At 61.0% G+C, this 55047-nt stretch carries 62 protein-coding genes, 1 tRNA gene and 1 pseudogene (1 of these 64 only partly in view); 30 read left to right on the top strand and 34 right to left on the bottom strand.

Features of this window, described 5'->3' with window-relative positions; all coding sequences use genetic code 11:
- From rplK to I6F35_RS22670, 4 genes are all read right to left on the bottom strand, one after another.
- Positions 1-35, bottom strand: the beginning of a protein-coding gene (gene rplK / locus I6F35_RS22685) for a 50S ribosomal protein L11 (protein WP_027583240.1). 394 nt of this gene lie to the left of the window's left edge; 35 of the gene's 429 nt are visible here — the first part of the coding sequence; it begins with the start codon at positions 33-35; its stop codon lies off the left edge, out of view.
- Positions 36-139: 104 nt separating this feature from the next.
- Positions 140-691 (bottom strand): transcription termination/antitermination protein NusG, encoded by a 552-nt coding sequence (gene nusG / locus I6F35_RS22680; RefSeq protein WP_225119885.1) that lies wholly within the window; start codon positions 689-691, stop codon positions 140-142.
- Complete coding sequence (gene secE, locus I6F35_RS22675; RefSeq protein WP_016840554.1) at positions 691-882, bottom strand: preprotein translocase subunit SecE; 192 nt, start codon at positions 880-882, stop codon at positions 691-693. Before secE ends, nusG begins: the two co-directional genes overlap by 1 nt.
- A 219-nt stretch (positions 883-1101) precedes the next feature.
- Positions 1102-1177: transfer RNA gene (locus I6F35_RS22670), tRNA-Trp, on the bottom strand.
- Between the two features lie 168 nt (positions 1178-1345).
- On the opposite strand from I6F35_RS22670, the gene I6F35_RS22665 reads away from it, so the two are divergent.
- Entirely contained in the window at positions 1346-2566 is a 1221-nt protein-coding gene (locus tag I6F35_RS22665) for a serine hydrolase domain-containing protein (RefSeq protein ID WP_225119884.1), read from the top strand.
- A gap of 106 nt (positions 2567-2672) precedes the next feature.
- Here I6F35_RS22665 and I6F35_RS22660 read toward each other — a convergent pair whose 3' ends face one another.
- Complete coding sequence (locus I6F35_RS22660) at positions 2673-3440, bottom strand: SDR family oxidoreductase (RefSeq protein WP_225119883.1); 768 nt, start codon at positions 3438-3440, stop codon at positions 2673-2675.
- Between the two features lie 72 nt (positions 3441-3512).
- Positions 3513-4220, bottom strand: a complete 708-nt coding sequence (locus I6F35_RS22655; protein WP_225119882.1) for a histidine phosphatase family protein — start codon at positions 4218-4220, stop codon at positions 3513-3515.
- Between the two features lie 150 nt (positions 4221-4370).
- Between I6F35_RS22655 and I6F35_RS22650 the strand changes: the two genes are divergently transcribed.
- Positions 4371-5156: an SDR family oxidoreductase gene (locus tag I6F35_RS22650; RefSeq protein WP_225119881.1), complete on the top strand. Its 786-nt coding sequence runs from the start codon at positions 4371-4373 to the stop codon at positions 5154-5156.
- Positions 5157-6189: 1033 nt separating this feature from the next.
- Here the strand turns inward: I6F35_RS22650 and I6F35_RS22645 are convergent.
- Complete coding sequence (locus I6F35_RS22645; protein WP_225119880.1) at positions 6190-6924, bottom strand: GDSL-type esterase/lipase family protein; 735 nt, start codon at positions 6922-6924, stop codon at positions 6190-6192.
- Positions 6925-7376: 452 nt separating this feature from the next.
- Positions 7377-8039, bottom strand: coding sequence for a GDSL-type esterase/lipase family protein (locus I6F35_RS22640; protein ID WP_225119879.1), 663 nt, complete (start codon positions 8037-8039; stop codon positions 7377-7379).
- Between the two features lie 488 nt (positions 8040-8527).
- On the opposite strand from I6F35_RS22640, the gene I6F35_RS22635 reads away from it, so the two are divergent.
- Positions 8528-11065, top strand: coding sequence for a hypothetical protein (locus I6F35_RS22635; RefSeq protein ID WP_225119878.1), 2538 nt, complete (start codon positions 8528-8530; stop codon positions 11063-11065).
- A gap of 324 nt (positions 11066-11389) precedes the next feature.
- On the opposite strand, the gene I6F35_RS40550 is transcribed toward I6F35_RS22635, so the two are convergent.
- Positions 11390-12445, bottom strand: a complete 1056-nt coding sequence (locus tag I6F35_RS40550; RefSeq protein ID WP_225119877.1) for a helix-turn-helix transcriptional regulator — start codon at positions 12443-12445, stop codon at positions 11390-11392.
- A gap of 448 nt (positions 12446-12893) precedes the next feature.
- Here I6F35_RS40550 and I6F35_RS22625 point away from each other — a divergent pair, with 448 nt between their 5' ends.
- Together I6F35_RS22625 and I6F35_RS22620 are read left to right on the top strand one after the other, a co-directional pair.
- Positions 12894-13253 (top strand): DUF1127 domain-containing protein, encoded by a 360-nt coding sequence (locus I6F35_RS22625; protein WP_225119876.1) that lies wholly within the window; start codon positions 12894-12896, stop codon positions 13251-13253.
- 178 nt (positions 13254-13431) lie between these two features.
- Positions 13432-14019: a hypothetical protein gene (locus I6F35_RS22620; protein ID WP_225119875.1), complete on the top strand. Its 588-nt coding sequence runs from the start codon at positions 13432-13434 to the stop codon at positions 14017-14019.
- A 578-nt stretch (positions 14020-14597) separates the two neighbouring features.
- Here the strand turns inward: I6F35_RS22620 and I6F35_RS22615 are convergent.
- The 7 genes from I6F35_RS22615 to I6F35_RS40240 form a co-directional block, all read right to left on the bottom strand.
- Positions 14598-14864: a hypothetical protein gene (locus I6F35_RS22615; RefSeq protein WP_225119874.1), complete on the bottom strand. Its 267-nt coding sequence runs from the start codon at positions 14862-14864 to the stop codon at positions 14598-14600.
- Complete coding sequence (locus I6F35_RS22610) at positions 14861-15523, bottom strand: SOS response-associated peptidase (protein ID WP_225119873.1); 663 nt, start codon at positions 15521-15523, stop codon at positions 14861-14863. Before I6F35_RS22610 ends, I6F35_RS22615 begins: the two co-directional genes overlap by 4 nt.
- A gap of 173 nt (positions 15524-15696) precedes the next feature.
- Positions 15697-16296, bottom strand: a complete 600-nt coding sequence (locus I6F35_RS22605) for a hypothetical protein (RefSeq protein ID WP_225119872.1) — start codon at positions 16294-16296, stop codon at positions 15697-15699.
- A gap of 129 nt (positions 16297-16425) precedes the next feature.
- On the bottom strand, positions 16426-17208 hold the full coding sequence (locus I6F35_RS22600) for a hypothetical protein (protein WP_225119871.1): 783 nt from the start codon (positions 17206-17208) through the stop codon (positions 16426-16428).
- 138 nt (positions 17209-17346) lie between these two features.
- Entirely contained in the window at positions 17347-17688 is a 342-nt protein-coding gene (locus tag I6F35_RS22595) for a hypothetical protein (RefSeq protein ID WP_225119870.1), read from the bottom strand.
- Between the two features lie 225 nt (positions 17689-17913).
- Complete coding sequence (locus I6F35_RS22590) at positions 17914-18309, bottom strand: hypothetical protein (RefSeq protein WP_225119869.1); 396 nt, start codon at positions 18307-18309, stop codon at positions 17914-17916.
- A 130-nt stretch (positions 18310-18439) separates the two neighbouring features.
- Complete coding sequence (locus tag I6F35_RS40240) at positions 18440-18565, bottom strand: hypothetical protein (protein ID WP_275945486.1); 126 nt, start codon at positions 18563-18565, stop codon at positions 18440-18442.
- 353 nt (positions 18566-18918) lie between these two features.
- On the opposite strand from I6F35_RS40240, the gene I6F35_RS22585 reads away from it, so the two are divergent.
- The 4 genes from I6F35_RS22585 to I6F35_RS22570 all read left to right on the top strand — a co-directional run bounded on the left by I6F35_RS22585 (position 18919) and on the right by I6F35_RS22570 (position 23497).
- Entirely contained in the window at positions 18919-19209 is a 291-nt protein-coding gene (locus I6F35_RS22585; protein ID WP_225119868.1) for a hypothetical protein, read from the top strand.
- A gap of 350 nt (positions 19210-19559) precedes the next feature.
- Positions 19560-20378 carry an alpha/beta fold hydrolase gene (locus tag I6F35_RS22580; RefSeq protein ID WP_225119867.1) on the top strand — a complete coding sequence of 273 codons (819 nt, stop codon included), beginning with the start codon at positions 19560-19562 and terminating at the stop codon, positions 20376-20378.
- Between the two features lie 377 nt (positions 20379-20755).
- Complete coding sequence (locus I6F35_RS22575; RefSeq protein WP_275945485.1) at positions 20756-22120, top strand: CapA family protein; 1365 nt, start codon at positions 20756-20758, stop codon at positions 22118-22120.
- 18 nt (positions 22121-22138) lie between these two features.
- Entirely contained in the window at positions 22139-23497 is a 1359-nt protein-coding gene (locus I6F35_RS22570; protein ID WP_225119866.1) for an MFS transporter, read from the top strand.
- Between the two features lie 298 nt (positions 23498-23795).
- Here I6F35_RS22570 and I6F35_RS22565 read toward each other — a convergent pair whose 3' ends face one another.
- Together I6F35_RS22565 and I6F35_RS22560 are read right to left on the bottom strand one after the other, a co-directional pair.
- Positions 23796-24767: an MBL fold metallo-hydrolase gene (locus I6F35_RS22565; RefSeq protein ID WP_225119865.1), complete on the bottom strand. Its 972-nt coding sequence runs from the start codon at positions 24765-24767 to the stop codon at positions 23796-23798.
- 223 nt (positions 24768-24990) lie between these two features.
- Complete coding sequence (locus tag I6F35_RS22560) at positions 24991-26760, bottom strand: adenylate/guanylate cyclase domain-containing protein (RefSeq protein WP_225119864.1); 1770 nt, start codon at positions 26758-26760, stop codon at positions 24991-24993.
- Positions 26761-26941: 181 nt separating this feature from the next.
- On the opposite strand from I6F35_RS22560, the gene I6F35_RS22555 reads away from it, so the two are divergent.
- The 14 genes from I6F35_RS22555 to I6F35_RS22485 all read left to right on the top strand — a co-directional run bounded on the left by I6F35_RS22555 (position 26942) and on the right by I6F35_RS22485 (position 37443).
- Entirely contained in the window at positions 26942-27490 is a 549-nt protein-coding gene (locus I6F35_RS22555) for a DNA circularization N-terminal domain-containing protein (RefSeq protein ID WP_225119863.1), read from the top strand.
- Positions 27487-28155, top strand: a complete 669-nt coding sequence (locus tag I6F35_RS22550; RefSeq protein ID WP_225119862.1) for a hypothetical protein — start codon at positions 27487-27489, stop codon at positions 28153-28155. The genes I6F35_RS22555 and I6F35_RS22550 overlap by 4 nt, the downstream gene beginning before the upstream one ends.
- Positions 28156-28157: 2 nt before the next feature.
- Complete coding sequence (locus tag I6F35_RS22545) at positions 28158-29264, top strand: phage baseplate assembly protein (protein ID WP_225119861.1); 1107 nt, start codon at positions 28158-28160, stop codon at positions 29262-29264.
- A gap of 13 nt (positions 29265-29277) precedes the next feature.
- Positions 29278-30060 carry a phage baseplate assembly protein gene (locus tag I6F35_RS22540; protein ID WP_225119860.1) on the top strand — a complete coding sequence of 261 codons (783 nt, stop codon included), beginning with the start codon at positions 29278-29280 and terminating at the stop codon, positions 30058-30060.
- A gap of 3 nt (positions 30061-30063) precedes the next feature.
- A complete protein-coding gene (locus I6F35_RS22535; RefSeq protein ID WP_225119859.1) occupies positions 30064-30582 on the top strand; it encodes a phage GP46 family protein in 519 nt (172 codons plus the stop codon).
- 42 nt (positions 30583-30624) lie between these two features.
- Complete coding sequence (locus tag I6F35_RS22530; protein WP_225119858.1) at positions 30625-31713, top strand: baseplate J/gp47 family protein; 1089 nt, start codon at positions 30625-30627, stop codon at positions 31711-31713.
- A complete protein-coding gene (locus I6F35_RS22525; RefSeq protein WP_225119857.1) occupies positions 31710-32486 on the top strand; it encodes a putative phage tail protein in 777 nt (258 codons plus the stop codon). The genes I6F35_RS22530 and I6F35_RS22525 overlap by 4 nt, the downstream gene beginning before the upstream one ends.
- A gap of 65 nt (positions 32487-32551) precedes the next feature.
- A complete protein-coding gene (locus I6F35_RS22520; RefSeq protein WP_225119856.1) occupies positions 32552-33595 on the top strand; it encodes a hypothetical protein in 1044 nt (347 codons plus the stop codon).
- Positions 33592-34197, top strand: coding sequence for a hypothetical protein (locus I6F35_RS22515; RefSeq protein ID WP_225119855.1), 606 nt, complete (start codon positions 33592-33594; stop codon positions 34195-34197). The genes I6F35_RS22520 and I6F35_RS22515 overlap by 4 nt, the downstream gene beginning before the upstream one ends.
- 3 nt (positions 34198-34200) lie before the next feature.
- The gene (locus I6F35_RS22510) at positions 34201-34554 is read left to right on the top strand and encodes a hypothetical protein (RefSeq protein ID WP_225119854.1); all 354 of its coding nucleotides are present in this window, start codon (positions 34201-34203) and stop codon (positions 34552-34554) included.
- Positions 34551-36140 (top strand): tail fiber domain-containing protein, encoded by a 1590-nt coding sequence (locus I6F35_RS40235; RefSeq protein WP_275945484.1) that lies wholly within the window; start codon positions 34551-34553, stop codon positions 36138-36140. The genes I6F35_RS22510 and I6F35_RS40235 overlap by 4 nt, the downstream gene beginning before the upstream one ends.
- A complete protein-coding gene (locus I6F35_RS22495; protein ID WP_225119853.1) occupies positions 36140-36373 on the top strand; it encodes a hypothetical protein in 234 nt (77 codons plus the stop codon). Before I6F35_RS40235 ends, I6F35_RS22495 begins: the two co-directional genes overlap by 1 nt.
- Before the next feature lie 93 nt (positions 36374-36466).
- Positions 36467-37249 carry a glycoside hydrolase family 25 protein gene (locus I6F35_RS22490; protein WP_225119852.1) on the top strand — a complete coding sequence of 261 codons (783 nt, stop codon included), beginning with the start codon at positions 36467-36469 and terminating at the stop codon, positions 37247-37249.
- Complete coding sequence (locus I6F35_RS22485) at positions 37246-37443, top strand: hypothetical protein (protein WP_225119851.1); 198 nt, start codon at positions 37246-37248, stop codon at positions 37441-37443. Before I6F35_RS22490 ends, I6F35_RS22485 begins: the two co-directional genes overlap by 4 nt.
- Here the strand turns inward: I6F35_RS22485 and I6F35_RS22480 are convergent.
- Positions 37440-37787, bottom strand: coding sequence for a hypothetical protein (locus tag I6F35_RS22480; RefSeq protein ID WP_225119850.1), 348 nt, complete (start codon positions 37785-37787; stop codon positions 37440-37442). The genes I6F35_RS22485 and I6F35_RS22480 overlap by 4 nt on opposite strands.
- Positions 37788-37866: 79 nt before the next feature.
- Here I6F35_RS22480 and I6F35_RS22475 point away from each other — a divergent pair, with 79 nt between their 5' ends.
- Positions 37867-38082, top strand: a complete 216-nt coding sequence (locus I6F35_RS22475) for a hypothetical protein (RefSeq protein WP_225119849.1) — start codon at positions 37867-37869, stop codon at positions 38080-38082.
- A gap of 29 nt (positions 38083-38111) precedes the next feature.
- On the opposite strand, the gene I6F35_RS22470 is transcribed toward I6F35_RS22475, so the two are convergent.
- From I6F35_RS22470 to I6F35_RS22430, 9 genes are read right to left on the bottom strand one after another with little or no spacing between them, the layout of a single operon-like run.
- A complete protein-coding gene (locus tag I6F35_RS22470) occupies positions 38112-38351 on the bottom strand; it encodes a hypothetical protein (protein WP_225119848.1) in 240 nt (79 codons plus the stop codon).
- Between the two features lie 25 nt (positions 38352-38376).
- A complete protein-coding gene (locus I6F35_RS22465; RefSeq protein WP_225119847.1) occupies positions 38377-38589 on the bottom strand; it encodes a hypothetical protein in 213 nt (70 codons plus the stop codon).
- The gene (locus I6F35_RS22460; RefSeq protein WP_225119846.1) at positions 38589-38831 is read right to left on the bottom strand and encodes a hypothetical protein; all 243 of its coding nucleotides are present in this window, start codon (positions 38829-38831) and stop codon (positions 38589-38591) included. The genes I6F35_RS22465 and I6F35_RS22460 overlap by 1 nt, the downstream gene beginning before the upstream one ends.
- A 7-nt stretch (positions 38832-38838) precedes the next feature.
- Entirely contained in the window at positions 38839-39117 is a 279-nt protein-coding gene (locus tag I6F35_RS22455; protein ID WP_225119845.1) for a hypothetical protein, read from the bottom strand.
- A complete protein-coding gene (locus tag I6F35_RS22450) occupies positions 39114-39434 on the bottom strand; it encodes a hypothetical protein (protein ID WP_225119844.1) in 321 nt (106 codons plus the stop codon). The genes I6F35_RS22455 and I6F35_RS22450 overlap by 4 nt, the downstream gene beginning before the upstream one ends.
- Positions 39431-39829, bottom strand: coding sequence for a helix-turn-helix transcriptional regulator (locus I6F35_RS22445; RefSeq protein WP_225119843.1), 399 nt, complete (start codon positions 39827-39829; stop codon positions 39431-39433). The genes I6F35_RS22450 and I6F35_RS22445 overlap by 4 nt, the downstream gene beginning before the upstream one ends.
- 4 nt (positions 39830-39833) lie before the next feature.
- Positions 39834-40229 carry a helix-turn-helix domain-containing protein gene (locus I6F35_RS22440; protein WP_225119842.1) on the bottom strand — a complete coding sequence of 132 codons (396 nt, stop codon included), beginning with the start codon at positions 40227-40229 and terminating at the stop codon, positions 39834-39836.
- Complete coding sequence (locus I6F35_RS22435) at positions 40222-40914, bottom strand: hypothetical protein (protein WP_225119841.1); 693 nt, start codon at positions 40912-40914, stop codon at positions 40222-40224. The genes I6F35_RS22440 and I6F35_RS22435 overlap by 8 nt, the downstream gene beginning before the upstream one ends.
- The gene (locus I6F35_RS22430; RefSeq protein WP_225119840.1) at positions 40862-41425 is read right to left on the bottom strand and encodes a hypothetical protein; all 564 of its coding nucleotides are present in this window, start codon (positions 41423-41425) and stop codon (positions 40862-40864) included. The genes I6F35_RS22435 and I6F35_RS22430 overlap by 53 nt, the downstream gene beginning before the upstream one ends.
- A gap of 504 nt (positions 41426-41929) precedes the next feature.
- On the opposite strand from I6F35_RS22430, the gene I6F35_RS22425 reads away from it, so the two are divergent.
- Both I6F35_RS22425 and I6F35_RS22420 read left to right on the top strand, forming a co-directional pair.
- Entirely contained in the window at positions 41930-42856 is a 927-nt protein-coding gene (locus tag I6F35_RS22425) for a helix-turn-helix domain-containing protein (protein ID WP_225119839.1), read from the top strand.
- A gap of 118 nt (positions 42857-42974) precedes the next feature.
- A complete protein-coding gene (locus I6F35_RS22420) occupies positions 42975-43283 on the top strand; it encodes a hypothetical protein (RefSeq protein ID WP_225119838.1) in 309 nt (102 codons plus the stop codon).
- 54 nt (positions 43284-43337) lie between these two features.
- Here the strand turns inward: I6F35_RS22420 and I6F35_RS22415 are convergent, their stop codons facing one another.
- On the bottom strand, positions 43338-44729 hold the full coding sequence (locus I6F35_RS22415) for a site-specific integrase (RefSeq protein WP_225119837.1): 1392 nt from the start codon (positions 44727-44729) through the stop codon (positions 43338-43340).
- Positions 44730-46154: 1425 nt separating this feature from the next.
- Between I6F35_RS22415 and I6F35_RS22410 the strand changes: the two genes are divergently transcribed.
- Both I6F35_RS22410 and I6F35_RS22405 read left to right on the top strand, forming a co-directional pair.
- Positions 46155-47663 (top strand): amidohydrolase family protein, encoded by a 1509-nt coding sequence (locus I6F35_RS22410; protein ID WP_225119836.1) that lies wholly within the window; start codon positions 46155-46157, stop codon positions 47661-47663.
- 70 nt (positions 47664-47733) lie between these two features.
- On the top strand, positions 47734-48462 hold the full coding sequence (locus I6F35_RS22405; protein WP_225119835.1) for a protein-L-isoaspartate(D-aspartate) O-methyltransferase: 729 nt from the start codon (positions 47734-47736) through the stop codon (positions 48460-48462).
- Between the two features lie 196 nt (positions 48463-48658).
- On the opposite strand, the gene I6F35_RS22400 is transcribed toward I6F35_RS22405, so the two are convergent.
- From I6F35_RS22400 to I6F35_RS22390, 3 genes are all read right to left on the bottom strand, one after another.
- Positions 48659-49570, bottom strand: a complete 912-nt coding sequence (locus tag I6F35_RS22400; protein ID WP_225119834.1) for a DMT family transporter — start codon at positions 49568-49570, stop codon at positions 48659-48661.
- Positions 49571-49655: 85 nt separating this feature from the next.
- Positions 49656-50714 (bottom strand): phosphotransferase family protein, encoded by a 1059-nt coding sequence (locus I6F35_RS22395; RefSeq protein WP_225119833.1) that lies wholly within the window; start codon positions 50712-50714, stop codon positions 49656-49658.
- 48 nt (positions 50715-50762) lie between these two features.
- Positions 50763-51995 (bottom strand): acyl-CoA dehydrogenase family protein, encoded by a 1233-nt coding sequence (locus I6F35_RS22390; protein ID WP_225119832.1) that lies wholly within the window; start codon positions 51993-51995, stop codon positions 50763-50765.
- Between the two features lie 301 nt (positions 51996-52296).
- Here I6F35_RS22390 and I6F35_RS22385 point away from each other — a divergent pair, with 301 nt between their 5' ends.
- Entirely contained in the window at positions 52297-52968 is a 672-nt protein-coding gene (locus I6F35_RS22385; RefSeq protein ID WP_225119831.1) for a TetR/AcrR family transcriptional regulator, read from the top strand.
- 131 nt (positions 52969-53099) lie between these two features.
- On the opposite strand, the gene I6F35_RS22380 is transcribed toward I6F35_RS22385, so the two are convergent.
- Entirely contained in the window at positions 53100-54185 is a 1086-nt protein-coding gene (locus I6F35_RS22380; protein WP_225119830.1) for an epoxide hydrolase, read from the bottom strand.
- A gap of 148 nt (positions 54186-54333) precedes the next feature.
- On the opposite strand from I6F35_RS22380, the pseudogene I6F35_RS22375 reads away from it, so the two are divergent.
- Positions 54334-54477: pseudogene (locus I6F35_RS22375) on the top strand (IS630 family transposase); the annotation flags it as partial.
- Between the two features lie 127 nt (positions 54478-54604).
- Here I6F35_RS22375 and I6F35_RS22370 read toward each other — a convergent pair.
- Positions 54605-54889 (bottom strand): hypothetical protein, encoded by a 285-nt coding sequence (locus I6F35_RS22370; RefSeq protein ID WP_225119829.1) that lies wholly within the window; start codon positions 54887-54889, stop codon positions 54605-54607.
- Positions 54890-55047 lie beyond the last annotated feature (158 nt).

The raw sequence follows: 55047 nt of genomic DNA, 5'->3' as shown, positions 1-55047 counted from the left end.
TGAAGCTTCAGGTATCCGGTCACTTTCTTTGCCATGTATCACTCCTGTTGTGCCGGACACTGTCCGGCGGGTTCAGGTTCCGTGGTTCGGACCGGGAGCGGCTGGCGACCGCCCTCTTCCTCCCACGTCCTCCTTCAAATCAGACCTTCTCGACCTGATTGAATTCCAGTTCGACCGGGGTGGCACGGCCGAAGATCGAGACCGCGACCTTCACGCGCGAACGGGCCTCGTCGATTTCCTCCACCACGCCCGAGAACGAGGCGAACGGACCGTCGGCCACCCGCACATTCTCGCCGATCTCGAACGATACCGTAGCCTTCGGCCGTTCAACGCCCTCCTGCACCTGCTGGAGGATGTGCATGGCCTCGGCTTCCGAGATCGGCATCGGCTTGTTTTCCGCGCCCAGGAAGCCCGTTACCTTCGGGGTATTCTTGATCAGGTGAAAGGCTTCGTCGGTGAGCTTCATCTTCACCAGCACGTAGCCGGGGAAGAACTTGCGCTCGGCATCGATCTTGCGGCCGCGGCGCACCTCGGTGACCTTCTCGGTCGGCACCAGCACCTGCTCGAACAATTCCTCCAGCCCACGCTGCTTGGCCTGTTCGCGGATCGACTCCGCCACCTTCTTCTCGAAGTTCGAGTAGGCGTGGACGATGTACCAGCGCTTGTCCGTCGATTGCGTCAGAGTGCTCATCAGTGGATGCCCAGGATGAGGGTAATAAGATAGCGGATGATCTGGTCCGCGGCGAAGAAGAAGATCGACGCCAGCGCGACCATCACGAAGACCATGATCGTGGTGATTGTCGTCTCACGACGGGTCGGCCAGGTGACCTTGGCGGTCTCCGAGCGCACTTCCTGCAGGAATTTGAACGGGCTGAAAGCCATTCTTGTTAAGTCCGCGTCCGTCGTCAGACGATTCAAGTGTTTCAGGAATCCGAACAATCCTTGAGCGCCCAGCCCTCTCGCGAAGGATGAGCCGGGAAGCAGGCTCGATTGTTCGGGGGATATCAAAGCCGCGCCGGATATCCGCGTTCAAAAGCGGGCCGGCTGCAGGTGGCGGCTATGTACTGCGGGAACAGCCAAAGGTCAAGATATCGGCAACTCTGGCAGGAGTGGAGAGGCTCGAACTCCCAACCCCCGGTTTTGGAGACCGGTGCTCTACCAATTGAGCTACACTCCTAAGGAACCGAAGCGTCGCCGCCGGTTCGCGCCGTTTGAAGCACAGGGCATGCCCCGAATGCAAGGGCGAAGCAGCAAACGCCCTGTTCAAGATCCTGCTTCTGGGCCAGACTTTATGTATAGCCGGCAGCGGCTTCAGCCGCGACAACAAGAACGAACGGGAGAGACCATGAACGCGCAAACCGCCACCAGGCCGACATCCGCCCTGCAGACGCCAGCCCTGCCCACCGCCAAGCCGGAGCAGCTTGGTCTCTCCAGCCTCCGGCTGCAGCGGATGTCCGACAGCTTCAAGCGCGAGGTCGACAAGGGAACCATCCCCGGCGCCACCGTGCTGGTGGCGAGGCGCGGTCAGATCGGCTGGTTCGACGCCATCGGCCGGCAGGCTCCCGAAGGGGCGCCGATGGCGCATGACACCATCTTCCGCATCTTCTCGATGACCAAGCCGATCGTCTCGGTCGGCATCATGATGCTGCTCGAGGACGGCCAGCTCCTGCTCAGCGATCCCGTCGCGAAATTCATCCCGGAATTCGCCGAGACCAAGGTCGGCGTCGAGCACAACGGCAAGCTCGAGCTGGAGCCGGCGAGCCGCCAGATGACGATCCAGGACCTGCTTCGCCATACGTCCGGCCTCACCTACGACCACACCGGCAACGGCCTGGTGCAGCAGCTCTACCAGCAATCGCGCCTGCGCAGCCGCAAGATCACCAATGCCGAGCACGCCACCCTGCTCGCCAGCATGCCGCTGATCTGCCAGCCCGGCGCCGAGTTCAACTACAGCCGCTCCACCGACATCCTCGGCCGCATCATCGAGGTCATCAGCGGGAAGACGCTCGGCGCCTTCCTGACCGAACGCATCCTGGCGCCGCTGCAGATGACCGAGACCGCCTTCTACACCGGCGAAGAGAATGCGAGCCGGCTCGCCGAGGCGTTCGCGACCGATCCATGGAACGGCGAGAAGGTGCAGCTCTTCAACATGCTCGAGAAGCCCGCGATGGAGTCCGGCGGCGGCGGTCTGGTTTCGACCACGATGGACTATGCCCGCTTCGCGCAGATGCTGCTGAGTGGCGGCGCACTCGACGGCACCAGGATCATCGGTCGCAAGACACTGCAACTGATGGCCTCCGATCATCTCGGCCCAGACGTCAAGATCCAGGGCGCGCTGGTTCCGCCCGGCCACGGCTTCGGTCTCGGCTTCGCGGTGCGCACTCATCAGGGCATCGCGCCATTTCCGGGCTCGGTCGGCCAGTTCTTCTGGAGCGGCGTCGCCGGCACCTTCTTCTGGATCGATCCGGTCGAGGACCTGTTCGCGGTGTTCATGTCGCAGGGCCCAGGCCAGCGCGACTACACCCGCACGCTGGTCAGGAACGGCGTCTACGCCGCGCTGGACTGACGCCGTCATTCCGGGGCAGCCCGCAGGGCTGAACCCGGAATCTCGAGCCCCAACTTCTGGATTCCGGGTTCGCGCTAACGCGCGCCCCGGAATGACGAACAGGGCCTCAACTGATCGTCGCGCCGCCGTCGATCACCACGGTCTGGCCGGTCATGAAGTCGCCGGCCTTCGATCCCATCAGCACCGCGCAGCCGGCGATCTCGTCGGGGATGCCGATGCGCTGCAGCGGTGAGCGTGCGGTCGAGGCCTTCAGGTTCTCCGGATTGTCCCACAGCGCCTTGGCAAAGTCGGTCTTGATCAGGCCGGGCGCGATGCAGTTCACACGGATATTGTGCTTGCCGTATTCGCAGGCAAGGTTGCGCGCGAGCTGCATGTCGGCGGCCTTCGAGATCGCGTAGGCGCCGAGGATGGTCGAGCCCTTCAGGCCGCCGATCGAGGACACGATGATGATCGAGCCGTCCTTGCGCTCGATCATCTGCGGCACCACCATCGAGATCAGCCAGTTGTTGGCGACGATGTTGTTCTCGAGGATCTTGCGGAACTGATCGTCGGAGATGCCGGCCAGCGGACCATAATAGGGATTCGACGCTGCGTTGCAGACCAGAACGTCGATCTTGCCGAAGGCGCGATTGCTTTCGTCGACGAGGTTCTGAAGGTTCTCCTTGCTCGAGATGTTCGCGGCAATCGCAACAGCGGTGCCCTTGCCGTACTTGTCATTGATCTCTTTCGCGACCTGGTCACAGACATCGGCCTTGCGCGAGGAGATCACCACCTTGGCGCCATGCTCCGCCATGCGCTCGGCAATGGCGCGGCCGATGCCGCGTGTCGAGCCGGTGATGACGGCGACTTTCCCCTTCATGTCGAACAAGTTCATGTTTCTCTCCCACATATGACGTCTTGATATTGGTCCCAAGCTAAGCAGCGTTCATCGTCGCCGACAACTGGTTCAGGCGAGCTTGTTCTCCGACACGACTTCCGGTCCGGCCGGCTGATGCATCGCGGCATGTTTTGCGTCCGCGATCCATGGCTGCTGGTTCACCATCGGCAACCGCCAGAGGCTGGTGTCCGGGCTTGCGATATGATCGAGCCGCGTCACCGAACAATTGTCGATGTCGAAGGCAAGCCCTTTCTCCGGCTGGCCGCCGAGCGCCAGGCCGACGGCGGCCTTGATCGTGCCGCCATGACCGACCGCGATCACGTCCTTGCCGGCTTCTGCGGCATTGATCCGAACGATCGCGCGGCAGACACGGGTGTAGAGGTCCATGAAGCTCTCGCCATCGGGCGCGGGTTCGTTGATGTCGGCGAACCAGTGGCTGCCGACCGGACGGCTGGCGAGGAAGGCGGCGCGGTTCATGCCCTGCCACCGGCCGAGATGCTGTTCGGCGAAGGCGGCTTCCTTGGTCATGCCGACGGGCTGCGGAAAGCCCGCAGCCCAGATCGCCTCCGCGGTCTGATGCGTGCGCATCAGATTGCTTGCGTACCAGACTGCGGTGCGCGGCAGGATCTTCGCGACCGCCTCGAACACCTCGCGATCGCCGATGTCGCATTCAATGTCCTTCTGGCCGTAGATATTGCCGCCATCGCTGCGTACCGGCGCATGCCTTATCCACCACCACCGCGTCGTGACCACCTTTGGCTTGTCGGCATTGGACATCACAAGACCCCTTCAATAGTGTGCGCGTGTCCTACGTCAGAGCACATAACGTCTCAAGTGACTTGTCTGAAGTGACTCGGGCGTTTGAAATCTTGTTTGAATTCCGTGAAGCGGCAAGCGCCGGCACACATGACCACCAGGGAGAAACATATGGGCCGCCTCGAAGGCAAATCCGTCATCATCACCGGCGCGGGAAGCGGCATCGGGCGCGCTGCCTCTCTGTTGTTCACGAAGGAAGGCGCCAAGCTGATCGCGGTCGACCGCACCGAAGGCGTCAACGAGACCGCAAAGCTCGTCCGCGATGCCGGCGGTACCGTCGAGGCCGTGACGGCGGATGCGGGCCTTGAGGCCGACGTGAAGGGCTTCATCGACAAGGCGCTGTCGAAACATGGCAAGCTCGATGCGATCTGGGCCAATGCCGGCATCAGCGGCGGCCTGGTGCCGCTCGCCGACCAGACGGTCGAGCACTGGCAGGAGGTGCTGCGCATCAACCTGCTCGGGCCGTTCCTCGCGATCAAGCACTCGATCCCGCATATGACCAGGCAGGGATATGGCTCGATCATCTGCACCGCATCGGTGGCGGGATTGAAGGCCGGCGCCAGCGGACATCCGTACGGCGCCAGCAAGGCCGGCGTCATCAGCCTGGTGCAGACCACGGCCTATTCGCTGTCCGGCACCGGCGTGCGCATCAATGCAGTCTGCCCGGGCCTGATCGAGACCGGCATGACAAAACCGGTGTTCGACCGCGCCAAGGAGCGCGGCACCTCCGACAAGATCGGCCAGCTCAATCCGCTCAAGCGCGCAGGCCAGCCGCACGAGCTTGCCGCAATGGGACTGTTCCTTGCGAGCGACGAAGCCTCTTACGTCAACGGCCAGGCGATCCCCGTCGATGGCGGCCTCACCGCGTCGATGCCGTACACGGGCAAGCCGATCTAGGAACATGTGTAGGCGACGCGTGCGTTCTTCCCTTCTCCCCTTGTGGGAGAAGGCGCGGCCTGAATAAACCGTATCATTTCCGTTTCTTAGCCGGTTAGACCGACTCTAGAGTCTGCGAAATGAGTCTGGATTTTAAGCGGTTTATTCATGCGAAAAATATCTGTCCGGACGGTCCGGAAAGAGAGAGGCCTTTCCGGCCCGGGATGGGATGTAGCGCCCGGCCGGATTGAACGCGTGGAAGCGGCTGGAAACGGCTTTGGGAAGCCGAGAATAGCGCCTCCAAAGTTGGTCCGTTCGGGCGACTTGGCGTTCTCCCGTCGCTGCATCCCGTAGATGTGCGGTGCGCGATCCGTTTGCATTGCGCTCATTCGCCCTGTTAAGCATCGATGGTGCGCGGCGGGGAGGAAATCATGGGGGCCATTATCCGGTTATTGGTGCTCGCGGGAGGCTAGTGGCTCTATACCGACTATTATCAAGCTTCGGGCGGTCTAACAGGAAAGGCTTATTACGAGGCGTGTTGAGCGGGCAAACAAGACGAAGGGCTTTACTGACCCCACTCCGAGCACACCCTACCAAACGGGACGATGGAAACGATGCGACCGCGTTGCTGAGCGTGCCTTGCGGAGGGTTTGATCTTCGTAGGACTAGCAAAGGACGAAAAGGACGAGGATGGCCTCCGACTAGGGCGTGTGTGTCCCAGCGGCATCGATGGAATGCTGCCCGCTTCATGGACCCTAAATCACTGGGGTAGAAAGCGATGGCCTCGATGCAGCGCGGAGCGCGAACGCCAAGGCTATCCTAAGATCGTCGAAAGGAACGATGGGACATTTGGTTGGGAAAAGCCGTGTGCGAAATGCAATCAAGCGTCTCGGTGAAAATGACGACGAAAAGCTGCAGTTGAGGCGTGTACTCATAAATCCGGCGCCACAGATCACCTTGCGTATGAGGTCCGCTGCGCCCTGATTGCGGTGCAATAGCAGATTTCACCAGAGGTCCGAGTTGGGCCATTAGGGGACTTGGTGTTCTAGGATTTTCATCGCGGCGTTGGAGACATCGAGGGCCGGTTGTCCACCGAGTTTCTGCGACGTGCGCGGTCGATCAGGGCCTCGACTGTTGGTAATATGCGCGTGACGACTGCTTCGATTCCGGCCGCGTTTGGGCGCAGGCCGTCCCGCGCCTTGAGCTGAGCATCATCCACAAACGCGTCGTCGAAAGCCGGGTAGAACAGCACGTTGTATTCGCTGGCAAGACCAGAGAACATCGCGGCAAAAGCTTTCTCGTACTCGTCTCCAAAGTTGGTGTGAGGCCGCGCTCCGCAAAGAAGCGCGACAATTAGCCGGGTTTCTAGGTTGCGTAGAATCGCCGCGAGCGCCGTGCGAGTGACATTTGGCTCGATTCCCCTTAGCATGTCATTGCCACCCAGCTCCAAAATCACCGCATCGGTATCGTCTGTGACCGATTGGTTCAATCTAGCAAGGCCCCTTGCCGCCGAGTCGTGATTCACGCTGGCATTGACAACCTTGACCGATCGACCTTTGGCTCTCAATGCAAATTCGAGTTTGTCATGAAAGGCATAGCCAGCGGGGAGATAGTACTCTGAAGTGAGGATATCTCCGAGCACGACGATCCTGACCGTCCTGTCATCGGCGCGAACGTTATGGCTCGTTGGCCACGCCAGCACTATGCAAACCGCGGCGACAATGACTGTGGGAAGACTGCGCGTGGCCATGAAGAGCGCTGTGATGCACGTTCCCAATTTCGGTTTCATCGCGCTCCCTCGCGGCGGTCAAAGTAAGCATTTCGCGTGCTCGTGCGCACGGCGAGTGCTCAGCAAGCGACCGGCACAAAAGGACTGTCGGTTTTATTGAGAGTGCGATGCTCGCCGACGGCAGTTCCCGCTGCTCATTCACCTCGAACGGAGACGTCGGCACGTCCCGCCTCAAAGAGCAGCTCTAAAGAAGACTATACGATTTCACGACCATCCGAAAGATCGCACACTGGCCGGGCGTCGCGGCTAAACGATACGATCAATACCCGCGATCCCAATGTCCGAATTGGGTCAGAAGCGCCGCTTGGCCTCACGGCAGCGACTTCCGGTTGCCCAGGATCTTCGGAAGTATCCTGCGCGGCGCCAACAGCACCGCCGGGCCAATACCGGAAGTGAGCTCGCGCTTTTCATCGGATCGGTAGTAGCGAATGACCTACACCAAGGTAGAGAGATCAGCGATTTCTGAGACGGGCCCTGTCTACCAACGCCTCAACAGTTGGCAGTATCTGCTTCACAACAGCTTTGTTTCCAGCCGCGTTGGGGTGTAGGCCGTCAACCGCCTTGAGGCTGGCATCGTCCGCAAACGCCTCGTTGATAGCTGGGAAGAATAGCACGTTGTATTCACGGGCGAGGTTAGCGAACATCGCCGCAAACGCCTTCTCGTGTGCGTCTCCAAAGTTTGTGTGCGCTCGCACTCCGCAAAGGAGCACGGCAATTCTCCGAGCTTCAAGATTGCTTAGAATAGCTGCGAGTGCCGCGCGAGTGACATTTGGATCGAGTCCCCTGTCCATGTCCCACCAACCGAGCGCCAAGATCACTGCGTCGGTATCGTCTGTGACAACTCGGTTCAATCTAGCAAGACCCTTCGCGGCCGAGTCACCGCCAACGCCCGCGTTAATAACTGCCACCGACTGGCCTTTTGCTTTCAATGCAAATTCAAGTTGGATCGGGATGCGATCAATTTCGGGCACCTTACCTTCAGTGAGAGAATCGCCGATCATAACGATCTTGATCGTCCTTTCGTCCGCATGGACGTTATTGCTTGCCGCCCATGCCAGTACGAAGCAAAGCGCGACGGCAACCACTGCGACGCGATTTCCAAACTTCGATTTCATCGCGTTCTCCCATGTGGCTAGAGTACGCGTTCGCCGATCCTCGTGATGGTGCGTGCTCGTGGAAGGCCGGCGTAAAAGAATTGTCAGTGCTGGAGTATGCGATGCTCGCCGACGGCATGCCCGCTGCCCATTCACCCTTCACGGAGATGTCGGCATCCCGTCTCGAGTAGCAAGCTCCAAACGAAGAAACTAAGCCGTCTCAAGCCCATCGAAAAGAGACCGTGTGTGCAACGCACAATGTCACCAGTAAGCTCGGGGATGCAGCTACGGGTCAAGAGCGCCGATTTGAGCCCTCAGCCGGCGACTTCCGATCTAATGCCATCTTCGGGCATGTCCCTGCGCCCGCACAAACGGCCGCCAAGGGCCATGAGCGGAGATCAATGCGGTGTTGTCATGCGGTGGCCTGGGGCGGCCCGAAGCTATGGTGAAAGCACAACCATCAGTGTATTGTTCCAGGCAGCACACCTGAACACGGGGGCGACGACGTCATGGATGCATACAACTATCCATATATCCGGGACAAAGTCGTCATCAATGCCTATGTCCAGAACTTCTACAATACATTTGTAGGATCGGGGCCGGTCTTTTTACTTGGGCGAGTTGTGATCCATGAGGTTGATCTCATAGTAGGTCGGAAGCCCCTGATCATCATCGCCGACGAGTATCACGGCAATGGAAAGACAATTAGCGCCAGGGGCGCATACCCCGGCGGGAGTGGCGGCACCGTCACTGTGCGGTGCAAGCGATCAACCGGCGCCTATATCAGCGTGTCTGGCGGTCAGGGAGCCGCCGGCTTTACGGGAGCGGATGGGACCGAAGGCGTACCCGACACCATTATCGAGGGATACTGGATCACGGTCCCTGATCCCTGGCCCATGGAAACCACACATGAGGAATGGGTGCCCGGCGAGATAATTCCCGGCACACCAGGAAGTCCTCCCGGCGCGGGCGGGAGCGGCGGAACAGGAGGAAATGCTGGCAGGCTGATCTTCACGACCATGACCGAGGATGGCTATCCCGCACTTGAAGCGGAGGGCGGTGGCGGTGGTGCGGGCGGCGCCGGAGGGTTCCTGGGTGACGAACAAGCCCCGTCTGGCGCGGACGGAGCTTCGGGCATCTCGTCGGCCATCGCTTACACCGTTGTTTCCGAAGAGGAGTTCCTGGCGCTCGTGCGCAGCGATCTTGGCGTTTACGCCAATTACTGGGCCCCGTTCCGCATTGCTGTCGGGGACTATTATTATCACAGGTACAACTCTCGCGTGACCGATCGAGCAGGCGATCTGACGCTTGCTGCAGGTGAGCTCGCGGCCGCGCTGCAGTTTCAGCCGGACAATGTGGAGGCCCTTCGTCTGCAAAGACAAATGGTGGGCTTTCCTGAGCCCGTTGCAGGGACGGACGAGGTGGTGTGGAAGGGTGGCGGCAACAACGCGCTGGGCCTGCCGCGCGAGATGGACCTGTTGCCGCGGTTTGACTACTACATCGCCGCCTATACCGGCTTTGGTCACCTGGTGCTGACCTTCCTGACCAACGGCACGCAATGGCTTTTGGGCGCGCAGGGAATCGCGGCCATGAGTGAGTTTGCGGCGCAGCAACTCACGGAAGTGCTCGCGGCGCGCGAAAACAGCAGTGACGAGCTCGACATAGCGAAGACCGAACTGAAGAATTCGGCCGACGAAGTCACCTATGCGAAGCAACGGCTCGACAAGGTGACCGCCGAAATTCAGACGGCGCTGCCGGTGATGGCGACCAAGAGTTTTTCTTTCGGCGGATTCCTCGGCACTGTGGCGTCGATCGGCGCGGCGGTGGTGAGCATTGTAGCCGCTATTCCGACAGCGGGCGCGAGCGTCGTTGCGCTTGCGCCGTCATTGGTCGCGCTTTCTAACTCCCTCAGCGACAATGCGGAACCGATCGTAAAGGCTCTGATCGACGACGCAAAGGTCAAGAACGCAGAACTCGAGCAGGTCAAAAAAGCCTACGATAAGGTGGGCAAGAACGTCGACGCCGTCGTCAAGGGCGGCAAGTCCATCGTGAGCTTCGTGAAGCTGGTGCAAAGTCTCAACGCCACCGCGGCGCCCGACAGCTCCAAATATGTCGCGCTGGTCAAACAGGGTGCCGAGTTGGCTTACGAACTGATGCTTGCCGGGAACCGGGCGACCTTGGCCCAGCAGCGTCTTGACGCCGCAACCGCCAAACTTGCGCGGGCCGAAGCGGTGGTCGCATCGGTGAATAAGCTGATATCCGACCTGCAGAACAGGCAGCACACGATTCGGCAAGTTGGACTGGCTGCCATAGACATAGCAGCCTCAAAGGCCCAATCGCTGCAGACACTGGCCTTCCGGGCGCAAAGATCGGTCGAAATATATACGCTCGACGACCAGGAACAGAACGTCTTCCTGGATGCTGGAATGATTAGTCCGGACATCAGCCGGGCCTTCTACGAAGGCGAAAAGGACGAAGCCGCTCTCGCAAACGCCTTGCTGGCGTCCTGGGGCAACATCCTGAACCCCGTCAATATGCAACTGTCCTATATCTCCTACTTTGACGCGAGGCCCGACTGGGATACCCATAGGCTCTCGTTCACGGACGGTCCGGAATTAACATCACTCCGCAATACACATAGCTTCAGCTTTCGGCTTGAAGCGACGGACCTGCCTGAAAGCCACTTTGAGACCAAGGTCAAGAACGTGCTCGTCTCCTTTGTTGGAGCGCACAATCAAAGCGGAGAGATCTCGTGCGTGGTGCGGCACGGCGCGCAGTATGAGCAGCGTCGCCTGGATGGAACGGTTGAGGTGCAGCATCTGGCGCCCCAGAGCATCAATCGCCGGGCGGAAACGACGCGGCTGGACCGCCCCGTCGTGAACGCCGACCCACCGCTCGATGCTCCTACGTCATTGGCCATCTGGGGCCGCGGCGTGGGCGGAGATTGGGACGTGGCGATTGAGCCGCACGAAATCGAAGCGGGCTCGTTGGACTTGAGCGGACTATCGGAAGTTCAGGTTTGGATCGATTATCAGTTCACCCGCTAGCAACATCGTTTCGCGGTTAGGCTCTCTGATGCAGTGAAAGGCCCGCTTCGGGTCAACAGCGCCATTTGGCTGATCAGTTGATCACTTCCGCTCTACCCCGATAAAGCGGACCATTCGAAGCCAAGCCGAACTTCGCTCTTGGGCCAGTAGGCGGCATTGCAGCAATCTGTAGGTCCGCCTTTACGACTTCGTAGCCGCTCTGGGCTCGGGCGGGCTACGCGTGCTATCGCTCGCAGATTCCTCGCCCTGTCGCCTTCCGTCAGAAGAAGCGGGAATGCTCTCAGAAGAAGATGGGTGCCACCGTCGAGCACATAGCGATCATGCTCAACGCAGTAATGCGGTCGAATAACCGGCGACCAACCTGACCAGCTCCGTCTGCCGAGTCGTATTCGTCTTACCGTACAAGTGGTGGAGATGGGTCCTCACGGTTCCCTCCGAGATGCCCAGCACGTCCGCCACCTCTGAGGCATTGCCGACCTCGATAATGGCGAACAGCACGCGTAGCTCAGCGGGGGTCAATCGAAACTCTCGTGCCAGCGCCTCCGGCGGGGATGGCATATCGAGCGTTGCTCTGTGCACAAATACGACTGCGGTCGCAGAATAGACAGCGCCAGCGTTGCGCCGTGCCCCGGACGTGAGAGGCAGCACGTTGGCGACATAGCGCGCGCCGTCGCGCGCCTTCAGGGACATGGCTATACCCCTCCGGCCCACGGCCGCGTCGCCCTGGGCGGATCTGGCAAAGGTTTCCTGCAAGGCCTGGTTGGCGACGGGGTCGATGGCGCCGAGTCGGCCGCCGGTTGCGCGCAGGACGCTCGCTTCACGCAGCAGCATCTGGCCGCTGGCATTGGCGTACGCGATGTGTGACATCGCGTCGACGAGGAACATGCCGGCAGCAAGTGTATCCAAGCTATCGGCGAGCTGGGCCGCCTGCACCTTGTGTAGATCGATCACTTTGCCGATCAACAGTGCGCGACGAACATGCGGTGTGATTAGCTCGAAGCGTCGTCGCATCTCGTCGTCGACGAAGCCATCGTTCATGCGGCGAAACACCGAAAAGACAGCGCAACTTGTTGCGGACTTGTCCACGATGGTGAAGAGGCCATCGATGTGCCCCTGAGGCATCAACCATTCCTTGGCAAAGCGTGTCCGGCAGAATTCCTCGCGCGGGACGCAATCAGGAAAACAATGGGTTTCCCCGACGCCAAAAAGCAAGATTGTTGGGAACACCGGGTTCAGTTTGCAATATTTCTCGAGATAGAGCTGCGCATAGGGGGGCTCGGTACCCCAGTCGAAGTAGACGTGTGCGGTTTTGCTGACCGTGTCCTGCGAAATAACGGTTGCCGTGCTGGCCTGAACGTATGCTCCGGCCTTCTCGAACACCGCCGGCCATAGCCCCGGGTCAAGCGAGGCGTCGTAGATGTCTCCAATAAGCCGCGCGAGACTCGCTCAACCTCTTCCATCAGCGCTCCTGGGTTGATGCTTCTTGCTGACCGCTGCCGCGCGCAGCATCCAGTCGCCAACAGAACCCTAGCATACCCACGCGCTGTGTGGAACGTGGCCATGTAGTTGACACGCTGTAACTTTCGGGCACGGCGCGCCGAGTTCTGACCGACGCCGACCCGCCGGCTTTGCTCCGGATCAACGGTCTCTACGGTTCAGTAGATGCGCCCGACCAACGAAAGCCAGCTATTTACCCAGCAAGTCAGCGACACACGCTCTTTCCAGCGCTTCGCCCAACGGATGATGCGCAAGTTATGCGAGATGGAGCGATTGTCGATCGTTGACGCAGACATGCTGCGGTGAACACAAACAGACAGAGGAGCAGGCAATGACGAAAGTCGACACCAAGGTGCCCGAGGCAAAATACAAAGTCGAAGCAATAGAAGCTGGCGTTACTCGTGCACTTTCCGAACTTTGCCTGGTGAAGCAGCCCAGGCAGGAGACCGCCATGAGCACAATCCACAGGACCACCGAGTTACGACCGGCAACCGCACAGCTGCAGGTCTACAGTCCTCTCGAAAAATATTGGAATGCATTTCAGGAGTGGCGCAAACGCGAAAAGCTGCGTACCCGGTTGCATCGCCTGACGGACAGCGAGCTTGCGGACATCGGTATCACGCGCGGTGAGATCGACTACGTTGCATCGCACCGAGGTATAGACCCGCGAAGCACCCGATCCGCCAAGTGAACGCCGTTGCCGGCCGGCCCGCAAAAGGCGGTTTTTCACGTAGGGCGATTACGCCTCCAAATCTCCGGTTTGGGTCTTTCGCGTCGTTCTAGCCATCCACCGATCAATTCCGGTCGACTCCGACAGATATCACTTCACATAACCTCAACTTTACGCCCTAGCTCAATGGAGAGAACCCATGCCAGCAGTCTATGGTGCGATGGATAAATGGCATCAACTTGGCGGACCAAATTCTTTCTTGGGCGTGCCGGTAGAAGACGAAACGGTTTTCTCCGAGAATGGTCGCATCAGTGTTTTTCACGGAGGCAGTATCGTTTGGTGGCCCGACGTGGGGGCTTTCGCGATTGGTGAAATGTTTATCCACTACACCGGACTAAATTGCTTCCACGACACCAGCGGCGTCGGCCCCGATGAGCCCCATGCAGTTCTGGGTATTTCGGTCCCCAGTATGCCCGATCGATCGTTCAGAACCGTCATACATGGCGATGTCGACGGCGGCGACACGCGACCAGAAGTGATTGAACTCTGCCGCGGACAGCCAAAGGGCATGGCAATTTCGTACTCACTCATGGAGCATGACAGCGGCAATCCTGAACAATATCGCGACGCCATGCGTGGAGTGGCGTCGGCAGCGACAGGGGCAGTTGCCGAGGCTGTACAACTTGTCCCAGAGATTGGGCCGATCCTCGCACCAGCTGCTGGACCCTTGCTCGCGTTGCTTAATCCAACAATCTCCGACGCTCTCGTTTGCTTGGGCTGGCGATGACTTGACTGGTAAAGGCTCAATCGTGCTTTCGGCCAAAGAGATGGTTCTAATGGCGTCGAGGCCAAATCAGGTCGAGAAGAATGTCGGGTTTAAGATTCCTTCGCCGCTTTTGCTCGGTGACGGCGGTAGCTACAAAATTTACTTTGGGATGTAATGCGCCCTAGCGAGCGCTGATCGCGACGTGCTGCAGTTCCGGGCGTCCGCAGAATGACATCTCTCTGCTGGCGCCTGTTGACCCAGTCTGCTGCCGCGGTAGCAGCTTCATCCGCATCGCTCGAAGCGACTGGGATGTCCGCTCCCTATTCGATCTTAGCCATCGGGCGAGCCTTGGAGATGCCCGCAACGGGTCACGAACGGTAGTGCGCTGGTTGCGCAGAAGATTGCCGCTTGGCCGTCAGAAGCGGACATCTACGACCTTATGAGTACACGCCCTAGTCCGGGTTACCGGTCCCGGTCTTGTCGCCGGTTCGAGACCAATGGCACGGTGCAGCGGGCGGCCCCGATCATCAAGGCGCTGGTCGGCATGAGCGATGCCGAGGCCCGCGAGCACATCAAGGCGAAGGGCTGGAAGGCCAGCGTCATGCGAACAGCGCCGCGCCTTTGTCGGTGAATCGCACGAAGGTGCCGCTCTCGTGATAGTCCAAACAGCCGCGCTCGATCGCGAGCTGGAGACCGGCCCAATATTCCGCCGGGCTGCCCTCGGCTTCAAACAGGAACGGGCCGTTGATCCTCTCAATGTGAATCCGGCCGTCCTGTTTCGGCTCGCACGGGTTGGCGTATTCGAGGATTTTCTGTATCGCCGCTTCCGGCTTGGCATAGGGGCGTTCTTCAACGAACTTCGTCATGCGGCGATCCGGTCATCCTTGTCAGGTCCGCGAGCGACAATCTTGAGCGCATCATCAGGCAGCGGGCGTTGCAACGCCTTCGCCTCATCCCACGGCGCGCGCATCCAGACGTCGCGCTCCTCGGCGGTCGTCAGGATTACCGGCATGGCCTTGGGATGGATCGGCTCGACCACGGCATTCGGCGCGGTCGTCAGAAAGCCGTAGACCTGATGTGGTCCGGGCACCGGCTTAGACTTCGTGCCGCGATCACCGTTGAACGTCGTCCAGATGCCCGCGAAGGCGAACAGCGGTCGATCATTGCTGAGCGCGAACCAGACCACATCCTTCTTTTTGGACTCGGGGTTCGGCTCCGGCGCGTACTCGGCGAAGCTGTTTGCCGGGACGAGGCACCGGTTCTCTGGCTTCAGCCAGCCTCGCCAGTGCGGCGATGTCGTGTTGCGGATGTTTGTGACCGGCGGGCCGCCTGTGCGCGGTGGCGGCGGCATGCCCCAGCGCATCAGCGTCATCTCGGTGCCGGTGTCGGTGTTGCGGATCACCGGCGCTGGATAGTCCGGAAACACGCCCGGCATCGGCGCGAGGTTGCCGACATAGCGGTTGATCACCCGAAACAGGTTGATGATCGCGGCTTGGTTGGTCGTGATGCTGTAGAGATTGCACATTTGCCGATCAATCTTGGTTCTAGGGCGGGCTTTTGGCTGCGGCTTCAAATGCCTTTCGCAGTAGGTGCTTCATCAAGACCTTCGCTTCCTCCTCAGTCGTTGGGCGCAAGGGCGGCTGCTTTTTCCGGCGGGCGTGTCTCCACCAGTCCGCGGTCTCCTTCAGCAACTCGACATCAGAAGCCGGAGCCCAGCCACGCTTGATGAAAGCGTGCTTGCCGCCAAACCTTACCATCAGGCATTCGAGCGCCTTGTAGATGTCGAACCAGAAGGTTTGGTGGATGCTGGTTCGGAACAGCCGGATAGGCGCGGCCGAAGTACATCAGCGCATCTTCCAGAAATTCATCGTTATCTGCGATCGCGGACCAGTTTTGCGCTTCGCTTGGTCTGGGAGGCGGCGGTGGGGTTGGCTTACCGTCAGGCCCCCTCGTCGTCAGGACCGGTGCGCCAGTTCTCAGCCCCCGCAACTGTACGAGCGCGTCCATGAAAACTGTTCGGTGAACCTTGCCATCCGGTGCAAGTTCGGCGACACCAGAAAACTGGAGCGGCTGACAGTCTCGGATCACAGACATCGTGCCGTTTAGTCGCTCAATGTGAGCGACGACGCGGTCGCGCACCTCAATTGCCGATGTCAGGCCCTCAAGAGAGGCTGATCGCAGCACATGGTCGGGGTCATGTACCTCGATCCAAGGGTCGAACGGTGGCTTGAGCATTTCGCGCCAGTCTTGCAGGTCATCATCATGGCCACGCAGGATAGCCCCCCACCGCTTCGACATTGCCCGTTCACCTTCTACCTTTCGCCCGGCCATCAGTTCGATGGCGGATCGCTCGCCGTGATCTTGTTCGGCGGCAGCGCGACCAGATGGATGCCACGCGCGGTCGCGATGTCCTGATCAGTTGCACTTTCATCTTTCGTTTGGGTAGCAGCTCCACAGCGTATGGTACCTGTTCTCTTGGCTTGCGAAGCGGCGCTCTTTTTCGTCCTCATCCTCTAATAGAAGATCGGGTACTGACTTGCGTTCGAACTTGTCGATCAACGATGCGAACGCAGCTGCTTGCCGGTATGACAGCTGGTCGATGCTTCTGCGATACGTCTCAGACGGCGCGGTGAGGAGGCGGAAGCCATAGTCGGCAAGCCACGCGAGCGTATCCAGCTCCTCTTTCGGAAGCGATAGCGTTACCTCGTCGGTTGCTTGGTTCTCGCCCTTCGACACGGCTGGGGGCCGCTTGGCATACCGTTGGAGCCCGTCCTCCATCGCCATGCGCAGCTGGATTGCAAGCTGATGCTGGCCTGCGACCGAGATACCCGCGAGAGTTCCTAATTCGCGCGCCGCCTTTATGCGCATCTCGCATGCTTCCCTCTTGTTCTCGACAATCTCAGAGTAGTAGTCATCCGGCCCGGAAATGAAGTCAGGCGGCTTTGGGAAATTGTCACGAGCCAGCACATCCTCGATGTGACCGCTCATGGATGCGCGGTTGGTCAGCCAGAACAACAGCCAGCTCCACGCGCTCCGCTTGATCCAAAGCGCCAGATACACGGCTTGCAACGCAATCAGCGTTCCGAAGAATACCTCCGCGCCGCCATCCATGAGTCGCATCGCAGCCCATGCGATGAGCAGGTCAGGAATGACCGAGAGAGCTACATTCTTCCAATAGCTCCGCTCGACCTTGCTCTTGATTACAGTCACCGGCCCGTCCCCTTTATGCCCACCCTAAGATTGCACACAACGACCGGCTGTTACAGCAGCTATCCACATCCACCAGCGACCCGCCGCACGGCCCCGGTCCCCTGGGGCTGCGCCAAACGAGGGTACAGATTGCACATGTTATCGGATGATCCCGCCCTTGGCCTGGATGGCATAGATGTGTGCGCGATGGGGCAAGCTTTCCTCCGGGTCGTGGCTGTCGAACACGACGCCGCAAGGACAGCGCATCATCGAGCTGGGGATTTCGGAGGGCAGCTTCTCGCCGCGCTCATGGAGCCTTCGGATTTCGGCGCGGCTCGCCACGGCATCGCGCCACTCGTCGAACGCGGCCTCGGTCAGCGTCGGCAGCATCTGCCGCCACGCCGCCTCGAAAGCGGCCCGCGCCTGTTCGAAGCTTGCCTCTATCCCGCGCCGTTGCTGTCCCGGCTCCAGCCGGGATAGAAGCCACAATTCCAGCCCCACTGCGGCGCGCGGCTGGGCACACCGGCCCGCACGCCGATCGTGCCGACGCGGACGTCGCCGTAGTAGATGTGCCAAGTTTCGTGGGTGGACGTCCTTCTGACGCCGGCGAGTCAGTTCCATTGCCGCATGATCCCGCAGCGCGGCGGCAGGGTCAACGAAGGGGAAAGCAAATGGGTCAACCGGACGATGGCAGAGCCCTGACCCGGGACACCATCGCGGCTTCGGCTACCTTGGCTCGATGTTGCCGATAAAGAAAGCCAGCAGGTATCCGTAAGCAATGGCAATACAAATGGTCTTTAAGCAGAAAGATATCCAGATCGGAAGTTCCCAACTGTCGCTGTGGTCAATTTCGACATCCTCTCCGACTTTTTCCTTCTCCTTCCTTCGATAAAAGCTCCGCCAAAGAATTGAGCCGAAGGCATATTGGAGAAGATCGAATACCAAGCCCCCGACTACCAACGCGCCCGGCGCAAACAGCTCGCGAGGAATGGAGAGCCCCCCGGGATTGTCTTTCTTAAAGAGCCAGATCAGACCAATGCCCGCAAACGCCAATTGCCTGCAGATATCGCTGAGCTTTCCGGAAAAAGTGTAGAAGGTCTCTCGATACCCCTGGAGCTTCACGGTGCTACTTCTTTTTGTTCGCGACCTTCCGCGACTTCTACCAGGACGATCATCGCTTCACGTGCGTGCGTGCGTGCCGGCCGACTACTTATGCCTTGGTCCTGTCCCGCCTCTGGTTTTTTTTGCTTTCTTAGCTGTCTTCTTGACCGCAGATTTCGCCTTCTTCGCCTTCTTTGCCTTCTTCGCCACGAAATACCCCCGAATCTTTGATGCCCGCTGTAGTTGCTTTCATAGCATTCAACACGAAATTCAGCAAATCCCACTGCCGGGGCCCTAGCGCGGGTGGCTTGCGAGACCCACAGGTACAGTGCTGGCCATGGCATCATTCGATCAGAAACGTGTTGAGGATGCCGCCTAGGTTGCGGCGGTTGCTGGAGCATGTGGCGCGCGGCCGGTCGAAGCCGGCAGCAACAGGCGGGATTAAGTTGGATTGCACATGGCTGAAGGACCGAGCCAGCATAGTACCGACCTGATCGACCGCGCGGCTTTCCTGCGTGGCCGGTACCTCACGAGCTACGCACAATGCGAGTTTCTGCTGGCTGACTTGTCCTTCAGGGTCGACAATCGGTTTCGCTATGCGCTGGAAAGCGGGTCAATGCGGCCAAAGCCATGGCGGAAGGGGCCGGCCCGCTGAACGCCTATGCAGACGAGTTCTTACCGCTGATCGAGAACATCGGGTTCTGGAGCGAGCGACGACATTGGCTGGCGCACGGCTTTCTGATCGTCCGCAAGGATGAGGCTGGCCAACATTTATTTCAGTTCCGGCGCTACGAGCAGCGCGAGGTAGGCGCGGTTCTCCTTCAATGGTGGGCTACGATCGACGATCTGCAGGGTTCCGTCGACGCGATCAACCGCTACTGCCAACCGTTCGTTGCTGCCCATCGAAATAATCCTCCATAGTCGCCGCGTTCTCCTAGACTACTATAGGTAGACCACGAAAAATAGATTCCTGCCGAGTGCTCGCAAGCAATCAGGTCAGGTTGTTCCTCTGCGGGTCGGGCCAGGCAGGCCCGCACGCCGAACCGTCGATCAGTCTGACGCTCGGCTAGCGTGCCCGATTTGGGTCAAAGGCTGCCTTGGCGAGCTTGCATGGCCCTGTCCGGGTTACCTCCAGGAAGCAGACCTCGCGACGCTCTGAGCTGGGGTCAGCCACGGGCCAATTACAGACCTTGGCCGCGAGCCGATGCGCGGATATCCTCCAAGTTGCAATCCGCTAATAGTCCGATTTCCTTGAACAATAGGAATTTGTCATGAGGAATAGTGGAATCACTCGCCGTCGCATGCTTCGTAGTGCTGCAGCTGGCGGTCTTGCGGCAGCAGCGGCGCCCGGCGTAATCGGTGCCGCCCGCGCCCAATCAACGCGAAAGACCTTCGTTTTGATCAGTGGGACTTTTTGCGGCGGCTGGATCTGGCGCCGGGTCGCTGACCGGCTCGAACAGGCCGGCCACAAAGTATTCGCTCCGTCATTGACAGGTCTAGCAGAGCGCTCGCATTTGCTGAGCAAGGACATCAACCTCGACACTCACATTGCCGACGTCGTCAATCTGATCCAATGGGAGAGCCTCGATAGTGTCTGCCTCGTGGCGTGGTCGTATGCAGGCTTCATAGGCGCAGGCGCACTCGAAAGTATTGGCAATCGCGTCTCATCGATCGTGTGGCTCGATGCCTTCCTGCCGACCGACGGACAGAAGCTGCCGGACCTCTCAGCCGAGCCAATGCGCAACGCCGTACAGACGGCAGTTGAAAGGGGCACGGCGGGCTTTGGTCCGCCGCCGAAGTGGGGGGTGGTTGCTGTTGCTGAACGTGATCAGCCTTTCGTACTGTCCAGGGCCACAGCGCATCCGGTCGGTACCTATCTTCAGCCCGTCAAACTTTCCGGGGCGCTCGAGAAGGTGGCGAAGAAAACCTACATCCGCCTGCCGAAATTTCCGCAGCCGGTTTTCGACAAGGCCCTTGCGGACTGCAAAGGCAACAAGTCTTGGGTCACATTTGAACTGTCGGACGTGGGGCACATGGCCATGCTCGATGCACCGGAGCGCGTGAGCGAGTTGATCCTGCAAGCCGCTTGAGATCGACCTATAGCGTGAGGTGCAGACATTACATCGAAGTGCACGCCTGTCATGGGGGCGGACGCTGGTCCGCTTTGGGTCAAGAGCGCCGATTGGAAGGTCGACCAATCACTTCCGATCTACCCCGATAGGCAGACGATTTCCGATTCCGCGCGGACTTCGCGTTCGGCCAAAAACCGAACTCGAGCGCTACGATATCGGCGCCGCTCGGAAAGACGTTGTGTTCGCGACAGGCGGACTGCCAATGGGCAAGGGTCCAAATGACGACGGCACCTCGCGCGCCCACATTACGAACGCACCACAATCGTGCAACCGCGGTTACCGCCGTAACGCGAATTCCTGAGTCGGACAATGTTGCGTAACACGCGCCCTCAAGCATGGCCTTGCTGGCGCGCCTGAGCGCCTTCTCCTGGTCAATTGAGGCCATCATGACGAATGGATCCAAACTTCGCGTCGCTTTGACTGGGGACAGCATCGTCGAGCGGCGGCTGCTGACGCGTGACGATGCGACAATGCGGCCGCTTTTCGAGCTGATCCGAGACGCCGATATCGCTTTTACAAATCTCGAGGTCCTTCCGAATGATTTCGTCGGAGATCCTGTCCTCGAAAGCGGAGGATCGCATTTTGGCGCACCCGCCTGGGTGTTGGATGAGCTGACCGATGCCGGCTTCGATCTCTTCGCCATGGCAACCAACCACTGCCTCGATTACGGCGTCTCCGGCCTGCTTTCGGCGATCGAGGCCATGGAAAATCGCCGTCTCAGCTACGCCGGCGTGGGGCGCAATCTCGAAGAAGCGCGACGTCCCGTTTATCACACGCATCCGAACGGAACAGTGGCCCTGATCTCTTGCTCGGCAACCTTCGCGAACGGACAGGAGGCGAGCGCACAGCGCCCCGACATGCCAGGCCGACCGGGTCTCAATCCCCTGCGTCACACCACGGTATACGAGGTCACGCCGAACCAACTTGCTTCGATCGTCGAAATTTCCGAGCAGCTCGGCCTGGAACGCATGCGCCAGAAGATCATCCAGCTCGGATTCGGTTTTCCGCCGGAAGACCCCAACGTGGTCGAATTCGAGAAGATGCGCTTTCGCGCAGCGGAACGGCCGGCAACCCGCACGAACGTCAGTTCCGCCGATGTCGAAGCGATTGCGCGTTGGGTCCGCGAGGCCCGCGACCTCAGCGATCTGGTGATGGTGAGTTTCCATTCCCATGAGTATGGCAAGGACGAGGAACATCCCGCCGAATTCCTCCTTGCTTTCGCGCATCGTATGATTGACGAGGGCGCGCATCTCGTGGTCGGGCACGGTCCGCACCTGCTGCGCGGCATGGAGATCTATGAAGGGTGTCCGATCTTCTACAGCCTTGGCAACTTCGTGGGCCAGAATGAACTGGTGCAACGCTTGCCCGCTGATGCCTACGAGCGGTTCCGCGTCGATCCGACGCTGACGCCTGGCATGGTCTTCAAGCAACGCACCGATTCCGATCGCAAGAGCTTTCCGGCTGACCGCCGCTTCTGGGAAACGGTCGTGCCGGTCTGCAGCTTCAGCGACGGACGATTGTCCAGCATCGATATTTATCCCGTTTCGCTCGGTCTTGGTGAAAAGAGACATCTCCGAGGTCGTCCTCGGCTTGCAGCGGGAGAAGAGACCGAGCGCATCCTCAGCCGGTTCGCCAGCCTGTCCGAACCATTCGCTACCCGTCTCAATATTAGTGCGAACGTCGCCACCGTCGCTGTCTGATCAATCGGACAAATAGCCATGAAAGACCTGGACCACGCGCATGGCGCAGATCTTCGCCTCGATGCTTCGCCCAATGCTCGCCGCCTAACGAATCTCCCGCTGCGGACAATTGCTGCTGTCGTCCTGGGAAATGCTCTCGAATTCTACGACTTCACCATCTACACCGCCTTTGCGCCCATCCTCGGCCGCACATTCTTCCCGGCGCAAGATCCCATGACTAGCCTTATCCTGTCAGTCTCGACCTTTGGGATTGGCTTCTTCGTCCGTCCTCTCGGCGCCGTGTTGCTCGGAGCGTATAGTGATCGCTACGGCAGGAAGTCAGCCATGACGGTGACGATCGGGCTGATGGCGTTTGCCAGCGGGATGATCGGCCTGCTTCCAAGCTATGCGCAGATAGGAATAGCGGCGCCGATCCTTTTGGCCGTTGGGCGTCTCATTCAAGGCTTCTCGGTTGGTGGTGAGCTCGCTCCCTCGACCGTCTTCCTGATGGAAACAGCGCCGGTCGGACGGGAGTGCTTCTTCGGTAGCTTCCAATTTGCCGGTCAAGGTTTGGCAGGCATCATGTCCGGCGTAGTCGGCCTCTTGCTCGCTATGCTCCTGCCCAAAACCGCGGTCGAGCAAGGGGGATGGAGAGTAGCCTTCCTGATCGGTATCCTGATTGCGCCGTTCGGCATTTACATCCGCCGGCGATTGCGTGAGACGTTGTCGCCCGATCGGCCCCACGTCAGCATGTCCAGCATTTTGTCGACCGTCCTGCGTCGCGAATGGCAGCTCACCACGCTGGGCGTCCTGGTGATATCAGGCGTTACCGTCACTCAGTACTTCTTTCTCTATGCGGCTGCTTACGCGACCGCCATGCTGCACTACTCACAACAAGTTGCAGTGACGATAAATTTTGCCGTGGGTGTGGTCGGAATGGTGTTCATATTGATGGGTGGTGTGCTGACCGACAAGCTTGGAGTGACGCGTCTTGCGTTCGCGCTTCGCCTCGCTTTGGCGCTGTTGGTGTATCCGGCGCTGAGCATCGCCTCGCCCGGCGGTTCGCCAACGGTTCTCTTGGCGGTTATCGTCGGCTTGACGGCGTTGCACGCAGTCGGAGGCGCCGCACCGGTTTTTCTCGTCCTCAATGCGTTCCCAGCAGCGGTTCGCAGCACCGGGTTTTCCATCTCGATGGCTCTTGCGACAACTTTGTTCGGAGGCACAGCCCAGATCGTGTTCACTTGGATCATCGCCTCAACAGGCGACAGGCTCTCTTTCGTCTACTACATCGTCGGCATGAACCTTGTGACGGTCGCCGCCAGCCTATTGACGCTCAGGCACTTAAATAGCCGTCGCTCCCCTGCTTCGGTGCTCCCGGCGGAGGCCGAAAGCGGTTGATGCTGCGTAGTGAGTGCGATCCCCAGAGGTCGAATACACATTACCGAAAGCGTCAGCCTCGCAGTTCCGCTGTGGCTCAATCTCGACGATATGGCCCCGGTTTAAGTTAGGCCCGGTCTACACATGACAGCCGACATATCCTCGGTCGTGGGATGCGACAGCGGTGGCCACAAGCTGACGTATTGCGCCCGTCTGATCGACCATCTGGCGGGCTTCGCTCCGTCGCGTGTGCTCTATCGATGGAAACATTATGTCGATTTCACGGGACGACTTTGATCCGCGCGGGGCGACGCCGTGATCAGACGCCCTCGTAAACTAGTCTCGTGAAGAAACCGGGATCGATAGGAAAATTGCCCCGCTTTGCATCAAACGCTGCGGTTGGCTTGGCCGCCACGATCTCGTCTCGCGATCTTCCCTGCTGCTTGAGTTTTGCGACGCTTTCTCTGATGGCGACGAGCATGTCGCGGAACTCCTTCAACTCGGCCTTATTGCTGACGGGGTGACCATGTCCTGGAATGATGATTGTCGTGTTTGTCGTCGCCGCCAGGTTGGCGTCTGAGGCTGCGATCATACCGTCGATGCTGCCCCCGGTCGAATAGTCGATGAAAGGATAGATGCCGTTCCAATAGGTATCGCCGGTATGTAGGATGTCGGCCTCGCCAAAGATGACGGAGATGTCGCTATCGGTGTGCGCCGGCGTGTAACGTTTCAGCCCGATGGTGGCGCCGTTGAGCTTTAGGCTATGTTCAGCCGCAAACACCTCGCTGGGCACGCCGCCCGGGGACAAGGGAAGGAAATTGTAGTCCCAGTCCTCAACACGCTGGACTTCGGACAGATACTTGCGCGTATTCTCTTGAGCGATAATCTTTGCCCCCGCGGCATGCAGCCATTCGTTGCTCGAGGTATGATCGAAGTGCCAGTGCGTATTGACCAAGTGCGTGATGGGATCGGCGCCGAGATCCGCCAGAGCTTTGGTGATTTGGGGACGCGACGCACCGATGCCGCCATCGATGAGCACTTTGCCATCGGTCCCGGTCAGAACGGCGATGTTGCCGCCGGAGCCCTCAAGAACGCTGATATTATCTCGTAGCTTGTGGGTTGTGATCTGCGTTACCGCAGCGCTATCCTTGAACAAGCTGACGAGGCCTCGCGCCTCTGCAAATGCTTCGCGGGGCGTAAGCCATCCGGCCGTTGCCGTGTAAGCGCCAGCGCCGACGCAACAGAGGCAAAAGTTTCGTCGCGATACTGATCTTTCCCCTGAAATTGACATGCGGCTGCTCCCTCCTGCTGTTGGGATGCCCGCCAGCGTACTCTCGGAAGGGCTCCCGGTCTTTCCTTTTTGCACTTCCGCTACGGGTCAACAGCGCCATTTGGCTGGTCGGTCGGTCACTTCCGCTCTTCCCCGATAGAGCGGACCATTTCGAAGCCGAGCCGAACTTCGCTCTTGGGCCAGAAGCGGTCATTCGATCGCCTCGTCCCTACTGCGCACCGGGCTATTCGGGCAACCCCGCTTTCCGAAGACCCTCAATAAACAGCTTTGAGTTTTTGGGGACCCGGGCGATAAGCGCCGAAATTGTAAAGGCGGGATCGATCTCAAGCACACGCGCCGCCGCGTCGTGCGCCTCAGCGTCACGTCCGAGATGGGCGAAGGCGGACGCGAGGCAGCGGTAAGTTCCCGAATTGGAGGGGTTCTGACGAAGGGCTTTCTTCAATACGACGATGGCCTCGTCAAAGCGGCGAAGCTCAATAAGGGCCTGCCCAATGCCAGTAAGCGTCCCGTATAGCCGCGGGTCTACCGGGCTCATGCGAATGGCGCGTTCAAAGCTCCGGATCGCTTCCTCCGGCAGCCCCGCATAGGTATATACCCAGCCTCTGCCGTTCCATGTGCTCCATGAATTTGGGTTGAGCGCGACCGCCCGGTCAGCCATTTCGATCTCGGCTTCACTGTCGCCGACGATGAACGCCGAGATTACGGAAGCCCTTGCTAACGTTTCCGGATCACTATCATCGATGCTCAATGCCAAACGAACAAGCCGAACTGCTTCATTGCGGTCGAACTGAGGATCGTTGGCATAGCCCAAAACGACGTTCTGCATATGACAGAGACCTCCCAGAGCCGCGACAGCGCCGAACCGAGGGTCTAGCTCCAAGGCGCGATGAGCCAGCCTTATCGCCTCGGCAAGCCCTTCCCGGGTCATTAGGTAATAGTGCGGCATAGCACGGAAATAAAGATCATACGCGGTGAGGTTCTCTGGCCGCCGCCGCGTCGCCATTGCAATTTCTGTTTGAAACAATTTTGGCTCAATGGCCGAGACAACGGCGATGGTTACTTCGTCCTGAAGAGCAAAAACGTCGGTCAGGTCACGCTCAAACCTGTCCGCCCAGATGTGCGCGCCTGTAACCGCATCGATCAACTGCCCCGTGATGCGGATTTTCCCCGACGCCTTCCGCACAGACCCCTCGAGGACATAGCGCACGCCGAGCCTTCGCCCGACTTCCTTTATATCGACCGCTCGGCCCTTGAAGGTGAAGCTCGAATTGCGCGCGATCACGAACAGCGACTTGAAGCGCGACAGCGCGGTGGTGATGTCTTCGACGATACCGTCGGCAAAGTATTCCTGCTCGGGATCGCCTGACATGTTCCGGAACGGCAGAACTGCGATGGAAGGCTTGTCGGGCAGCGCGAAGGGCTGCGCAGTCTCGGTCGGCGTTTTTGTCGCCGGCGAAGAGCTTGGGCCGATGCGCACGCGCCAAGCCCGCATCGGTTCGGCGATATTCTTGAGAGTTTGAGCGCCCATATCCTCTAAGGTGCTCTCAACCTTGCCACGAACCTGCCGGTGAGCATCGTCGGAAATGCAAATCCCGCCCGGCTCAGCGATCCCTTCTAGACGCACCGCAATATTGACCCCGTCACCAAAGATATCGCTCTCTTCGATAATAATATCACCGACGTGAATGCCGATGCGGAGTTCGATCCGCTTGTCCTGCGGCACGTCGATATTTTGTTCGGCCATGCCGCGTTGAATTTCGTCGGCACATCGCACGGCGTCGACCACGCTAGCGAACTCGGCAATAGCGCCGTCCCCGGTATTCTTGACGACACGTCCGTGATGCTCAGCGATTTTGGGATCGAAAAGCGTCCTTCTAAGCGCTTTCAGTCGCGCCAGCGTGCCTTCTTCGTCGATCCCTATCAGGCGGCAAGAGCCCGCGACATCCGCCGCCAGAATAGCTGCCAGTCGCCGCTCTACGTGCTCGCTGCTCAAGATGGCCCCCGTACGCGGGGAAATCGAAGGGTTATATAGCACGATCGTGGGCCGATGTCCGGCTATGCCCAAGTCCGAAATGGGTCACGAGCGGTAATGCTCTGACTGATTATAAGATTTCCGCTTGGGCCATCGGAAGCGGACATCTACGGTTTTTAACACGTCTTAGTAGGGATGAAGCGTGGCGAACATCTTCGACGTGCCGACGGCATGGCGCGATCAGCTCATGCCGGCGTCGTTCAACGACGCGCGCTTTCATTGCGAGGTCAATTCGCGCGAGAGCGGTCGGCGCATCGTCGAGCATGAATTTCCCAAGAAAGAGCTGCCCTATGCCGAGGACATGGGCCGCAGTGCGCGCGAATTCACCGTGCGCGGCTATTGCATCGTCTATCCCTACGACAGCGAGATCGTTCTGTTTCGGCGCGACTACCGGCTGGCGCGCAACCTGCTGATCGCCGCGCTCGAAAAAGAAGGCCCCGGCGTGCTGCAGCTGCCAACGCAGCCGCCGCAGATGGTGGTGTGCTCGCGCTACCGGCTGACCGAGGAAGAGCGCATGGGCGGCTTCTGCATGTTCGACATGACGTTCCTCGAATATGGCATCGATCCGCAGCGCTGGGCTCCCTCGATCGACACCGCTGGCGCGCTGGCCGAAGCGAGCAAGGCCATGCGTGGCCAGGCCATGCGGGTGTTGACCGCCGAGTCGCTCGCTGCAGCGGGAGTCGAGGCATGAACCGGTCTGCCGCCCATGAGGCCGCCGCGCTGGTCGACCGCCTGCTCGAAAACCTGATCGCCACCGTGCCGCCGAAGGGCCGCGCCGGATCGCAGGCTCGCACCGCCATCGGCGACACCCGCGCCAACGCGATGAAGCTTCTGGTCGCCGACGAGATCGGGCCGTCGCTGGATCTCTGCTTCGATCTGGCCCGGTTGGCGGGCGCGACGCTGCAGCAGATCGAGAGCGTGCGCGCGCGGCTCGATCAGGAAAAGACGGTCTCGCTCGGCGCCACGCTGGTCAAGAACGCCTGCGTCCGGTTCTGCCTCGCGACCGAGGGCGCGATCATCGCAGGCATGTCGTTCGTCAGCCGACAGGACGTCGTCGCCATCAAGGACGCGATGCAGCAGCCGTTCGCCGAGGCCGGGGAAATCGCGGCCGACGACATGGACTCGATGACCTATCAGGCGCTGGTCCGGCTGCACGCGGCGATCACCAATCACCTGATCGAGACCGCGCGGCCGCTGCCCAGGATGCTCCAATACTGGTTCGCCGACGCGCTGCCCACGCTGGTCATCGCATACAAGCTTTATGACGACGCTGGCCGCGCCGACGAACTGCGCGAGGAAAACAAGATCGTCCATCCCGCCTTCTGCCCGGTCAGTGGACAGGCGCTGTCGGCGTAGCAATGGCCCGCAAGCCCCAAGAGATAGCGGTCCTCACGGTCAATAATCGCACGTTCGAGGACTGGGAATCGGTCTGGGTGCAGAAACGCTGGGGCGATGCCTTCCACTGGTTTCGATTCACTGCAGCAGAGCGCGACACCGAGGTGACGACGGCTCGCGGCAGGGTGCCGCTGTGGACGCGGCTGCAGTTCAAGCCCGACGATCACTGCACGGTCGAGCTGGCGGGACAGCTGGCCATTACCGGATTTATCGAAACGCGGCAGGTCGCCTACGACGCCACCAGCCATGGCGTGATGCTGATCGGCAAGAGCGAAACCGCCCAGGCGTCCAAGTCCAGCGTGGACCACAAGACCGGCAATTTCGACAAGAAGAACATCGTCCAGGTCGCGCAGGAAGTGATCGCGCCCTACGGCGTCGGCATGCAGGTGATCGGCAGCATCGACACCACGCCGTTCGACAAGCTGCAGAGCGAAAAGGGCGAGCTGGTCTGGGATTTTCTCGAGCGGATCGCACGGCCGCGCGGCGTGGTGATGAGTTCAGACGCGTTCGGCAACTTCGTGCTGATCGGCGAACACAACTTCCCCGTCGTCACCGAGCTGATCGAAGGCATCAACATCAAATCATGCCAGTGCGAGATCACGCACAAGACGGTCTGGCAGGAACTGCGTGTCGATGCCCAGCATGCTGCAAGCGACGACAATTCCTGCACCGCAGCGAGCGAGCTGAAGGGGGTCGCGAGCGGCACGCCAACGCCGCTGCGAACGATGCGGCTGACGCCCGCCGAACAGCCGGTCAAGACACAGGCCGAGGTCCAGAACCGGGCGCGCTACGAGGCGATCTGGAGCAACGGCACGATCCTGACGACAACGATCGTTGTCCAAGGCTGGCTGCGGGATGGTGTCAGCCTCTGGGAGCCCGGGGACAAGGTTCACGTCTATTCGCCAATGGCAATGCTGAATACGGCGTTGGTGATCGAATGCGCGACGTTCTCTCAGGACAGCCGCAGCGGCACGCTGACGACGCTGGATCTGGTGGCACCCTGGAAATTCCGCGACAGCGGCGGCTGGGACTTAAGCAATCCGGTTCAACCCGGGGGCGAAGCAATCTGACAGGAGGAGCGATATGCACCGCGCAACCCCGCTCAATTCGTCGTTCCGCGCCTACAGCTCGGGCGGCGCGCGCAGCGTGGTCGACAAGGTGGACGACACCAAGCTGATGCAGGAGATGGGCGGAAACTTCATGGCCAACGAGACGCGCCAGGAGATCGAGGCGGCGCAGAACTACGGCTTCACCAGCGTGGTATTCGATGCCGAGAAGGACGAGAACGGTAAGGTGCTCGCCAGCGCCGAATGCTTCATGTCCTTCATCGGCGGCAATCGGTCATTCCCGGCTGCGGGGCCGATGGACGACCGGCGGCACCGCATGTTCAAGCTGGCGAAGGGCGACACCGCGATGTTTCGCGGGCGCGGCGACAAGCAGCAATTCCACATGACCGAGGACGGCGGCTACTGGTCCGCGCCGCAGAACAAGACCGTGCGGATGCAGCTCGTGCCCGAGGACTCGGAGAGCAATGACAGCGTGCAGAAAGGCGGCGGCTCTGGCGGTCGTGCGCAGACGCGGGCGGGCTCCGGCGGCTCCGGCGGAAGCGGCCAGCAGCAGCAGAAGCGCGGACAGGAGGCGCTCTACAAGAAGGGCAAGGACAGCCATCGCTTCATCGACGTCACCAAGGACAAGACCCGCATGTCCGGCGACCAGGTTCATTCGATGCTCGATGACGGCAAGACCTATGTGCACGTCAATTCCGACAAGAAGGTCTACGTCGGCGGCGAGGCAGGCAAGAACAGTTTCAGCATGCTGGTGACGCTGGACGGCCCCTGCTCGAACAGTCTCGGCCGGATCGGGTGATCGATGCCGGGCCGCGTCAACGTCCCCGACATCCGGCTCGTACAGAACAACCAGTTTCCGAAATACTCCGTCACGGTTGACTGGGCGCTGTTGCCGGATGGCACGCTCGATGACACCCAGGCGCTGGCGACCGCCGTCATTGTTGCGCTCGGCACCAACGCGCTCGCCTCGACCGACGATATTTTGCCGGACCCGGATTCCACCGACCGCTGCGGATGGTGGGGCGACCTCGATGCCGAACTGCTCTGGAACGGCTGGCCGATCGGCTCGAAGCTTTGGCTGCTACGGCGAAGCAAGATCGACTCCGCTGGGTCGCGGCGCGGCTCAACCATGGTGATGGTCGAGAACTACATCCGCCAGGCCATTCAGCCGTTCGTCGACCGCAAAATCTGCACGGGGTTTGACGTCTGGGCCACCCGCGTCTCCGAGCAGCGCATCGACGCGCTGGTGCGGATCTATCGCGGCCCCGCTCGCGAGATCGAGCTGCGCTACGCCGTGCTCTGGGACGCAATGGTGGAATAGATGCCGTGGTCAACGCCAACCCTGCGTGAGGTTAGAGGCCTCGTGCGGGACAGCATTCGCGCGTCCCTGCCGGGGGCCGACGCCAACGTGCCGAACAGTGTGTTGCGCGTGCTGTCCGACAACCAGGGGGCGCTCTGTCACCTGACGCTGCAATACATCGACTGGCTGGCGCTGCAGCTGTTGCCCGACACCGCTGAGACCGAATGGCTCGATCGCCATGGCCAGATCTGGCTTGTCAATGCCGACGGCTCGACCGGACGCAAGATGGCGACGCTGGCCCACGGCAAGGCGAGCTTTACCGCCACCATCAACGGCAGCGTGATTCCGGCTGGCACCCAGCTGCAGAGCGGCGTCAACATGCCGCCGGAGTCCGAGTCGCGGAACAACGTGGTCGCGTTCGAGGCGCTCGCCGACATCACGACCTCCAGCTCGGGGTCGGTCGAAGGCGACATCCGCGCGCTCGACCCCGGGTCATTCGGCAACCTTCCGCCCGGCAGCTCGCTGTCGATGGTGACGCCGATCCCGGGCGTCAATCAGATCGCCACCGTGGTGGCGTTGACCGGCGGCACCGACACCGAGACCGACGAGCAGCTGCGCGCCCGAATCCTGCGCCGCATCCAGCAGCCGCCGATGGGCGGTGCCGCCTACGACTACGAGGCATGGGCGCTCGCCGTCCCCGGGGTCACGCGGGCATGGGCCTCGCCAAACGAGATGGGCCTCGGCACCGTGACCGTGCGCTTCCTGATGGATGACCTGCGCGCCGACGACGATGGCTGGCCGCAGGAGGAAGACATCATCGCGGTCGCCGACTACCTCGACCAGAAACGGCCGGTCGCGGTCAAGGATTGCTACGTCGTCGCGCCCATCAAGCAGTTCTTGGACATCATGATTGCCGATCTGGTGCCCGACACTGAGGAAGTGCGCGCCGAGATCGAACAGAGCCTGCGCGACATGCTGCTGGTCGAGGCCGCACCGGGACAAAGGATCTTCGCCGCCTGGGTCAACTACGCGATCATGAGCGCGCCGAGCGTGGTGTCGTTCAAGCTGGTCACCGACGATGACTACGTGATGCCGTCGCCGGGTCACATGGCCGTGCTCAGCACCATCGACTATCAGGAGAGCGACGCGTGAGCGACCGGCACGTTCGCCGCTCCGGCGACGAGTATCGCGACGCGTTCCTGACCATGTTGCCGCAGGGCCAGGCGTGGCCGAAGCACGCGCCCGACAGCGTGCTGTGGCAGGCCTGCGACGGGCTCTGCAACTACTGGGGTTATGTGGACGGCCGCGCCGCCGATCTGCTGGAGCGCGAGAGCGATCCGCGCCAGACGCTGGAATTGCTGCCGGACTGGGAACGCAACTGGGGCCTGCCGGACCCTTGCTACACCTCGCCCCAGACCATTGCCGCGCGCCAGATCGCGCTGGTGGCGCGCATGACGATGCTGGGCTCCCAGTCGCGGCAGTTCTACATCGATTTCGCGACCAAGCTCGGCTACTCGATCACCATCAGCGAATTCCGGACCTTCATGGTCGGGCTCGATCGCTGCGGCGACAATCGGGTGTACGGTGACGGCACGAACCCGATGTTCTCGGACACGTTCGTGCGCGGCCATCTGCCGGTCTACAACCCGAACGGCGAACGCATTGCGCAAGGCGAATTGTCGGAATGGCCGAACTACGGCCTCGGCCCGCCTGAGAACCGTTTCTATTGGACGGTGCACGTTCACACCATCAGCCTGCAGTGGTTTCGCTGCACGTCGGGCCAGTGCGGCGTCGATCCGCATCTGCGCATCGGCCGCGCCGAGGACCTCGAATGCATCCTCGCGCGCTGGAAGCCCGGGCACACCGAAATCATCTTCGACTATTCCGGCCTGACGCCCAGCGATCCGATGGCGGGCACGCCGTAGGACAGCCGAATGACGTCTCACCCTAAGCCGGCCTAACGCCGGGTTTTTTGTTGCGAGCACGCGCGATGAAATACAATCAGCCCTACGGCATGCCGGAAGAGGACGTTCTTTATAGCGTTCCCTTCGTCAACGGCGACCCATCGATTGCCCGCGCAGGATCGATCCCGCCCGCCGAGTCCATCGAGTACGACCAGCGCGAAATCATCGCCGTGATCCAGTGGGCTTACGATCACGGTTACCGCGACTATGCCGCTCAGCTGTGCCAGGCGCCCACGAATGCCGACCTGACGCAGCTGCTCAAGGCCATCTTCGGCATCATGAACTCGCGCATGCTGCAAGCGCCGCGCGAGTATTGGGTTAATGGGGTAACCGGCGATGACGCCAACGATGGCTCGTCGTCGACCAAAGCATTTAAGACTTTGCAGAAGGCGCAGAACACCCTTGTTCGGTTCAATCTGAATGGCTTTAACGTCACGGTCAATGTTGCGCCAGCGACCTATGCTCCGCTCGTGTGCGGCTCGATCGGTGGTTCTGGCAGCGTCATATGGGAGGGCGACCCCGCGACCCCCTCCAATTGCACTGTCGCATCTCCGCAGGGTCCAGCCATCGCGGTCGTTGGTGTGGGTGACTATCACTTCAATGGATTCAAATTGCAGTCCGCCAGTAATGGACCGGGGATTGTTGGTGACGGCATTGAAACATGGGGACCATCTACGGTCACGCTATGGTCGGTTGATTTTGGCTTCTGTTTCGATAACCACATGTACGCGTATAACGGCAGCCTGCTCGGTGTCATGGGACCGATCAGGATTAGCGGCAATGCTCCGCGCTGCCATGCGGAAGGCGCGAGCGGCGGACGCGTCATCCATCACAGCCTGAATAAGCCGAACCTCACCATCGCCGTGCCGTGCTCGATGATTGCTTGGGCTCTATTCGGTACGACTTCGCAGGGATGGTTCTTTTATAATTCGATCACGGGTTTCGCCAACGTCACCGGCAAGAAATACGATGCCTCGATGAATTCCATCATCGTGACCGGTGGCGCTGGCGGCAACTATCTGCCCGGCACTGTTGCCGGCACCACTTCAAGCGGAGGACAATACGTATGATCGCAGTCACCGCTGAATATGATCCATACGATTGGTATTGGCTGGCTGACGACGGAAGGTTGTTCTCCAGCAAGACCTCGACGATGATCCAGCCGGATGATCCCGACTATCTGGCCTGGCTTGAGAGCCACGTTGCGACGCCGTGGCCGCGCGACGACGATGGCGAACAGACGCTCGCCGAACTGCAGCGCGTGCTCGTGCCGTTCCTGATCTGGGTCGATCTGAAGGCGTATGCGTTCGAAGTGCGCGCGCAGAAGGAAGTCGGCAGCATGCAGGTCAACGGCATCGCGGGCTTGACGGAAATCCGCACTGATCCCGCGACCCAAACGTTGCTCGACCGCTATCATTCGGTGGCCGCCACGAACAAGGAGTTCACCGTCAAGTGGGTCAACCCCGACCGCAGCACGGTTACGCTGGACGCGACCGCGATCGACAGTCTGTATAACCAGCTGGCGACCTTCATTGCCTCGACTTATGACATGTACGACCAGGCAGTCAGCGGCGTCGACGATGGCAGCATCACCGACACAGGCCAGATCGATGCCATCTTTGGCGTGACGCTCGAGCGAAGTCGGAAAGTGGATATCGGCTGGAAGACGTGAGCCATGGCCATCGTCAACATCAAAACGGTCAATGATGCCGATTTCTATCGGAGGTTCGTCTACAAGACGATCGATCTTGTCCCGATCGATCTGACCGGCGCGCGCCTGCGCATGATGCTGCGCAAGAACGCCGCCGACGTCACCGTGTGGCTGCATCTGTCGAATGGCGACGAGGGAGGAATCGCGATCGTAGATCCCGCTGCTGGCAACTTCACAGTGCTAATCACCCAAGAGCAATTGGAGCGGCTGCCGGTCGATGAGTACGATCATTCGCTAATCATGACGGATGCGGCTGGCACGCAGCAGACCTCGGTGTGGCGCGGCACATTGACCAATCAAGCGGGGCCATCGCGATGACCGACATGGATATCATTTCCGAGCCGTCGCTTTCCGTGGTGGTTGTGAACGACGACGCCACCGTCACGGTGCTGACCGAGCCGCTGCCCGACATCGAGATCATGAATGACAGCGATGTGGATGTGATCCAGGTCGCCGAGCAAGGCCCGCCCGGTCAGCCGGGGCCGCCAGGACCGCAGGGACCGAAGGGTGAGACCGGGGATCAGGGGCCGCAAGGCGCGCCGGGTGTTGCGGGGCCTCAAGGCAATGTGGGGTCGCAAGGCCCGAAGGGCGATACCGGCGCACAGGGACCGCAGGGCATTCAGGGACCGCAAGGCGAAGTCGGCCCGCAAGGTCCTCCGGGTCCTGTCCCCGAGGCACCGACCGACGGCGCGATGTATGGTCGGAAATCGTCAGCGTGGTCGAGGGCCGTCGCTGCCGCTGGCGATACCATGACAGGCACGCTAGCCATCAACGGCGGCCAACTTGTTCTTGAGCACAGCTCCAATCAGATTGTCGGCAAGAAGGCTGGGAAGACACGGTGGACTGTCAACCCGGGTGGCAGTCAAACTGAAACCGGCGGCAATGCTGGCAGCGAGTTCAGCATCGAACGCTTCGATGATGCTGGCACGCTGCTTGGTGCGCCGTTCACCGTTTATCGGTCCAGCGGCAATGCTCGTTTTTCGAATCAAATTTGGGTGGGGAATGTCGCAGTGCCGACTGTGCCGAATAATACGAGCGTTTGGGCAGCGGCTCGCGTCAATGGCACATCGTTCGATATCAATGGCTACGTCGACTTAACCGGTGCTCCGCAGTGGCGGACCATGAACGCCGGTTATATGTTCACGATGTCATTTGATCCCGCTGGCGGCACTATCTCGCTCAATCGCAGCACTGCTTCAGCCGCTGCCGGTGCGGCGGTAACTACTACTATCGCAGCGAGCTTCGAGCTATCGAACAACCGATTTAGTGGAAACGTATGGGCAAGCACCTCCGCTGCCATTGGCGGTGCTTTGATCAGTCAGAACCCGTCGCGAGCTTGCGGTTTCGTGATGGGGTCTGACAACAGCCTATATGGTAGCGTCTTTAGCGCTGCTGGTGGCGCAGTACAATCGATATGCTATTGGCGGCCAAGCGACAACGGTTACATCAATCTCGGTCCAGCCTACAAACCGGGTGGTGGACCTTGGACCGATAGCTCCGACTCGCGCATCAAGAACGTGTTCGGGACCTACGATCGCGGGCTCGATGCGGTCATCCAATTGAATCCGGTGTATTTCACCTTCAAGGGCAACGACACCGAGCGCGACCCGAGCGTGGCGGTGTTCGAGGAATTTCCCGAAGAGCCGTCGCTGCCCCCCTACCGCAACAGCCCGCATTACCAACCGGCTGTTGCCGGGACAAAGTTCGCTGGATTGATCGCGCAGGAAGTCGAGACCGTGCTGCCTGAGATGGTGAAGCAGCGCGCCGCCTACATCGATGGGCAACCGGTGACCGATTTGCGCGAACTTGACACCGCGCCGCTGATCTTCGCACTGATCAACGCCATCAAAGAATTGAAAGCTGAAGTGGACGCGCTCAAAGGCGGCGGAAGGTTGGCAGCCTAATGGGGGCGCTTGAGGAAGGCGGCAAGGTCGCCAGCGGCACGGTCGAAGCCCTGAAGTCCCAGCCACTGGCGCTCGCGCTGGTTATCGTCAACGTGCTGTTTCTGCTCGGCGGCGGTTACGTCGCGCACAACTTCATGCACGCGCTGGGCGAAGCGACGCTGCGCAAAGATGCATTGCTCGCCGATCTCGCCAAGCGCTGCATCGTACCGTCGCCAACATCAAAGGAGAACTGAGAGGCAAAAACCGCGCCGCCCGCCACCGCCGACAACCGGCGGCACCTCCGGAAGGATTCAATAGCCATTTCCAGCGCCAACGCAGGTGATGACATGAGCGACATCCCGGTCTGCATCGACATCTCACACCATCAGGGTTATCTGGACTTCGACGAGGCCAAGCGGGCCGGTGTGCTCGGCGTGATCCACAAGGCCACCGAGGGCACCACCTTCATCGATTCGGCGCGCGCAGAGAACTGCGCGAACGCGCTAGCCGCCGGGCTCTCGATCGCAACCTACTTCTGGCTCAAACCCGGCGAAGGCCGCGCGCAGGCCGAATTCTATCTGTCGGTCGTCGACCCGGTGCCGGGCGAGCGCGTGGTCATCGACTATGAGGAGGCTGGCTGCTCGCTCGACACCTTGCGCGACGCCGTCCAGGCGCTGCTCGATTACGACCGTGATCTCAAGGTCACGATCTATTCGGGCCATCTGCTGAAGGAGCAGCTCGGCAATGGATGCGACGACTTCCTGGCCGAGTACACCGATCTGTGGCTGGCGCACTACACCAGCAGCGAGGACGACATCAGCTGGCCGAGCGGCACCTATGAGGAATGGGCGCTCTGGCAGTATTCGGAGACCGGGGAAATTCCCGGCATCGCTGACAGCTATGTCGACCTCGACCGCTTCAACGGCAGCGAGGCCGAATTCCTCGCGTGGATCAATCCGGCGGGGCAGCCGAAACCGCCGCCCAGGCCGGAGCCTGACGAGGCCGAGGTCAATGTGGCGATCACCGCGCCTGAGAACGTGGCCGTCAAGGTGACGGTGAACGGCGAGCTGCCAAGGCGCCGCTTCCGCCTGCGCCGGCAAGTGCGGCGCGGACCGGACATCCTGCGATGACCGACATCAGGCAAGAAGTTGTCGATGGCATCCTGATGGGTGCGCGCGAGGCTGCGGCCAACCTGTTCAAGGTCGCAAACGGCGGCGAGCACGGCTGCGTTGACCGCGCCCGCCTTGGCCTCGTCCACGTCAAGGATACCGCAGCGATGATGCTGGCGCTGGTCGAAGAAGTGTTCGGGGACAAAACGTCCTAGCCTTGCGGCTTGCGCTTGATCCCTTCCTCGGTCGCTGTTTTCGAGACATAGGCCGTGGAGACCATGCATCGCTTGGCGATGACGGCGACCGGGAGCTTGGCCCTGTAGAGGCGGATCACGCGACGGCGGGTTTTGACGTCGAAATGCCTCGGGCGCTTCGGCAGGCCCGCAATGCGCGCGTATCTCAGGATCGTCGAGCGGGTGCAGCCGTGGCGCTGCTCGATGGTGTTGACCGGGTGACCGGCCTCATAGGCCACGGCGATCTCGATGAAGCGTTTGAGCCGGTTGGCGCGCTCGGCCGGAAAGTCAAGCGTGGCGGTGATCTTGGTGATCAGGTCTCGCAAATGCCTGGGTCCGCGATTGCGTAGGAGCCGGGCAGCGTTCGCTAGCGTCAGCGTCGTATCTGTTTGAGGAGAATTAGTCATGCTCGCTAGCCTGATCTATCTCGTGATCTACCTTGTCGTCGTCGGCGTCATTATGTGGCTGCTGCATTACCTCGTGAATGCCGTCCCGATGGATGAACCGTTCCGCCGCGTGGCCAATGTTGTCATTGTGGTGATCGGCGTCCTCATCGTGATCGTCCTGCTGCTTAACTTCGCCGGTATCATTGATGCCGGAGCGCCGCGTCTGGCGAGATGAAGGGATAACCGCGAGCCCGAGCCAGACCGTCATGACAAGCCTGTTGCCCCGCCTTCGGGCGGGGCTTTTTTTGTTGTCCGGATGATGCTGCGGACATTGTCCTCGGCAAGGTCTAGGCCGACGAGGACCTTCTCAAGCCGTGTCCGGTCCATCGGCCGGTCGGCGATCTGCGCCCGCGAGAGGATGCCCCGCGTCTTCGCCGCCGAAATCTGGAGCAGTTGGCAAAGGATGATAAGCTCGCCAAGCTCTCGGGTGGTACGCTCCGCCATTCCCCGTTCCCTCCTGTCTAAGTTGTTATTGAAGCACGCGCGGGAACATGTCCTCGCGCCATTTTCCGCCGCCCTCGCGTTCGCGCGGCAGGCGCTCGACCCGCACGATGTGGTCGAAGTAGCGCACGACGTTGAAGCGGCTGCCGCAGCCGACGCATTCGATGTTCTGTGATATCCCGCCGCGCGGCCCATCGCGGAAGATGAAGCCACGGCAGTCCGGGCAGCTTCCACCCTGCATCATCGGCCCGCCTCACGCTCGCGCATGAAGCCCTCGATCGCCTTGAGGCAGGCCTCGATTTGGTGGCGCGCCTTGTCGTCGGTGACCAGCGGCAAAGCGGCCTCGCCGGCTTCTTTCGCCAGCAGCAGCATCGTGTCGTCGTCTCCGTAGATCATGCTACGGTACACCTGCAGCGCGATGGCGTTCCAGCGCTCGATCGCCGCTGCCTGCTCAGGTGTCGGGGTGATCTTCTTCTTGCCCATGGCGTCCTCACTGCGCAGCCGGTCCATCCGGGGTGATTGTCATCAGCTCGGCGCGGCTGGTGAATGTCAGCAGCTTGATCGGCTTACCGCTCATCTCGGCGATGTGGCCTGCCCACGGGAGCAGCGCCCGGAGCCTGGCCTGATCGGCCGCGATCAGCGGCACGACGGTGCCGGGACCAAGAACCGGTGCGGCGCAGACTCCTTCGCCATGCTCGTCGACCGAGACGAACAGATAGACCTTGTAGATGCGCAGCAGCTCGTTGGGTGGCGAATGCAGGACCGTCATGGCAGCAACCTGCCATAGCGCGCGAGCAGCTCGATGCGGCGCTTGACGCCGCACCACAGTTCGGGGGAAGTGACTTCCAGTTTTCCCGTGAGCAGCATGTCCATTTGCCGGTGCGCGCTGACAAGTTCGTTGAGCAGCTCCTCGCGTTCGGCCGTGGCATCGGCAAGGATGATGCTTGCCTTGTTGCGGGCGATCCGCTGCCGGTCCATCAACGGCTGCTTTTCGCGAAACGCGAACTGGTCGATGATGCGCGCGGCGCGGTCGATCTGCGCTTGATCCTCCGCGCGCGTAGGCGTGTTTTCGGCTGACTCGTTCACTGCAGAGCCTCCCTCGCGAAAGCGTCGATTGCGCGGACCACGGCACGCAGCAGCTTCGGGTTCTGCCTGATCAGCATCACGGCAGCGAACAGGTCATGACCCTCCTTGGTCGCGAGGAATTCATCGACGGCCGAGGGCAACGCCCTGCCGGTCTCGGCAAGGAGCGTGGCTACCTCGATGTCTAGCTCGTTCGCGATCTGCTGGAGCCGGATCGCACCGACGCGGTTGATACCTTTCTCGTATTTCTGGATTTGCTGGAAACTGATGCCAAGCGCGGCTCCGAGCTGGGACTGGCTGAGGTTCTTCTCCAGTCGCCGCCGCCGTATCCGCCGACCGACCATCACGTCACTTTCGGTTGGCCCGCGCGGCTTCCCGAGCGGGGTACGCTGCGCCATGGATTTACTTGCTCCTGCCGTGTCCGTTCGTTCTGGCTTTGGCTTTCGCCTTGGCCTTGCGTTTGCCGAGCGTGGCGCGGTATGCCCGGTACTCCGCTCTCGCCTTGGGAATTTCCGCCGCATAGTCCGGCTTCTCGTCACGCACGAGGTCGTATTTGTACCCGAGCGCAGAAGCCATCTTGGCGAACGTCGCGTGTTGCGGCCGCCGGGTCTTGCCGCCGAACATGTTCTTGACGGTGGAGCCAGCGAGTCCGGCGAGCACCGCGAGGTCAGCGTCCTTGATGCGCTCCTTCTGCCGGAGGTCTTTGAAGCGGTCGCATTCAGGGTCTCTGTCGATTTCGCGCCAGGTGCGCCGCAACCATAGCGTACCCGAATTGTGTCCCGGTCCTACCTTAGCCATTGATCGTTTCCCCCGCATGTGACCCACCATTCAGGTGCGGTGGCGGTGATGCCGCCGATTTCCTCCGCTTGATGGTCTTCTTTCGCTTCACGGCGGTGTACTCGCCGGGGCCGACGCGCTTGAGCGCCTTCTCATTGAGCAGCTTGTCGATGATCGGGCTGACCGAACCATCGTTGCGACCCTGTTCGCGAAACAGCTCGCGCAGCTGCATCACCGTGACCGTCTTGCGGGTGCGGCTGAAACGCTCGATCTCCTCGCGCCCGGTGCGCTCGTGCTCGACCGGCTTCGCTGTCGACTTGGCCGGTGTCTTCGGCGACGCAAGCGCCTTGACGTCGGCCCGCGTGTAGTTGCCGGACGACAGCTTTTTGAGTGTGCCCTTGGCGACCAGCACGCGCAGCGCGGTGTAACAGGCGCCATCGGTCCGGTCGTGCTCGCGGAAGTGTGTCACCGCGTCGATCGCCTTGAAGGTCGGATGGTCCGCGATCCAGGCGACGAGAAAATCCTCGGCCTTTACGGCATGCGAGCGATTGCCCGCGAAGGTCGGGACGTCGGTCTTCAGCTCATAGCCGATGTTCTTGACCCCCATCCGGGTCAATGCCGCGATGATCGGGCCGACCTCGTTGCTTTCCGCCTCACAATGAATGAGGAAGTGATCCACCTCCGGCGGTTTCTCTCTCTTGGTCATGACGCTTGCCTTTCATATTTGGCGCTTCTCCGAGCGCTTTCAGGACGTCGCCGAACGTATGGGTTCGGCTGTCCGAAATGCCGCCCATCTCGTGCCAATCGCCATCGGCACTGAAAGGCGGCGCGAACACCGCGACGGCCTCGCGGATGTTGAATCGGATCAAGGCAGCGATCCCTCGATCGGCACGGCGATGCAGCCACCGCCGCAAAGCGGGATCGCGGTGGGCATCGCGGTGATGGGGATTGACCCAGATCTGAACCACCTGGATGTTAGTCAGCTCGCCGGTCGCGTTGTCCTGCACCGAGATGTAATCCGGCATCAGGTCGATGACGTAATGCGAGCGATCGGGACGCGACAGGTCGCCAGCGTCATCGTTGACCAGCCAGCGGCAGGACCACAGCGAGCATTCGGGCGGCATGCGCGCGGTCTGACGGACCGTGCAGCCCTTCAGGAATTTTTGGTAGCCGCAGCTCTTGCCCGCCGGCTTCCCCAGTGGCGGGACGGGCAGCAATTTGCAACAAAGCGAGCAGCTGCCGCACTGACGTTTCATCATGGCCCTTGGACGCGTCGTTTCTTGTGTACGGCCACATCTGTGGCGTCACGGTTTGGTGAATTTCTAAATGCGAAAGTGTGGCGAAACCACGCTCACAACTTTGGTCGAACCCGCTAACCTCGGCGTGCATTCCGCCTCGCGGTTGTCGTCACAACTCGCCGTGATCGCACGCATTTCGCCCTGTAGAACTAGGAGAAAGTGGTAAGCAATACGACTAGTCGACGCATGGTTGATACAACCTGCAGGCAGCTCATTTTGCGGTCATCAACCGCATGTCATGCGAGCGAATTCTAGCCGGTTTCTTCTTTTCACATAACAATACGTAGTTTGCGCAGCATGATGTGCAATTTGCGCCAGCGATGAAACGTGCGCAGTCGATTCGAGAATCAGCTGCACGCGCGCTACCAACGTCGGATGGTGAAAATAGTCGTAAGGCCCCGCACGCTGTTTTCGGATTTCGAGATGCTGCAGGATGCAGTGCAGGATGCGCCAACCGAAATCCTGCAGCTTGAGCGCGGGCAGATGACGGGCGAATTGACGCACCTGTCTGTGGGCCGCGTCGGTGCCTCAACCGGGACCTTTTCACGTGGCCTGCGCTCACGCGGGATCTTGAGCGAGCGGCGCTGGGTACTCGGCATGACGCTCGATGGTTCGCCAGCGTTGTTTCAGAACATCGAGACGATGCCCGGCGATCTCGTGATCGTCCAGCCCGGGACTGAACTGTATGCGCGGTATGTCGGCAGCAACGCTTATGCGTCGATCTTCGTCGAGCCCGAGGAGCTGTTCGCGTTTCTTGGCACAGACCCTGGCGCGCAAGATGCTTGGATATGGCGTCAGCCCGTCACGGTGCTGTCAACTGATCCAACCACCGGTCGCGCCCGCGCCGCCGGTTTGCGGATGCTGCTCAACGTGGTCGCTGCGCATGGGGAGACGATGACAGCCGGGAGCGCTGAATATTACAGGCTTCGAATTTTGGAGCTGATGACTGGACCGGTCATCCACAGTGCCGGCTGGCACCATCGCAAGCCGCGACTGTCATTGGCGGTATCGCTGGTGCGCGACGTCGACCGTTTTCTGGTCGACGCCGGTCCGACCAGGGTGAACCTCACCGACCTCGCGCACCAATTCGGCGTGTCGCCGCGCGCGCTGCAGCACGCCTTTGCCGAGGTCCTCGGAGTGCCGCCACGGGAATTCTTTCGCCGCAAGCGGCTCGGCGCTGCGCATACCGCGCTGCTGACGGCGGGACCTGGCGACACGGTCACGAGGATCGCGATCGAGCACGGCTTCGCCGACGTCGGCCGGTTCGCGAGGGACTACAGCGAGATGTTCGGCGAGCAACCCAACCAGACCTTGCGGCGGCGCAACATCATCGTGCGGCGCGAAACGTGACAAGACGGCGCTCCTCAGTTGTGAGCTGCATCACTGACCCGGCGGGCGTTCGAAGTCAGTATGTCGGGGTCAATGCGGTTTGAATTCGGCTGAAGCGGTTTGAACCAAGGAGAAGGCTATGCGCAACAACATGTGTCTTCGCATTGCTGCGGTGTTCGTGTTTTCACTCGCTGCGGCGATGCCGGCGTTCGCGACCAAGACCGGCACGGCTCTCGGAATCTGTATCTCTCGCGGGACAGATTGCACCGTCTCGAACAAGGGCGACAACTATGAGATTTGCGTCAAAAACACGAACGGCACCGAATGCGTGAGCTGCGGGAATCTCGCTCAACCGAGCGATAAGCAGACATGCTCGGTGCAACGAACTGCAAAACCGGGGAAACGCCCTTATGATCTTGGCCCTGCCGGAACTCTGGCAGACGAGTGATGACGCCGAGATGATCTAGGCGACCCCCGTCTTCGTGTAGTTGCGTCTTCGGATTTATGCGGCGAACGGCAGCACGACCGCGCCCTTGCGCATGGTGTCGACCTTGTCGGCCCAGAACTGCATCATGTCGGTTCGCTCGGTGATCCGGCCGCCGCGATCATAGATCGCCTGCGTCGAAGCGTCGTCGTGATCAAGCTGCACTTCGATCAACGCCTTCTGGTCGGTCCAACGCGCCACCAGATGGCCGCTGATCATCACGCGTTCGGCGTTGAGCATCGTCGAGGCACTCGACCGGAAGCCGTGCGCGCAATGGATGCCCTGATAGCCAAGCTCGACCAGCGCATCATTGAGCCGACCAAAGGGCATTCCGATTTCCTTGTCGGGCTCCGCTTTGCTGGCGCCCGGGAAAAGGTAGCGGCTGTTGCCGGTCCGCTTGCGCAATTCCATCAACAGTTCGACCGCCTGCCGCGACAGCGGCACGACCAGATTGCGAGTGTCCTTTTTCGCCTTCCGCCGCTGGCTGAACATTTTCAGCTTCGCAGCCGGGATGACCCATTGCTTTCCGTCGAAATCGAATTCGGACCATTCGGCGCTTTCGACGTTGCCGGGGCGGACGAAGGTCAGCGCGAGCAGTTTGAGGCCGATCTGCTCGTGAACATGCCGCTCCGTCCGCGCCTTATCCGAGCGGTAGTCGTCGATTTTGCGCAGCAGCTCGCCGAACGGCTTGGGATCAATGATCGCGGGGCGGCTCTCGGTGACATGGCCCGCGAACCCCTTCGATGCGCTCAGGCGATCAAACGGCGCGTAGTCCTCCGGCCACATGCCGCGCGCGGCGGCATAGGCGATGATGTCGCGCGCCGCCGGAAGCAGGCGGCGGCGGGTCTCGTACTCGTTTTCGAACGCCACCAGAATCGGCGACAGGTGGCTGCCCTTGACCTGATCGGTGTTGACGTGGCCGAACCCCGGCACCCTCGTGCCGTCCGCCAGCTCGACACCGTCGCAGAGATATTTGACCATGTTCTTGGCGCGATTCTGGGTCTTGTAGGACATGCCCTCAAGCGTGGTCAGCCAGCCATGGGCAGCTTTGCGGAAAGGGGGAAAGCCGGTCCCATCGAGCGCGTCGTCGCCGAGCGCCTTGACCGCCAGCGGGTCGCGGCCTGCCTTGAGCTGGTCGCGCGCATCGGAAAGCTTGTTCATCGCTTCGCCGACCTTCATGTCGGGGAAGATTCCGAACGAGATGGTTTTACGGATTGGCTCGCCGACGTGCTTGCCTTCGGTGTAGCTGCCGAACGAATAATCGAAACGGAAAATCTTGGTGCCGTTGGGCTTGACCAGGAGATAGAGCCCCGAGCCGATGCCGTGGCGATATTGCGTCTTTCGCGGTGGGAGCTTGGCCAGCGCATCGTCGTCGATGCCCTTGCGCTTGCGCGGCGTCAGGTTTGGCATTTTCGGCTATTCCCCTCTTGAACGAGTCTGCATTTGAGTCTGGAATCCGCCCTGACAATCGCGAATTCGGGCGGACGGCTACTGAGGGAAAAGTATGGAAAAGTTGTGCTTTTACAAGAGATTGGCGGTTTAGCCGGACATGGGCGGACGGGGCCAAACAACAAAAAACGGACATGGTTCTCCCCTTGTGGGAGAAGGTGGCGCGAAGGCCGGATGAGGGATTGTCTCCGCGAGCGAGAGTACGCGTGGAGAGAGACCCCTCACCCAACTGAGTTCGTTGCCGGCGCCGGAGTAGCCCTCTCCCACAAGGGGAGAGGGCGCATCAATCAGCACCGGAAAAGCGTTTTGTCGCACGCTTTCTCTACATCGTCATTGCGAGCGCAGCGAAGCAATCCATTCCTCCGCGGGTGGCGAGATGGATTGCTTCGCTCCGCTCGCAATGACGATATGGGGTTCGGATTCAAACAGCCTCTCCGCTGTCATCGTCCGGCTTGACCGGACGATCCAGTATTCCGGAGACGGTGGTGCTCGAGCCGAGAGGCCGCCGGGTACTGGATGCCCCGCCGGAGCCTGTCATCGGGCGGCGCGTACGCGCCGACCCGTTGGCGGGGCATGACGGTGGAGCGGATGTGAGGTCGCGTTCTCGCGGCATGGATTGCCCGAGTCTTGCGCCTCGTTTTACGCTCTCATTGAAGTGAGGGCGCAGGGAAAGCCGGGTGCCGGTCGCACCCGTGGGCCCCGTGCAACAAAAAGCACGGGGGTAGGACCACAGGTCAACCGAAGCAACTCCGGCTTTCCCTGCGCGATGGTTTACAGGCTTACTTCGTGCTCTTCTCGGTGACCGGGCTTTCTTGCCACCGTCGCCTCTCGCGCAAACTTGTTTGCGCAAAAAACTTAGCGCCAACGTCGGGGCGCCAGAACCACACGACTTCGCCGTCCGTGATACGCATGCTCGTCAGTCACACCCATCACGTCCACCGCATCTCACCGCAACGTTCGTGACGATCGCGACCCGCCCCTCATTCGCGCTGAGACGCGCGGAGTCATAATGCTGATTTGCCCGACGCCTTAAGCGAAATATTTTTCGCGCGGTGCCTGGACGCCGCAAATCAGCTTGAGATCATTCAACAAATTAATTTCCACGCGCATCAGATTTCCGGCCCGCTTCGTGCTCCCAGCGCTTCACCCCGCAACAAGCAAGATCGCGTTGGGACAGTGCGTCTGCCGGATTACGTCGCTTGCGGTAAGGCATGTTTGAGCATTGAATAGCTCGCCTCCATGCGTGCCGCCGCCGCACTGCATTTCTTGGAGCAGGATCGAGGGCTACGCCGAGCCGGTCCTGTTCACCGCCCGCAAGCAGGGGCAGGCGTGCAGCCTCGATGGGGCAACGACCGGCGCATTCAATCACCGACCACGGAGGATAGGATGAGCACTTGGCTTAGTGAGCGAGAACAACGCCTCGTCGCCGGGGCCGAGTCAGCATCGGCGGCCACCCCAATTCCGACCCAGATCGTATCCAACGGCGAGTATCTGCCGCCGCCGCAGAGCGATACCCAGAAGAAGGTCGAGGCCAGGATCAATGAGCTGGCCGAGGCGAACGGCAGGCACCTGGGTCTGAACCGCCGGCAATTCATGCGCACGAGCTGCGGCATGGCTGCAGCCTTTCTCGCGATGAACGACGTCTATGGCAATGTCTTCCAGGTCGCGCCAGCCGAAGCCCGCGAGCCGGAGGTCATGCTGGCCCGGGCGCAAAGCCTCGCCGGGCAGTTCATCTTCGACGTCCAGACCCATTTCGTGCGCGACGACTTCGACCACAAGGAGCTGTTGGGGCTTGGCCAGTTTGCGAGCGAGCACTGGAACCCGAAGATGAAGGAGGAAGGCGTCTCCTCGCTAGGCCGATACAAATTCGAGAACTATGTGAAAGAGATTTACTACGACAGCGATACCAGCCTGGCGCTGTTGAGCGGCGCGCCGTTCGACGACCCGAGCTGGTGGCTGCTCTCCAACGAGCAGATCGTCAAGGCCCGGGAGTTGATCAACGATTTCGCCGGCTCTCGGCGGCTGCTGGCGCACAGCGTGATCACCCCGAAGCAACCTGGCTGGATGGAGGAGGTCGACAAGGCGATCGCCGTCTACAAGCCGGATTCCTGGAAGTCCTACACGATTGGCGACCCGCTTGCGCCCTCGAAATTCCCATGGCGGCTCGACGACGAGCAGGTGATGTACCCGTTCTACGAGAAAGCGGTGAAGGCCGGCATCAACACGCTCTGCATCCACAAGGGTCTGCTGCCGCCCGACTACGAGAAGTCCTTTGCCGGCGTGTGGGAATACGCAACCGCGTGGGATATCGGAAAAGCTGCCAAGGACTGGCCGGAGATGAACTTCGTGATCTACCACTCGGCGTTGCGGCCATTCCTTGAGCTGCCCGACCAGGCCTGGGCCGAGTTCGAGCAGACCGGCCGCATCCGCTGGGCCACGGACCTCGCGGAGATCCCGCAGAAGTTCGGCGTCACCAACGTCTATGCCGAGCTCGGCACGTCGTTCGCCAACTCTGCGGTGGCGCATCCCAAATTCTGCGCCGCCCTGGTCGGCACGCTGATCAAGGGCATGGGGGTCGAGCATGTCATGTGGGGCACCGACTCGGTCTGGTACGGGTCGCCGCAGTGGCAGATTGAGGCGCTGCGCCGGCTGGAAATCCCTGAGGACATGCAAAAGAAGTACGGCTTTGCGCCGCTGGGCGACGCGGACAGCCCGACCAAGCAGCAGATCTTCGCCAGCAACGCGATCCGGCTCTACAAGATCAAGATGAAAGCGGCTGACAACACCAGGATGCCGGTGTTTTCCGAGGATCGGCTCGCGGCGCTCAAGAACGAATACGCGTCCGCGTCCATCGAGCCCTCGCTCCTGCGTTACGGCTACGTTCGGGCCGCCTGAATGACCAATGGTGCCTTGCGTTCGAAAGATTGATGCGGATCGCGAACCGGCTGGGAAGGCCGCGCTGCTCATGAATGCCTTGCTGCTGGTGGTGATTTCCGTGGTTGCAGGTCTGCGAGAAGCGAATGCGCAGGACGCAGAATGCATCCGCGAACGCGCCGCCATGGTCGAAACCATCCGCGGCTACGCTCGGTCCCGCGGTGTTTTTGGACAGCAGGAGCCGTCGGAGAGGGTCCTTGAAGCCATGGCGCAAACACAGCGCCACCGGTTCATCCCTGAGCGCTCCTGCTCCATCGCATACGCGGACATGCCAGTTCCGATCGGCTTCGGCCAGACCATATCGCAGCCGTTGATCGTCGCGTTGATGACGCAACTGGCCAACGTCGCGCCCGACGATGTCGTGCTCGAAATCGGTACGGGCTCGGGCTATCAAGCCGCCGTCCTGGCGCGTCTGGCACGAAACGTCTGCACCATCGAGATCATCCCGCAATTGGCCGAGGCCGCCGCCAAAACACTCAGGGACCTCGCCTATGACAACGTCAACGTTCGGCTCGGCGACGGATACGCCGGCTGGCCCGAATGCGGTCCTTTTGACGCAATCGTCGTAACCGCCGCGCTGGGACAGGTGCCGCCGCCCCTGATTGAGCAGCTTAAAGTGGGGGGCCGGCTGGTGATGCCGGTCGGACCCGCCTACACCACTCAGCAGCTCACGGTGGTCGAAAAGATCGGTCCTGGCCAGACGACAACGCGCACCGTCGGCCTCGTGCGCTTTGTGCCCTTTACGCGTTCACAGGACTAGAGCGTTTTCGAGCGAAGTGGACACCGGTTCGCGTGAAGAAAACGCGCCAAAACAAGAATCTAGAGCTTCGGTTCTGATTCAATCAGAACCGAAAATGCTCCTAGCAGCCGAACAACGCTCCGCACCATGCTGGCTGAAGGGATTCCGCTCAAGCGCCTGGAAAGGCGCGGCCTGACAATCCGCCCTACCGCGGTGATCACAGCCCATCCGGCGGCAGGCCGGGTGCGCCTGCGGCCACCGGGCGCTTGCGCTTGTGTTCGCGGTAGAATGCGTAGAGCCCTGAGAGCACGATGATCGACGCGCCTGCAGTCATTATGGCGTCGGGCACGTCGCCGAAGACGAGATAGCCGAGCAGGATCGACCATAGCAGTGCGGTGTAGCGGAACGGCGCCACGGCCGAGATGTCGCCAGTGCGCAGCGCCATGATGACGCACTGGTAGCCGATCAGGACAAGAACCGCCGCCATTGCCAGCAGGCCGAGCGCGCCGGTGGATGGCGGGGTCCAGCCGCCCAGCGGGACGAGGATGACCGCACCGGTGATCATCACCGTCACCGTCGTCACCAGGGTGACGAACAGCGACGGGATCTGCGCCGGTATCCGCCTGGTCGCGAGATCGCGCAACGCGCAGAAGATCACCGAGATCAGCGCGAGCAGCGTGAACTGGTTGAAACCTTCGGCGCCCGGCCGAACGATGATGAGAACGCCGACGAAACCGGCTATGATCGCGAGCCAGCGCCGCCAGCCGACGGGCTCACCGAATGCGAGCGCCGCACCGAGCGTGACGAGCAGCGGCAGCGCCTGAAGGATCGCGGAGATATTCGCCAACGGCAAATGCGCGATGGCCGCGAGGTACGCGACCGTTCCGCCGACTTCGCCGATCACGCGTAGCGCGACCGGCTTGACCAGGAGCGTCCGCAGCGGCCGCATCGCGCCCTGATGGAATGCCAGCGCCGCGATCAGCGCGACGGCAAACACGCCCCGCACCAGCATCACCTGGCCGAAATTCATCTCCGACGTCACGACCTTGGTGATCGCATCGTTCATCGTGAAGCCTGCCATGGCCACCGCCATGAAAAGGCTTCCGCGTACGTTTGAGGAAAGGGCCAAGGCAGCTAGCAGGCCGGATTGGACGGATAGGGTCGGCAACCATAAAGTGACGCGATCCGAACGGATCGCGTCACAACATCTTCTGTCACGTCGCGCCCGCCTTTTGCGCGTATTCCCATGATGCCTTGGACAGCGGCACGGTACGCTTGGCGGATTCGATTGCCTTCGCGTTCGCGGCGGTGCCGTCGCGGATCCGCCCCGCGATACCCTGCGTGATGCCCGCGAGGCGGAACAGGTTGTAGGCGAAGTACCAGTTCAGATCAGGCACCGCCATGTTGGTGACGCTGCAATATATCTGCGCGGCCTCTTCCAGACTTGGAATGTTCAACGCCTTGAGATCGGCGTCGACGAGCCCCGACATCGTCCACTGCATCAACAGATAGGTGAAGTCGGCCATGGGATCGCCGAGTGTCGACAATTCCCAATCCAGCACCGCGAGTACCCGTGGCTCGGTCGGATGGAAGATCATGTTGTCGAGGCGATAGTCGCCGTGGACGATCGAAACGCGCTCCTGCTGCGGCACGGTCTTCGGCAGCCACTCGGCAACCTTTTCGAATTCTTCGATGTGCTGGGTTTCGGAGGCGCGGTACTGCTTGGTCCAGCGATCGATCTGGCGCGCGAAATAATTGCCGGGCTTGCCGAAATCGCCGAGCCCGATCGCTTCGGGATTGAAGACGTGGAGTTTCGCCAGTGTCTCGATCTTGCTGGTGAAGATCTTGCGCCGATCCTCCGGCGTCTGGCTCGGCAGCGTCGGGTCCCAGAACACCCGGCCCTCTTCAAAGGACATGATGTAGAAGGTGGCGCCGATCACGGAATCGTCGGTGCAGAGCGCGTAGGCCTTCGCGACCGGAAAGCCCTGCTTGCCGAGCGCGGCGATCACGCGGAACTCGCGATCGACCGCGTGCGCCGACGGCAACAATTTACCGAACGGCTTGCGCCGCATCACATAGGAGCGGCCAGGCGTCTCGAGCTTGTAGGTCGGATTGGACTGGCCGCCCTTGAACTGCAGGACCGTCAGCGGCCCCTGAAAGCCTTCGACATGCTCCTGCATCCAGCGGGCAAGGCGTGCCTCGTCGATGCGATGCCGTTCCTCGACTTCCCGGGTCCCGGAAAATTCCTCGTCCTTCCTGACGCCGTCCGCCACGATGACGCTCCCTCACCATTCTTGGGGAGCGCCATCGCGACACTCCCGTTAATGCGCTGTGTTTGCATACTTCCGAAGTTCAAGTCTGGCAATGGCGCGGTTATGCACCTCGTCCGGACCGTCGGCCAGCCGCAGCGTGCGGATGCCGGCATAATCCTTCGCAAGGCCCGCGTCGTCGGAGACGCCGCCGCCGCCAAACGCCTGGATCGCGTCGTCGATGATCTTCAGCGCCATGTTCGGCGCCGCGACCTTGATCATGGCGATTTCGAGCTGCGCGGTCTTGTTGCCAACCTTGTCCATCATGTCGGCGGCCTTGAGGCAGAGCAGGCGCGTCATCTCGATATTGGTGCGGGCCTCGCCGATGCGCTGCTCCCACACCGAATGCTCGATGATCTTCTTGCCGAAGGCGGTGCGCGACATCAGCCGCTTCACCATCTTCTCCAGCGCCTCCTCGGCCTTGCCGATGGTGCGCATGCAGTGATGGATGCGGCCCGGCCCAAGGCGGCCCTGCGCGATCTCGAAGCCGCGGCCCTCGCCGAGCAACAGGTTCGAGGCCGGCACGCGCACGTTCTCGAGCAGCACCTGCGCATGGCCGTGCGGCGCGTCGTCGAAGCCGAACACCGGCAGCATCTTCTCGACCTTGATGCCGGGAGTGTCGAGCGGCACCAGGATCTGCGACTGCTGCTGATGCCTGGCCGCCGTCGGATCGGTCTTGCCCATCAAGATCGCGATCTTGCAGCGGGGATCACCGACACCCGACGACCACCATTTGCGGCCGTTGATCACGTAGTGATCGCCGTCGCGCTCGATGCGGGTCTCAATGTTGGTGGCATCCGACGAAGCCACCGCGGGCTCCGTCATCAGGAAGGCGGAGCGGATCTCGCCGTCCATCAACGGACGCAGCCATTGCCGCTTCTGCTCCTTGTTGCCGTAGCGGAACAGGACTTCCATGTTGCCGGTGTCGGGCGCCGAGCAATTGAAGACTTCCGACGCCCAGGTGATGTGCCCCATCTCTTCCGAGAGCAGCGCGTATTCGAGATTGGTCAAGCCCGCGCCGTGAAATTCGTCGTCATCATGCGAGGACGGCGGCAGGAACATGTTCCAAAGGCCCTCGGCCCTGGCCTTCTTCTTCAGTTCCTCGAGGATCGGGATCACCTTCCAGCGCGGCCCCTCCTCGTCCTGCTTCTTGTAGACCGGCACGGCCGGGCGAACATGCGTGTTCATGAACGACTGCACGCGGTTCAGCCATTCCTTCTGCTTGTCCGACATCGTGAAATCCATGGGACGCTCCTCGTTTCCTAGACTTGGGCCGCACTGTCTTCCTGCCGCCGGCATGCCGCAAGGCCTGACCGCAGGCGACAAATTGTGGGGTGCCGGAACGCCGATCGCGCCGATCAGCGGATTGACATTTTCCAGCCTTCAAACGATAGTTTCATACAAATGTTTGAAATGCAACTCCCTCGAAGTCTCCCGTCATTCCGGGGCAGCCCGCGAGGGCTGAACCCGGAATCTGGAGATGCGCGGCGCGAGATTCCGGGTTCGCGGCTGTGCCGCGCCCCGGAATGACGGAGAGAGCGAAGCCATGGCCAGCGACCAGACCCGAACCGCCATCCTCGCCGCCGCCGAGCGGCTCTATGCCGACCGCGGCTTCGGCGACGTCACCCTGCGCGACATTGTCGCGGAGGCGAACGTCAACCTCGCCGCGGTGAACTATCATTTCGGCTCGAAGGACGAGTTGATCGCGGAACTGTTCGTCACCCGCAGCATCCAGCTCAATCGCGAACGGCTCCGACTGTTGCAGGCGGCCGAGGAAGCAGGCGATGGACGGGCCTCGATCGACGCGGTGCTGCGCGCCCTTGTCGGACCGACCTTGCGCGGCTGTCTTGGCCCCGAGAACCAGCGCTCGACCGCCGCACGCTTCATGATCCGGGTCTCGATTGAGTCAGTGCCGCCGATCCGCCGCATCCGGAATCGCGAGATCGATCATTTGCGCAAGTTCATCGCGGCGATGCGGCGCTCGCTCCCCGGACACAGCGATGTCGAACTCTATTGGGGCCTGCATTTCGCACTCGCCATGGCGCAGCAGACGGTGCGCGACAGCGAGCGGCTGACGAAGCTGTCGGAGGGCAAATGCGATGTCGATGACGTCGAAGGGATCATCGAGCGCGTGGTCTCGGTCGCAGCGATGGCGCTGACCGTGGGCGATGCGCGGAGCAAGCTGCCGCCGCGCGTGCTGGCACGCGACGCGCGCTAGAGAGAGACTAGTTCCGCCACGCCCGCGGCAGGGCCGCGGGTATAGCTGCCAATTCCGCGGTCGCCAAGATTGCCGACGTCACGAGCTTTTGCCGAGGACCAGGGCGACGAACGCCCGCAGCTCGCTCAGCATCAGGTCCGGCTCCTCCCAAGCGGCGAAGTGGCCGCCCGACGGCATGTCGCTCCAGTGCACGATGTCGTAGGTCTTCTGTGCAAAGGAGCGCGGCGGCGGGATGAATACGGGGTCGGGGAAGGCGGCGACGCCAGTCGGCACCTTGATGCGCGTTCCAGCGGGAAACTTGTTCGACTTTTCGAGGCGCCTGCCCTGATAGATCCAGGTCGCGGTGACGACCGAGGACGGCGCGACGTAGAGCATGATGTTGGTGAGCAGCTCTTCTTCGCAGAACTTGCTCCAGATGTCCGGGCGGCCATCGGGCGCCACCGGGAGATCGGCCACTTGCCGATCTTCTCGAGCATCCAGCCGGCCGCGCCGACGGGGCTGTCGGCCATCGCCGCGCCGAGCGTTTGCGGGCGCGTCCCCTGCTGGTGACTGTAGCCGCTCTCCAGCTCCAAGAGTTCGTCCCGTTTGGCGACGAATGCCTTTTCCGCGTCGCTCGTCGGTGCGGCATCCTCCGCGTGTAGGTTGACCATGTTGAGGTGGATGCCGAGCAGCGCGTCAGGCCGGTCGTGCGCCATCCACGCGGCGATGGCGTTACCCCAATCCCCGCCCTGGACGATGAAGCGCTCGGCACCGTAGAGCTCGCCCATCAGCCCGTTCATCAGCGCCGCGGCCCGCCGCGGCCCGACGAGGCCGGTGATCGGCTTCGAGAAAGCGAAGCCGGGCAGCGACGGGACGACGACGTCGTGACCGTCCGCCACCAGCGGCTCCAGCAGCGGCTCGAACTCGAGATACGAGCCTGGCCAGCCGTGCAGGAGTAGAAGCGGCGGCTTCGAGCCGTCGCCCTTCAAATGCACGAAATGCAGGTGCTCGCCGTCGATATCCGTCATGAAATTCGGAAGCCGATTGAGGCGCCGCTCGACGGCACGCCAGTCGTAGACATCCTGCCAATAGGTGACGAGCCGCTGGAGGTCGGCGACCCCGACGCCCGATCGCCAACCTCCCGCGTCGGGAAGCTCGCTCCAGTCGTAGGCGGCGACCTTGCGCGCGATGGTCGCGAGCCGGTCGTCGGAAATCTCGATCTTGTAGGGCGTCGCCATCGCCGTCTCCTCGCTCCGTCGCCGCTCGCCGCGTGACGCCCGTTGGCCGCTCGAAAGGCCGTCGCCGCCGCGGCATCCGAATGCTTGCGGCTGCATCGTCTCGCGTGACACAAAGTTAACTCGTCTTATTACAATGAGAAGGCGGCTGTTGAAAGCGCTGCTTCGGACCGCGGAAGCCCGCACCGACCCAGATCTGCGCGCCGCCATCCGGCAAGCCTTTACCCGCTTCACCTCTGACGAGTGCCGCAACTATCTCGCCGCCGCAGGCTACGATGACTATGACCCAACTTGATCGGAAACAGCTCCTAGCTGCTCTTGCTAGTTCAACACAGAGGCAGTTTCAGAAGCAATGGGACCCGTGCCAGTCGCCTGGGCCATGCCGTAGGCCGCAAATGAAACTGCAGCATTGGCCTGGACCATCACCAAACCCGGTTTTTTGTTGCCCATAAACGTGATCCGGAATGGTAGAATGGAATCTGCTGCGCTCCGACAGTTTGATAGGCCAGCACAGCCTGAACATCGGCGACGTTATTTCCAGCGTAGTTCGCCGCCAAAATCGAAAACCGGCACGTGCCGTCCGGATTGTTGGTGGGACAAGTATAATGCCAGTTATAAACCGCAGACCCTGGCGGAAAGGATTGCGCAACGGCTGGACTTGCAAGAAGCGCCGCAAGTAAAGGTAAAGCGGAGCGAGCGAGCTTCATCGGTCATTCTCCCCTCACAATTACAAATACAAAGCGGCTTATTAGATACCATCGACGAAATCTGTCTCCTGGCAATTTCGTGGCACAACATGCCGTTTGACGGCCATCGACGGGAGGGGCGCGTTCAGACAGCGTGACTCGCGGAGAGACCCCCACCC

It is taken from the genome of Bradyrhizobium sp. BRP22, from assembly GCF_020194175.1.
GTDB lineage: Bacteria > Pseudomonadota > Alphaproteobacteria > Rhizobiales > Xanthobacteraceae > Bradyrhizobium.
The sequence above is the reverse complement of the archived record's forward strand: the minus strand, read 5'-3'. Positions and strand labels throughout refer to the sequence as shown.

Coding starts and splice junctions, on each gene's coding strand:
- I6F35_RS22545 (WP_225119861.1), top strand. CDS start 28,158: ATGGCCCGCAAGCCCCAAGAGATAGCGGTCCTCACGGTCAATAATCGC.
- I6F35_RS22580 (WP_225119867.1), top strand. CDS start 19,560: ATGAGGAATAGTGGAATCACTCGCCGTCGCATGCTTCGTAGTGCTGCA.
- I6F35_RS22390 (WP_225119832.1), bottom strand. CDS start 51,995: ATGGATTTCACGATGTCGGACAAGCAGAAGGAATGGCTGAACCGCGTG.
- I6F35_RS22540 (WP_225119860.1), top strand. CDS start 29,278: ATGCACCGCGCAACCCCGCTCAATTCGTCGTTCCGCGCCTACAGCTCG.
- nusG (WP_225119885.1), bottom strand. CDS start 691: ATGAGCACTCTGACGCAATCGACGGACAAGCGCTGGTACATCGTCCAC.
- I6F35_RS22410 (WP_225119836.1), top strand. CDS start 46,155: ATGAGCACTTGGCTTAGTGAGCGAGAACAACGCCTCGTCGCCGGGGCC.
- I6F35_RS22470 (WP_225119848.1), bottom strand. CDS start 38,351: ATGGCGGAGCGTACCACCCGAGAGCTTGGCGAGCTTATCATCCTTTGC.
- I6F35_RS22565 (WP_225119865.1), bottom strand. CDS start 24,767: ATGTCAATTTCAGGGGAAAGATCAGTATCGCGACGAAACTTTTGCCTC.
- I6F35_RS22570 (WP_225119866.1), top strand. CDS start 22,139: ATGAAAGACCTGGACCACGCGCATGGCGCAGATCTTCGCCTCGATGCT.
- I6F35_RS22650 (WP_225119881.1), top strand. CDS start 4,371: ATGGGCCGCCTCGAAGGCAAATCCGTCATCATCACCGGCGCGGGAAGC.
- I6F35_RS22415 (WP_225119837.1), bottom strand. CDS start 44,729: ATGCCAAACCTGACGCCGCGCAAGCGCAAGGGCATCGACGACGATGCG.
- I6F35_RS22445 (WP_225119843.1), bottom strand. CDS start 39,829: ATGGCGCAGCGTACCCCGCTCGGGAAGCCGCGCGGGCCAACCGAAAGT.
- I6F35_RS22465 (WP_225119847.1), bottom strand. CDS start 38,589: ATGCAGGGTGGAAGCTGCCCGGACTGCCGTGGCTTCATCTTCCGCGAT.
- I6F35_RS22625 (WP_225119876.1), top strand. CDS start 12,894: ATGACGAAAGTCGACACCAAGGTGCCCGAGGCAAAATACAAAGTCGAA.
- I6F35_RS22660 (WP_225119883.1), bottom strand. CDS start 3,440: ATGAACTTGTTCGACATGAAGGGGAAAGTCGCCGTCATCACCGGCTCG.
- I6F35_RS22520 (WP_225119856.1), top strand. CDS start 32,552: ATGAAATACAATCAGCCCTACGGCATGCCGGAAGAGGACGTTCTTTAT.
- secE (WP_016840554.1), bottom strand. CDS start 882: ATGGCTTTCAGCCCGTTCAAATTCCTGCAGGAAGTGCGCTCGGAGACC.
- I6F35_RS22405 (WP_225119835.1), top strand. CDS start 47,734: ATGAATGCCTTGCTGCTGGTGGTGATTTCCGTGGTTGCAGGTCTGCGA.
- I6F35_RS22435 (WP_225119841.1), bottom strand. CDS start 40,914: ATGACCAAGAGAGAGAAACCGCCGGAGGTGGATCACTTCCTCATTCAT.
- I6F35_RS22515 (WP_225119855.1), top strand. CDS start 33,592: ATGATCGCAGTCACCGCTGAATATGATCCATACGATTGGTATTGGCTG.
- I6F35_RS22420 (WP_225119838.1), top strand. CDS start 42,975: ATGCGCAACAACATGTGTCTTCGCATTGCTGCGGTGTTCGTGTTTTCA.
- I6F35_RS22495 (WP_225119853.1), top strand. CDS start 36,140: ATGGGGGCGCTTGAGGAAGGCGGCAAGGTCGCCAGCGGCACGGTCGAA.
- I6F35_RS22615 (WP_225119874.1), bottom strand. CDS start 14,864: ATGACGAAGTTCGTTGAAGAACGCCCCTATGCCAAGCCGGAAGCGGCG.
- I6F35_RS22635 (WP_225119878.1), top strand. CDS start 8,528: ATGGATGCATACAACTATCCATATATCCGGGACAAAGTCGTCATCAAT.
- I6F35_RS22370 (WP_225119829.1), bottom strand. CDS start 54,889: ATGAAGCTCGCTCGCTCCGCTTTACCTTTACTTGCGGCGCTTCTTGCA.
- I6F35_RS22385 (WP_225119831.1), top strand. CDS start 52,297: ATGGCCAGCGACCAGACCCGAACCGCCATCCTCGCCGCCGCCGAGCGG.
- I6F35_RS22440 (WP_225119842.1), bottom strand. CDS start 40,229: ATGGCTAAGGTAGGACCGGGACACAATTCGGGTACGCTATGGTTGCGG.
- I6F35_RS22460 (WP_225119846.1), bottom strand. CDS start 38,831: ATGGGCAAGAAGAAGATCACCCCGACACCTGAGCAGGCAGCGGCGATC.
- I6F35_RS22380 (WP_225119830.1), bottom strand. CDS start 54,185: ATGGCGACGCCCTACAAGATCGAGATTTCCGACGACCGGCTCGCGACC.
- I6F35_RS22605 (WP_225119872.1), bottom strand. CDS start 16,296: ATGTCGAAGCGGTGGGGGGCTATCCTGCGTGGCCATGATGATGACCTG.
- I6F35_RS40235 (WP_275945484.1), top strand. CDS start 34,551: ATGACCGACATGGATATCATTTCCGAGCCGTCGCTTTCCGTGGTGGTT.
- I6F35_RS22610 (WP_225119873.1), bottom strand. CDS start 15,523: ATGTGCAATCTCTACAGCATCACGACCAACCAAGCCGCGATCATCAAC.
- I6F35_RS22655 (WP_225119882.1), bottom strand. CDS start 4,220: ATGTCCAATGCCGACAAGCCAAAGGTGGTCACGACGCGGTGGTGGTGG.
- I6F35_RS22490 (WP_225119852.1), top strand. CDS start 36,467: ATGAGCGACATCCCGGTCTGCATCGACATCTCACACCATCAGGGTTAT.
- I6F35_RS22550 (WP_225119862.1), top strand. CDS start 27,487: ATGAACCGGTCTGCCGCCCATGAGGCCGCCGCGCTGGTCGACCGCCTG.
- I6F35_RS22455 (WP_225119845.1), bottom strand. CDS start 39,117: ATGACGGTCCTGCATTCGCCACCCAACGAGCTGCTGCGCATCTACAAG.
- I6F35_RS22640 (WP_225119879.1), bottom strand. CDS start 8,039: ATGAAATCGAAGTTTGGAAATCGCGTCGCAGTGGTTGCCGTCGCGCTT.
- I6F35_RS22510 (WP_225119854.1), top strand. CDS start 34,201: ATGGCCATCGTCAACATCAAAACGGTCAATGATGCCGATTTCTATCGG.
- I6F35_RS22585 (WP_225119868.1), top strand. CDS start 18,919: ATGGCGGAAGGGGCCGGCCCGCTGAACGCCTATGCAGACGAGTTCTTA.
- I6F35_RS22485 (WP_225119851.1), top strand. CDS start 37,246: ATGACCGACATCAGGCAAGAAGTTGTCGATGGCATCCTGATGGGTGCG.
- I6F35_RS22535 (WP_225119859.1), top strand. CDS start 30,064: ATGCCGGGCCGCGTCAACGTCCCCGACATCCGGCTCGTACAGAACAAC.
- I6F35_RS22645 (WP_225119880.1), bottom strand. CDS start 6,924: ATGAAACCGAAATTGGGAACGTGCATCACAGCGCTCTTCATGGCCACG.
- I6F35_RS22475 (WP_225119849.1), top strand. CDS start 37,867: ATGCTCGCTAGCCTGATCTATCTCGTGATCTACCTTGTCGTCGTCGGC.
- I6F35_RS22575 (WP_275945485.1), top strand. CDS start 20,756: ATGGCCTTGCTGGCGCGCCTGAGCGCCTTCTCCTGGTCAATTGAGGCC.
- I6F35_RS22425 (WP_225119839.1), top strand. CDS start 41,930: ATGCTGCAGGATGCAGTGCAGGATGCGCCAACCGAAATCCTGCAGCTT.
- I6F35_RS22620 (WP_225119875.1), top strand. CDS start 13,432: ATGCCAGCAGTCTATGGTGCGATGGATAAATGGCATCAACTTGGCGGA.
- I6F35_RS22665 (WP_225119884.1), top strand. CDS start 1,346: ATGAACGCGCAAACCGCCACCAGGCCGACATCCGCCCTGCAGACGCCA.